We start from the raw sequence: 50,310 nt of genomic DNA on the forward strand, positions 1-50,310 counted from the left end.
GTGCTGGCCGATCCGTTCGACGGGGGGCGGGTGTTGAGCGGAGCGGATGCGGAGTTGCTGGTGGCGGGGGCGACGGGGGCGCCGTTGCAGCCGTCGATGTTGGTGCCGGCGGATCCGTTGGACGTGGTGCTGCGGATTCTGAACAACGTGCGGGCGTGGGCGGTGGCCCGGCCGGAGCGGTCGGATGTGGCGTTGTGGGCGGTGGAGTTGGGGCTGCTGCTGCCTTCGCATCCGGCGCGGCTTCGGTACGAGCGGGCTCAGTTGTTGGTGCAGCGGGGGGATTTCCTGGGCGGGGCGCGGGAGTTGGATGCGTACGCGGATGTCGTGGAGGCCGTGGATGAGTCGGCTTCTGCTCGGGTTCGGCAGCAGGCTCATGCCGCGCGAGCGATGTTGAACTGACGGTTGTGGGGCGACTGCGGGTTCGTTGTGGCTTGTCGCGCAGTTCCCCGCGCCCCTGACGGCGTTACAGCCAGCCCTTCTCCCTTGCCAGGCGCGCTGCCTCCGCCCTATTTCTCACTGCCAGCTTCTGAATGGCCGTCGACAAGTAATTCCGGACCGTTCCCTGCGACAGGTGCAAGGACTCCGCCAACTCCGCGTTCGTCGAGCCGTCCTCCGCCGCCCTCAAGACCTCGCGCTCCCTGTCCGTCAACGGGTTCGCGCCGTCCGCCAACGCCGCTGCCGCCAGCGTCGGGTCGATCACCCGCTCCCCCGCCAGCACCTTGCGTACCGCTGCCGCCAGTTGGGCCGCGGGGGCGTCCTTGACGAGGAAGGCGTCGGCGCCCGCCTCCATCGCGCTGCGGAGGTAGCCGGGGCGGCCGAAGGTGGTGAGGACGACCAGCTTGACCGCCGGGAGCTCCTCGTGGACCCGGGCGGCCGCCTCGATGCCCGTGGCGCCCGGCATCTCGATGTCCAGGAGGGCCACGTCGACGTCGTGGGCGCGGACCGCGGCGAGCACCTCGTCGCCGCGGGCCACCTGGGCGACGACCTCGATGTCGTCCTCCAGGCCGAGGAGGGCGGCGAGTGCCTCGCGGACCATCGACTGGTCCTCGGCGAGGAGGACCTTGATCGTAGGGCTCATGCGCCGGATCCTACGGGCGCGGACGTGGCGGCGGGGACCCGGGCGACCAGGCGGAACCCGTGCTTCGTACGGCCCGCCTCCAGGGTGCCGCCGGCCTTCTCCAGACGTTCGGTCAGGCCCGTCAGACCGTTGCCGGGGCCCTTGCCGGAGCCGCCCGAGCCGTTGTCCTCGACGGAGAGTTCCAGTACCGGTCCGTCGAGGGTCTGCCGCGGCAGGACCTCGATCGTGCAGCGGGTCGCGCCGCTGTGCCGTACGACATTGGTGACCGCCTCGCGCAGCGCCCAGGCGAGGGCGGTCTCGCTCTCCTCGGGGACGCCGTCGAGGTCGGGTTCGGCGGGCACCTGCGCGATGATGTCGGCCGCGGTCAAGGCGACCTGGGCGCCCGCGAGTTCGGCGGAGAGCCGGGCGCGCCGGTAGCCGGAGACGGCCGCGCGGACGTCGACCATGGCCTGGCGGCTGACCTGTTCGATGTCGGCGACCTGCTGGGCCGCCTTGTCGGGGTGGGCGGGGAGCATCCGGCCCGCGAGCTCGCTCTTGAGGGTGATCAGCGAGAGCGAGTGGCCGAGGAGGTCGTGCAGATCCCTGGCCAGGCGCAACCGCTCCTCGTTCGCGGCCAGTTGGGCCACCGTCGCACGGGCCTTGCGCAACTCCACGGTCGTCCGCACCAGTTGCTTCACGCCCATCATCGCGAAGCCCAGGAGCAGCACCACCAGGATCAGGCTCCAGTCGTCCGCGCCCACGTGCAGGCCGACCAGGACCATCGCGAGGGTGTTCGCCCCGACCGCCCAGTACGCGATCCGCTGCGGCAGAGTGGCGCCGCAGGTGACGGAGACGTACACGAACAGGCCGATCCAGGCGCTGCCGAGGCTGAGGCACAGGACCACCGCGAGTGTGCCGAGCAGGGCGACGAGGGCGCCCACCGCCGGGCCGGAGAAGGGCCGGCCCATGTTCCTGAAGACCAGGGTCAGATAGACGCCGGTGAAGGAGACCAGGGCCACCCAGCCCGCCGCGGTCGCGGCCGTCGAATGGTCGCCGGAGTTCAGGTCCTGCACCGGTGAACCGAGGAAGATCAGCCAGGGCAGGATCCAGACGAGTTTGCGCAGCGCGTCCGCCCGGTTGCGGGGCGCCTGGCCCACCCGGATCGGGTTCTCCGCCCGGAGGTCGGCGGGCAGCCCGTCGTCGGTCATCGTCCTCACGCCTTCAGCGTGTCCTTCCGGTACAGCCAGGCCGCGCCGCCGGTGAACAGGGCGAAGAAGACGGCGAGGACGGCGATGTCCTTGGCATGCGGGGCCTGGCTCTGCTCGATCGCCTGCCCCAGGGCAGCGTACGCGTGCGTGGGCACCCACTCGGCGATGTCCTGAAGCCACGTCGGGAAGGTCGTCGTCGGCATCCACAGGCCGCCGAGGATGGACAGCCCGAAGTAGGTGATCATCGTGATCGGTCGGACCGCGTCCCCGCTCGCGAGGTAGCCGATGGCCACGCCGAGCGCGGCGAAGACGAGACTGCCGGCCCAGATCGCGCCGGTGAGGGCGAGCCACTGCCAGGCGTCCAGTCGTACGTCCTTCACGACCGCGGCGACGGCGAAGACCACGACGATGGACGGCAGGCTGACGACCGCGGCGCTCGCGGTCTTCGCGAGGACGTAGCCCCGGCCCGGCAGCGCGGTCAGCCGCAGCTGCCGCACCCAGCCGTTCTCCCGCTCCTTGGCGATGCGCTCGCTGTTGCCCATCAGGACGGCGGTGAGGGCGCCGAAGGAGGCCATCGAGACCATCATGTAGGTCGGCAGGGTCAGGCCCGTCCCGTCGACCTTCGAGGTGCTGTCGGCGCTGCCGCCGATGAGCAGGAACAGGACCGACGGGTAGATCACCGAGAAGAACAGGAACTTGCGGTTGCGTAGGGCGCGGGTGAGTTCCAGCTTGATCAGGCCCCGCGAGGCGAATGGACTCAGCATGAGGTACGAGCCTCCTCGGCGGCGGTGATGGCGACGAACGCCTGCTCCAGGCCGAGCCCGGCGACCTCCAGGTTGCGGGGGTAGAGGCCCAGGCCGTAGAGGGCGTGGACGGTGGCGTCGGCGTCGGTGGACTGGATCCGGACGGTGGGACCGGAGACGGTGAGGGTGGTGAGGAAGGGAAGGCCGCGCAGGGCGGTCTCGTCGACGCGGCCCTCGGCACGGTCCTCCAGGTCGAAGGAGATCCGCCGTACGCCCGCCTTCGCCTTGATCTCGGCCGCGGTCCCGTCCGCGAGGAGCCGGCCGCGGTGCAGGACGAGCACGCGGTCGGCGATCGCGTCGGCCTCTTCGAGGTAGTGGGTGGCGAACAGGACGGTCCGCCCCTGGTCGGCCTGCTCGCGCATGGTGGCCCAGAAGCCCTGGCGGGTGGTGACGTCCATGCCGGTGGTGGGCTCGTCGAGGACGATCAGGTCGCTGTCGCCGGCGGTCGCGAGGGCGAAGCGGACCCGCTGGGCCTGGCCGCCGGAGAGCTTGTCGACCTTGCGGTCGGCGAGCTGGGAGATCCCGGCGCGGGCGAGCACGTCGTTCGGCCGGTACGGCTTCGGGTGCAGACCGCAGGCCAGCCGCACCAGCTCCGCGACCGTCACCTCGTCCATCAGCCCGCCGCTCTGGAGCATCGCCCCGACCCGCCCGGCGACGATCGCCTCCCGCGGTCCGCTGCCGAAGATCCGCACCCTGCCGCTGTCGGGGTTCCTCAGTCCGAGCAGCAGATCGAGCGTGGTCGACTTACCGGCCCCGTTGGGCCCCAGCAGAGCCACGGTCTCGCCCGGATACAGACTCAGTGTCAGACCGTCCACGGCCCGCACATCGCCGTACGCCTTGCTCACCTGGTCGAATTCGACCGCTGTCGTTGTCATGCGATCCAGGGTGCCGCGCGGGCCTTCTCGCCCGGCAGTGTCGGCGGTCCTGACTGCCGGATGACAGATGTCATACGACGAGGGGGCACCCGGCGTGTGCCGGATGCCCCCTCGTCGGTGCGAGGACCGCTAGCTGGGGTTGGTGTCGATCTCCCCGGTGCGCTCCGCGGTCGTCTTGCCGAGCAGCACCTTGCGCAGTACGGAGACGACGTCCTGCGGCAGGACGTCCCGCTTCCCGGTCGCCGTCGTGACCTTCACGCCGTCGAAGGTGGTGCCGTACGCCTCCTTCAGCGCCTCCAGGTCGTAGGTGTCCACGAGCTTGCCGTCGATGGCCTTGACGCCGAGGATCTTCGGCAGGGACAGGGCGCCGAACTGGATCGGCTGACTGCCGCCCGTGATCGTGACGAGACCGGACATCGCGGGCTTCGCGAACGCCTTCATCATGCGGTCGACCTCGGCGTTGGTGATCGACGGCTGCTGGGCGGTCGTCGCGACCGTCACCGTGCCGCCGTTGCCGGTCTCCACCTGGGCGCGGTACGCCTCCTCGACCGCGGTGGTCGACTTGGCGACGTCGATGCCCTTGCCCTCCTTGCCGTAGACGGCGACGGCCTTGCCGGCGGAGGTGAACTTGATCGTGCCCTCGGTCACCGAGCCCGAGGCGCCGCCGGCGTCCTGGAGGGCGGCGGTCAGCTTCTCCTCGTCGACCGGCATGTTCGGGTCGACGACGCGGTGGTTGCCGAAGAGGGAGCCGATGACGGACATGGGGTTGTAGTCGCTCTGCGCGGCCGCGGCGACCGTGGCCTGCTCGTCGAACTGGAGGCCCGCCTGGTCCGGCTTGAGCTCGACGGTCTTGCCGCCGACCGACAGCTTCAGCGGCTTGTTCACCCGGTCGCCGAAGGCCTCGTCGAGCTTCTTGACGGCGTCGTCGCGGGTGCCGCCGCCGATGTCGACGCCGAGCACCGTGGTGCCCTTGGGCACGTCGGAGTGGTTCATCAGCAGCCCGGCACCGTAGGCGCCGCCCGCGATGACGAACAGACCGCTGCCGACCAGGACCAGCTTGTTGCGGCCCTTCTTCTTGGCTTTCTTGGCCTTCTTGGACGAGGCCGGCACGTTCTGCGCCACCGGCTCGGGGAGCTTCGGCGCGGTGTGCTGCATCGGCCCGTCGGACGGGGCGCCCGGCCCGAACGGGGAGTTCTGGACGCCGGGCGGCACGACCGGGATGCCGCTGGTGACGGTGTGCCCGGAGACGTTGTCCAGCGGGGTGCCGTAGCCGGGGGCGCCCGGTTCGGGGGCCGGCTTCTGCGGGGTGAGGATCGCGGTGTCGTCGCTCAGACCGCCACCGGGGCCACGACCGGGTCCGCCGGGGCCGCCGTGGGGACCGGCACCGGGGAGGGTGCCCGCGCCGGGACCTGCGAGGCCGGTCATTCCGGCGGAGGCACCGGGAGCACCGGGACCGCCAGGGGCGCCGTAGCCGCCCAGGACACCGGGTCCGGGGCCGCCGGGACGCGGCTGACCGCCGGGGCCACCAGGGCCGCCAGGTCCGCGGTGACCACCAGGGCCGCCCGGAACACCAGGACCGGCGAATCCGCCCGGACCGCCGCTGACCGGCGGTACGACCGGGCCGTCACCGGTGACCGGGCCGCCGGTCGGACCCGCGGGGCCCTGGGGGCCGCCACGGCCGTTGGGGCCGGTGAAGTCGTTCGGGCCGTTGAAGTCGTTGGAGGGGTCGAAGCGGTGCGAGCCGGTCGAGCTGTTGAAGTCGTCCAGGCGGTGCGATCCCGTAGAGCTGTTGAAGTCGTCGGAGCCGCCGAAGCCGTTCGCGCCACCCGGGCCGCCCGGGCCGCCCATGCCACCCGGGCCGCCCTGGGCGCCGTAACCGCCCTGTCCGACAGGTCCGCTCTGGACGCTCTGACCGTTCTGGCCGTTCTGCGCACCGCCGCCGCGCTCCGTGAAGTACGGCAGCTCGTCGCGCCGCGGCTCGCCACCCGGACGCGGGCCGTTGCCCAGCGGCCCCGCCGCCAGCGCCTCGGTCACGTCGAAGGAGCCGGTGCCGCCGCCGTGTCCGGGCGCCACGGGTCCGCCGGTCGCACCGGGGAGCCCCGCACCGTTCGTACCGCCGCCGGGACGGGGACCGCCGGGCACGCTCATGGCACCGACCACACCACCGGGGCGTCCGGCGCCGGACGCCGGACGCGCACCGGCCGGAGCGGCAGGGGCACCGGCACCGGCACCGGCACCGGCACCGGCACCAGCCGCACCCGAACCGCCGGGCACACCCGCCCCGTTGGTCGCACCGCCGCCCTGACCGCCCTTGGGCGGGCCGGACTTGCGCGGCGCGAACCAGTTGCTCGCCTTCTCGTCGGCGGGCGGCGCGGGCTCGGCCACAGGCGCGGCGGGGCCCGTGGGGGCGCCCGGTGCCGGCGTCTCGGCCGCGGCGGCCGCGGCGGGCGCGGCGGGCTCGGCATCCGCGACCGGTGTACGCACGACGACCGGCGGAATGGGCCGCGACCCGGGGATGTTGATCCGGATACGGGTCGTCAGCGTGGTCTCGGTCTTGCGTTCCTCGGACTGCGCGCCCGAACGGCCCGCGTCCGTACCGTCGTCGGAAGCCATGGGGGTCCCATAGGGCGGCGTGCCCGAAGGGTAGGCGGCTCCACCGCGCCCGTTGGGCCCGGAGGACGGACTGTCAGTTTCACGACTCAAGGCAGGTTCTCCCGGTTGGCTCCACCGGCCGTGTCGACCTCAACTGCGCGGGCGGCTCGGCGGCGCGCACCACCATACTGGCCACTTCTGGCGCGTATCCCACGACCGCTGGGGAAACCCACACCGGACTCGCACGTCCCAGCGGCGGCGAAGTGGTACGTCACTTGCCAAGTCGGACGCCATCGCCGCCCGGTTGCCGCCCCAGCCCAAGCGTGGCGCAGATCACAGCTGTGGCCATCCCGCCGAGCAGAAACAGATACGAGCCGGTTCCCGCGCCGAAGAGGAAGTCCCCTTCGGGTCGGCTCGCGGTGAGCAGGATGACGGCGAGCATCCAACCACCGGCGGGGGCGACGGCCCCGCCCCGGCTGCCGAGGGCGCGCGCGCCGCCCACGCAGAGCCCGGCCTCACCGGCGAGCGCGAGCAGCAGCCCGCCCGGGAACCAGCCGGCCTGCACCAGTGACCCGGCGGCGCCGACGACCGCGCCGAGCGCGAAGAGGCCGACGTACACCAGCGCCCGTCCGGCGGCGGGCGCCTTCAGGGGCTGGGCGAGCAGGGATCCGGGCTCGTTCACGAGGTCGCCTCCGTACCGGCGAAAAGATCGGTCTCGCGCGCTCCGGGTGCCTTTTCGCCGCGTACCAACTCGTAGTACTCGGTGGTGAAGACGGGCTGCGCGAGGTCGTTGGACAGCACGAAGTACGGCTCGGCGACGGTGACCTGGGTGGCGTGCGCGGCCATCGCGGCGGCCTTGGCGGCGGCGTACGCGGTGCCGTCGATCTCGGTGGTGATCCGTTCGTCGGCCACGACACCGGGGACGTCGTCGAGGACGCCCGGCTTGTCGAAGGGCAGCCCGGGCAGCACCTCGGCCAGCCGCTCGAAGGCCTCCTCGCCCACCGAGCGCGGGACGCGGTTCCAGTAGATCTTGGGGATCGTCCAGCCCGCTTCGGCGGCCAGGTCGGCGGCACGCATGGCGACGCGGTGGGCCTGGATGTGGTCGGGGTGGCCGTAGCCGCCGTGCTCGTCGTAGGTGACGAGCACCTGGGGGCGTACCTCCAGGATCACCTTGACCAGCTGGGCTGCGGCCTCGTCGACGTCCGCCTGCCAGAAGCAGGCGGGGTCGTCGTTGTCGGCGAGGCCCATCATCCCGGAGTCCCGGTAGTGACCGGGGCCGCCGAGCAGACGGAAGTCCTGGACGCCGAGCTCGCGCATCGCGGCGGTGAGCTCGCCCAGCCGGTACTCGCCGAGGACGGCGCCGGTGAGGTGCTGGAGCTCGGCCGGGATGACCTCGCCGCGCTCACCGAGCGTGCAGGTGACCAGGGTCACGAGGGCACCCTCGGCCGCATAGCGAGCCATCGTCGCGCCGTTGTTGATCGACTCGTCGTCCGGGTGCGCGTGCACCAGCAGCAGACGCCGGGCGGGGGGTTCCGTCATGGACCCACCCTACGAGGCTCCCGGCCTCCACCCGTGCCCACCCACTGCCCTGCCGCCGCTACGTCACCCCTGGTCGTCGAAGACGTGGGCGACGGCGAGCGCGACGCGTCGCACCTCTGGACGATCTCCGGATGGAAGTAGTCGAGCCGTCGGTGAGCAACTTCGCCAGGCGGTCGGCGAATTCGGTGAGCGAGTCCAGTCGTGGTCCGCTGCGGGCGATACGAAAACCGTGGCGGCGGCCCCAGAACGCGGCCTGGACGGCATGGAACTGGGCCCACCGCCGGACGCGTTCACGATCGAGTTCCGCGGCCTCGGCGAAGACGTCCAGGACGCGGTGGGCAGCCTTGCGCAGGTCATCCGCTTCGAGGAGCGTCAGCGCACGGGACTTCAGCAGTGTGCCGCCGTCGTAGGCGGGATCTCCCACATACCCCTTGGGGTCCACGGCCAGCCACGGCTCTCGGTCGGCACGCAGGATGTTCCGGGCATGGAGGTCACCATGGACGAGGGTGTCCGGCTGGGCCCGGCCCAGCTCCCGAACGGTCGCCACGGCGGCATCCAGCACGTGACGCGGCAGCGCATGCGCCAGTTCTTCGGCGTCCTTGCACAGGTGTTCCTCCCAGCCGCCGACCTGCTCACACAGCCGGGGCAGGCCGCGCGGTGCGGGTACGGCCAAACGGCGATTGAGCCGCCCGGCGACCGTGATCACCTCGTCGCCGTCCTCGACCTCCGCCAGGGTCGACGACCGAACCCGCTCCAGCAGCATCGCGAACCGATCGTCGTCACGCTCATGCAGCAGCACGGCGCCGCGCCCGCCCCACGCAACGAACGCGTCCGGCTCATGGACGTTGCCGGGATGCGGAAACGACACCTTCAGCACGGCGCTCCCCTCGCCTCGCCGCCGTACCGGAACGATGACACCGACGCCCCCGTGCATGACCTCGCCGTCCGGCACGCACCCCCAGCGCCCCAGCAGCTCCTCCACGATCCCGGGCAGCTCGGCGAGCCACGCCGCCCCGGTCTCGCCCTCGCGGCTGACGGTACTCCGGGCGAACTCCTCCGGCATCGCGATCATCCCGGGCACCCTACGCGCCGGCCCGCCGCAGCCCCTCGACCCATGTCACGGGCAACGCCTTACGGGCGGCGGGCCAGCAAGTGGGTGTCGAGGAAGCCCCGCTCGGACGCCGGGTCGTGGAGCAACCGAGCCAGCGTGGCGAGTCCGGCCCCGGCCAACAACTCGGCGAACTGCTCCGGCGGCCAGCTGTAGGCGGGCGCCACCTTGTGGTCGAAGCGGACCGGCTCCGGTGCCTCGGTTCCGAAGAAGGACACCAGCAGCAGGCCCCCGGGTGCCAGGACACGCACCTGCTCAGCGAGCACCGCGGGGAGTTCTTCAGGTGGGGTATGGATCATCGAGTAGTGGGCCAGCACTCCGCCCAGCGCGTGGTCCTCGACCGGCAGAGCCTCCATCCGCGCTACGTCGAACCGCAGCGCGGGCTCGGTCCGGCGGGCGTGAGCGACCATCGCCGGGGAGAGGTCGATCCCGAAGGCGTCCAACCCCAAGTCGCGCAGCATGGCCGTCAGATGGCCGGGTCCGCACCCGACGTCGGCCACCCGCAGGTTCCCCGCATCACGCACGAGCTCGGCGAAGGTGGCGATCATGTTCCGGGCGAACGGCCGCGTCTCCAACCGGCTGGTGAACATCGAGGAATAGAGCTCGACGACCCCGTCGTAGGCCGCCCTGGTCTCGTCCTGGTGTGTCAACACGGGCAGGAAACTAACACCCGCGGGCGACGAGAGAAGCCCTCGCTCGCCCTGGATCCGTCGTCAAAGCCTACGGAGCCGGAGACACGCGAGGGGGGACAACAGGCCGGGCGGGGCGGCGTCAGAACTTGATGCTGCCGATCATCCCCGCGATGTTCGTCGTCAGCTCGCTGATCGTCGGCGCCACGGTCGAAGAGGCCAGATAGAAGCCGAGCAACATGCAGACGACCGCATGTCCGGCCTTCAGTCCTGACTTCTTGACCAGCAGGAAGACGATGATCGCCAGCAGCACCACCGCCGAAATCGAAAGTGCCACGGCGGCTCACCTCCAAAGATCCCAAGAGCGCGGGGTCGGACCAGGGGGCAGATAAATCCATACAGGCGCCAGCAGGTTCATACCCACTATGCGCTAGTGATCATAACTATCCGTGCGCGCGCATCCGTCGGCGCACGGCCGCACAAGGGGGCGCATGGCCAATATGGTCGGAGCATGACGACGACGTCCGACTCCTTCCCCCGCCGGCATGCCCGGACCCAGCGGTTCACGCTCGGCGCCCCACGCGCGTTCACGGTGGCTCCCGACGGTTCCCGTGTCGTGTTCTTGCGCTCGTCCTCCGGTACCGACCGGGCGAGTTCACTGTGGGTGCTCGACCCCGCGGACGGCGGGGAGCGCGTGGCGGCCGACCCGCACGCCCTGCTCGGCGGTGCCTCGGAGGACCTGTCGCCCGAGGAGCGGGCGCGGCGCGAGCGCAGCCGTGAGGGCGGCGCCGGCATCGTGGGCTACGCCACCGACGCGGCGGTCGAGTTGGCCTCTTTCGCCTTGTCAGGACGGCTTTTCGCGGCGGAGCTGCGGGCCGGCACGGCACGTGAACTCCCCGTCCCCGGGCCGGTGATCGACCCGCGCCCCTCCCCCGACGGCCGGTTCGTCGCATACGTCGCACAGGGCGCCCTGCGCATCACGGGCGCCGAGGGCGAGGGCGACCGGGCGCTGGCCGAGCCGGAGTCGGAACAGGTCACCTACGGGCTCGCGGAGTTCATCGCGGCCGAGGAGATGGGACGGTCGCGGGGGTTCTGGTGGTCGCCGGAGTCGGACCGGCTGCTGGTCGCGCGCGCGGACGACACTCCGGTACGGCGCTGGTGGATCTCCGACCCGGCCCGTCCCGAACGTGATCCACAGCACGTCGCGTACCCGGCGGCGGGCACGGCGAACGCGGAGGTCCGGCTCTTCGTGATCGACCTCGGCGGGGCGCGCACGGAGGTGTCCTGGGACCGGAAGCGTTACCCGTATCTGGCGCATGTGCACTGGTCAGCGGCGGGTGCGCCGCTGCTCCTCGTGCAGGCCCGGGACCAGCGCAGCCAGCTGTTCCTCGCCGTGGACCCGGAGTCGGGGACGACGCGGATGGTGCATGCCGACGAAGATCCAATTTGGCTTGATCTTTTCCCGGGGGTGCCCTGTTGGAGCCCTTCCGGGCGGCTCGTCCGGATCGCCGACGAGGGGGGTGCGCGGGTCCTCGCGGTGGGCGAACGTCCGCTGACGGGACCGCAGTTGCACGTCCGCGCGGTGCTGGACGTCTCCGACGACGACGTGCTGATCTCGGCGTCGGCCGGGGAACGCGCGCCCGCGCCGGAGACCGGTGAGGTGCATGTGTACCGGGTGAACGAGCTCGGCATGGAGCGCGTCTCGCAGGGGCCGGGCGTGCACTCGGCGGTGCGCGCCGGGGGCGTGACGGTGCTGGTGTCCGCGACGCCGGACCTCGCGGGGTCCCGGGCGCGGGTGCTGCGGGACGGCAAGACGACGGCGACCATCACCTCGTACGCCGAAGATCCCGGTATGTCCCCGCGCATGATCCTCACCGAGGGGGGCGCACGGCGGATCCCATGCGCCGTGCTTCTGCCTCACGATCACGACGGTGCGACCCCGTTGCCGGTTTTGATGGATCCCTACGGTGGTCCGCACGGTCCGCGCGTGCTGGCCGCCCACAACGCGCACCTCACCTCGCAGTGGTTCGCCGACCAGGGTTTCGCGGTGGTCGTCGCGGACGGGCGCGGCACGCCCGGCCGCTCGCCCGCCTGGGAGAAGGCGATCCACCACGACCTCACGGTGTCCCTGGACGACCAGGTCGAGGCGCTGGAGTCACTGGCGAAGTCGCATCCGCTCGACCTCTCCCGGGTGGCGATCCGGGGCTGGTCCTACGGCGGCTGGCTGGCGGGGCTCGCGGTGCTGCGGCGGCCCGACGTCTTCCACGCCGGGATCGCGGGGGCGCCGGTGACGGACTGGCGGCTGTACGACACGCATTACACGGAGCGGTACCTGGGCGATCCGACGGCGTCCCCCGAGTCGTACGCCAAGAGCTCCCTGGTGACCGACGAGGGCCTCTCCTCCCCCGCCGAGCCGCACCGCCCGCTGATGATCGTCCACGGCCTGGCGGACGACAACGTGGTCGTCGCCCACGCGCTCCGGCTGTCCTCGGCCCTGCTCTCCGCGGGCCGCCCGCACGAGGTCCTGCCCCTCTCGGGCGTGACCCACATGACCCCGCAGGAGCAGGTCGCGGAGAACCTGCTGCTCCTCCAGGTCGACTTCCTCAAGCGGGCGTTGGGACTTTCCTGACAAGGCAACGGACCGGGGTGACATGGCGCACCCCGGTCCGTTTACGGCACCCGCACGGCCGTACGTTGTTCAGACTGACGCGTCCGTATATCGGGATCGGGTCGGCCGAGTTGCCTGCGTGTTAACGCGGTTGGTAAGCATTTGCACGGTTTTGGCGTGCCTCGACGGCGGTGAGGAGCGCCGCGACCGCCATCACCCACTCGGGGCTCAGCCCGGCGCACATCGTCACGATGACAGTGATCGTGACGATGACGACGACACCGCGCCACCCGTTCGCGCCGTGTGTCCAACGGCCCCGAGGGGCATCCATGCACTGAGGTACGGTCATTCCGCATCACCTTCCAGGTTCGCCTGGGGGCGGGCCTTCAGCGCGGTGTTGGTTGGGAAGCCGATCGCGCTGGGGGCCCTTTCCGTTGCTGGAAGTTCATACCCACCACGCGCTGGTGATCATAACTTTCCGGGTCTGCGCATCGGTCGGCGCACAGCCGCACAAGGGGGCGGCTGGACAACATGGCCGGGGCAGAACGGCGAGATACCCAACCCCTGTCACCCCTCCTTCTCCTCCGGCGGCACCACCTGCTTCTCCTCCGCGAAATGGCACGCCGAGTCGTGCGCGGCCGGGCCCGGCAGCAGGCGGAACTCGCTCGGTACCGCCAACGCCGGTACCTCCAGGGCGCAGCGTTCCTGGGCCTTCCAGCAGCGGGTTCGGAAGCGGCAGCCGGAGGGGATGCTCGTCGGGGAGGGGACGTCTCCGGAGAGGATGATGCGCTCTCGGTGTTCACGGGCCTCGGGGTCGGGGACCGGGACCGCGGAGAGCAGGGCCTGGGTGTAGGGGTGCGTGGGGTGGTCGTAGATCTCCGCGTCCTTGCCGATCTCCACGATGCGGCCGAGGTACATGACCCCGACCCGGTCCGAGATGTGGCGGACGATCGACAGGTCGTGGGCGATGAAGACGCACGAGAGCTCGAACTCGTTCTGGAGACGGTCCATCAGGTTGATGACCTGGGCCTGGACGGAGACGTCGAGCGCCGAGACCGGCTCGTCCGCGACGATCACCTCCGGGCGGAGCGCCAATCCCCGTGCGATACCGATGCGTTGGCGCTGGCCGCCGGAGAACTGGTGCGGGTAGCGGTTGATGTACTCCGGGTTCAGGCCGACCACGTCCAGGAGGTCCTGGACCTTCTTCCTGCGGTCGCCCTTCGGCGCCACCTCCGGATGGATCTCGTACGGCTCCCCGATGATGTCGCCCACCGTCATACGGGGGTTGAGGGACGTGTACGGGTCCTGGAAGACCATCTGGATGTTGCGGCGCACCGACTTGAGGGCCTTGCCGGAGAGCTTGGTGAGATCCTCGCCCTTGTACTTGATCGTGCCGGCGGTCGGCCGTTCCAGGTTGACCAGCATCTTGGCGACCGTGGACTTGCCGCAGCCCGACTCACCCACGATGCCCAGGGTTTCGCCGCGGTCGAGGGCGAAGTCGACGCCGTCCACCGCCTTCACCGCGCCGACCTGCTTCTTGAAGAGGATGCCCGTGGTGAGCGGATAGTGCTTGACCAGCCCGCTCACCTCCAGGATCGGCTCCCGAGGCTCAGCCATTCAGGGTCTCCCTCCAGAAGTGGCAGGCGCTCGTGCGGTCCTCCGAGACGTCGTACAGCGGAGGCACGTCCGTCCGGCACACGTCCTGGGCCATCGGGCAGCGGGGGTTGAAGGCGCAGCCCGGCGGGATGTTCATGAGGTTGGGGGGCAGTCCCTTGATGGCGTAGAGCTCCTGGCCCTTCTGGTCAAGGCGCGGGATGGAGTCCAGGAGACCCTTGGTGTAGGGGTGGGCCGGCGCCTTGTAGATGTCGTGGACGGGGGCCGACTCGACGATCCGGCCCGCGTACATCACCGCGATCCGGTCGGCGACGTCCGCGACGACGCCGAGGTCGTGGGTGATGAGGATGAGCCCCATGTTGAGCTCGCGCTGCAACTCCGCGAGCAGGTCCATGACCTGGGCCTGGACCGTCACGTCGAGTGCGGTCGTCGGTTCGTCGGCGATGATCAGGGCGGGTTCCAGGGCCATCGCCATCGCGATCATGATGCGCTGGCGCATACCGCCGGAGAACTGGTGCGGGTACTGCTTGACCCGCTCCCTCGCGCCCGGGATGCGGACGCGGTCCATCAGCTCGATCGACCTGGCCCGCGCGTCCTTCTTCGACATCCCGCGGTGGACGACGAACATCTCGCCGAGTTGGTCGCCCACGGAGAGCACCGGGTTCAGCGAGGACAGCGCGTCCTGGAAGATCATCGCCATCTCGGCGCCACGGACCTTCCGCCGCTCCTCCTCCTTGAGCTTCAGCAGGTCCTTGCCGCGGAAGAGGATCTCGCCACCGGTGATCCGCCCGGGCGGCATGTCGAGGATCCCCATCACCGCCTGGGCCGTCACCGACTTGCCGGACCCGGACTCACCGAGCACGGCGAGCGTCTCGCCCTCGTCCACCGAGTAGTCGACCCCGTTGACGGCCTTGGCGACCCCGTCCCGCGTCCGGAACTCCACCTGCAGATCACGCACTTCGAGCAGCATGACGCCGACTCACCTCAGCTTCGGGTCGAGGGCGTCGCGGACCGCGTCGCCGAGCATGATGAACGCGAGGACGGTGAGGGCGAGGGCGCCGGCCGGCCAGAGGAGCATGTGGGGGGCCTGGCGGATGTAGGCGGAGGCCGAGGAGATGTCGATGCCCCAGCTGACGGTCGGGGGCTTCAGGCCCACGCCGAGGTAGGACAGGGTCGCCTCCAGGGCGATGTACGTGCCCAGCGCGATCGTCGCCACGACGATGACCGGGGCGACCGCGTTCGGCGCGATGTGGCGCAGCAGCTGGCGGGAGTTGGACGCGCCCAGCGCCTTCGCCGCCTGCACGTAGTCGTTCTGTTTGGCCGTGATCACCGAGCCCCGTGCGATCCGGGAGATCTGCGGCCAGCCGAGCAGCACCATGAAGCCGATCACCGGCCAGACCGTGTTGCTGGTCACCACCGAGAGCAGCACCAGGCCGCCCAGGACCACCGGGATCGCGAAGAACACGTCCGTGACGCGGGACAGGATCGAGTCCCAGAACCCGCCGAAGAAGCCGGCCAGCCCGCCGAGGGCCGAGCCGAGGATCGCGACCCCGAGCGTGGCGCAGACGCCGACCGTCACCGACGTACGGGCGCCGTACACCGTGCGTGTGTAGACGTCGCAGCCCTGGCCGTCGAAGCCGAAGGGGTGTCCGGGCTGTGAGCCCTCCTGGGCCTTGGCGAGTTCGCACTTGAGGGGGTTGCCGGAGGCGATCAGGGACGGCCAGAGGGAGATGACGATCAGGAAGAGGATGACCAGGCCGGAGATGATGAAGACGGGGTTGCGGCGGAGGTCTCGCCAGGCGTCCGACCAGAGGCTGCGGGGCTTGTCCGCGGGGCCTGTTCCCTGCGGACCGCCCGGAGTCTTCTCCAGCGTCTCCCCCTCCGCCATCGCCAGATCCATCGCGCCGCCCATGCCGGTCGCGGCGATCGCCTGGTCTTCCTGGGGCTGCTCAGGCATAGCGGATCCTGGGGTCGAGGACGGCGTACAGGAGGTCGACGATCAGGTTGGCGACCAGGAACACCAGCACCAGGACCGTCACGAACCCGACGACGGTCTGGGTGTTCTGGCGGAGGATGCCCTGGTAGAGCTGGTAGCCGACGCCGTGGATGTTGAAGATGCGCTCGGTGACGATGGCCCCGCCCATCAGGGCGCCGATGTCGGTGCCGATGAACGTGACGACCGGGATGAGCGAGTTGCGGAGCAGGTGGCGGCTGATGACCCGCCGGCGGGGCAGGCCCTTCGCCACCGCCGTACGGACGTAGTCGGAGCGCCGGTTCTCGGCGATGGAGGTGCGGGTCAGCCGGGTCACGTAGGCGAGGGACACGGACGCCAGGACGAGGCCCGGCACGATCAGCTCGCTGAACGTGGCCTCCGTGGACACCGACGGTTTGATCCAGCCCCACTCGACGCCGAGGAGGAGCTGGAGCAGCAGACCGGTGACGAACGTCGGGACCGAGATCACCACGAGCGTGAACATCAGGACCGTGGTGTCGACGGGCCGGCCGCGGCGCAGGCCCGTGACGACACCCAGCGTGATGCCGATGACGATCTCGAAGAAGATCGCGACGATCGTCAGTCGGATCGTCACGGGGAACGCCGTCGACATCAGCTCGGTGACCTCCTGCCCGTTGAACGCGGTGCCGAAGTCGCCGGTGAAGACGTTCCCCATGTAGGTCAGGTACTGCTGCCAGACCGGTTTATCCAGGCCGAACTCCTTCTTCAGCTGGGCGGCCGTGGCGGGGTCGCACTGCCGGTCGCCGCACAGGCCCGCGATGGGGTCGCCCATCACGTTGACCATGAGGAAGATCAGGAGGGTGGCACCGATGAACACCGGGATCATCTGGAGCAGACGCCGGACGACATAGCGTCCCATGGCGGGTCAGCTGACCTTGATCTCGTTGTAGACGGGGACGCTGAAGGGGTTGAGCTTGACGTTGGACAGCCGCTCCGAGTAGCCGGCGCTGCCGTTCTGGTACCAGAGCGGGATGGCGGCCATGTTGTCCCGGACGACCTCCTCGGCCTTCTGGAACGTCTCGATCGCCTTGGCGGTGTCGGTCTCGGCGTTCGCCTCGTCGACGAGCTTGTCGAAGTCCTTGTTGGACCACTTGCCGTCGTTGGAGGAGGCGTTGGTGTAGTAGAGCGGCTGGAGGAAGTTCTGGATGAGCGGGTAGTCCATCTGCCAGCCGGCCCGGAACGGGCCCGACATCTTCTTGTCGGTGATCTGGGTGCGGAAGTCGGCGAAGGTGCCGACCGGGTTGCCGACGCAGGCCTTGTCGTTGTCGAGCGCGTTGTTGATGGAGTTGCAGACCGCGTCGACCCACAGCTTGTGGGAGCCGGTGTCCGCGTTGTACGTGATCTTGATCCCGCCGCCGGGGAGGCCGCCGCCCTCCTCGATGAGCTTCTTGGCCTCGTCGGGGTCGTAGTCGCAGGCGTCACCGCACAGGCCGTCCTGGAAGCCGCCCGCCTCGCCGAGGACCGGGGAGGTCCAGTCGGTCGCGGGGGTGCGGGTCTTCTGGAAGATCGTCTCGGTGATCTGGTCGCGGTCGATCGCACGGGAGAGGCCGGTGCGGACCTTCTCCATGCCGCTCTTGTTCCAGTCGCTGTCGTAGAACGGGAACGCGAGGGTCTGGATGATGCCGGCCGGGGTGTTGATGTACCGGTCGCCGAGGTCGCCGGAGACGTTCTTGAGCTGGGCGGCCGGGACGTCGTCGACCAGGTCGAGGTTGCCGGCCATGAGGTCGGTGTAGGCGGTGTTGTTGTCGGTGTAGACCTTGAGGGTCACACCGCCGTTCTGCGCCTTGTCGTCACCGGGGTAGCCGTCCCACTTCTTCAGGGCCATCTGCGAGCCCTTGGTGTACGAGTCGATCGTGTACGGGCCGTTGCCGACCGGCTTCTTCACCCAGGCCGCGTGGTCGGTGAAGAACGTCTGCGGGAGCGGGGCGTAGGCCGGGTAGCCGAGGGTGTCGGGGAAGGTCGAGAACTTCTGGCTGAGCTTGACGGTGAAGGTGTTGGTGCCGGTGACCTTCAGTCCGGAGAGCGTCTGGGCGCTCTGCTTGCTGCCGTCCTCGGGGTGAGCCTTGTCGTAGCCGTCGATGTAGCTGAAGAAGTACGCGTTCTTCTGGTTGTTCTTGAGGCTGGCCCCGTAGTTCCAGGCGTCCACGAACGACTTCGCCGTGACCTTCTCGCCGTTGGAGAAGGTCCAGCCGTCCTTGACGGTGATCGTGAAGTTCTGGGAGTCGCTCGTCTCGATCTTCTCGGCGAGCATGTCCTTGGCCTCGCCGGTCTCCGGGTCGTACTTCTTCAGGGACCGGAAGATCATGTCGAGGACCTTGCCGCCCTGCACCTCGTTGGTGTTGGCGGGCTCCAGCGGGTTCTGCGGGTCACCCCAGGAGGAGCTCAGCGTCGCGCTGCCGTCGCCACTGCCACCGCCGCTGTCGCTGTCCCCGCCCCCGCAGGCTGTGGCGGCGAGGGCTACCGCCACCGCGCATGCGGCCCATTTGGCGTGCGTGGCTCCGCGCATGGAGTTCCTCCTGTGTGACTGCACTGTTCCGTTACCGGCCAATATCGGCTCAAAACAGGCATACCGCACACGTAGTCACCCTTTCGGGGAGGCACGCAATGGATCTTCACGATCCGATGCCGAACCGTTGGATTGCGACCCTCCTATGTACGGATTTCGACACGCCAGCGTCCGCATATCGAACTCATTGCCCGATTCAGGTAGTTGGCCCGATGTAAGACACGAGCCGATCACGGCACGCTACACGCGTAGCTACAGGCTGGTCAAAGAAAGGCAAAGAAAGTAAAGAGACACCCAAGGCGACCGAGAATTTATTGACCTTGAATGAATTGCGTTGAAAAAGTCCGGCGTAGCCCGTAGGGACCGCCCTGCGGAGTCCTTGATCCACAGGGCACGGAGCATCATGACCCCCCCAACCCCTTCCCCGGTCACTTCACTCGAGGTGACCGACGAAGACAGCGCGGCACCGGCGAAGTCCTCGGCTCTCAAGGGCAACGAGAGCCGCTCGCCGGGACGGCTCGCCTGGAGCCGTTTCAAGCGGGACCGCGCAGGCGTCATATCCGGCTATGTGGTCCTCTTCTTCTTCGTCGTCTCGATCGGCGCTCCACTGATCGCCAAGCTGTACGGCAAGAACCCGTACACGACGTACGGCATCAACACTCCGGGGCTGCTCAACGAGTTCGGATTCCCGGTCAAGGCCAACGGCGGCATCAGCGGTGACTTCTGGTTCGGCGTCGAGCCGCAGCTCGGCCGGGACGTCCTCACCTTCCTGCTCTACGGCATGCGCAACTCGCTGCTCATCGCCACCGCGGCCACGGTCCTGACCACCCTGCTCGGCGTCGTCATCGGCATCACAGCCGGTTACCTGGGCGGCCGCACGGACTATTTCGTCGGCCGGGTCATCGACATCCTGCTGGCCTTCCCGCAGACGCTGTTCTTCATCGCCTTCTGGCCGGTCGTCCTGGCGATCTTCGTGTCGCCGGAGGAGAACACCCCGATCTGGCTCACCGTCACCAGCCTCATCACCGTGATGACCGCCTTCGGCTGGGCCTCCATCGCCCGACTGCTGCGCGGCGAGGTGCTCGCCCTGCGCGAGCGGGAGTTCGTGGAGGCCGCCAAGGTCACCGGTGCCTCGCCGGCCCGGATCATCTTCAAGGAACTGCTGCCCAACCTGTGGACGCCGATCCTGATCCAGTCGACGCTCCTGCTGCCCGCCTACGTGACGGCGGAGGCGGGGCTCGCCTTCCTCGGCGTGGGTCTCACGGACCCCACGCCCGACTGGGGCGTCATGCTCCAGTTCGGCGCCAAGTACTACCAGGACGACATCACCTTCATGCTCTTCCCTGGTCTCTCCATGGTGATCTTCGTCGTCGCCTTCAACCTGCTCGGCGACTCGGTCCGCGACGCGCTGGACCCCAAGACGAAGCGCTGAGTCACCCCACTCCGCCGAGCGACGGGGCCCGGCCGGAGTACACCAAGCACCATCCCTATCCACAAGAAATCGGGTCAGCCATGTCTCTTTCCCGCAGAAACTTCGTCATAGCCACAAGCGTCGCGGCCGCGGGCTCGACGCTGCTGTCCGCGTGCAGCAGCGGCGACGCGGGCGGCAGCGGCGGCAGCGCGACCGAGGGTGCCAAGACGTACTCCAAGGTCACGGTCGGCACCGCGGCGGACTCGACCGGCCCCGCGCCGGAGATCGCCGGGGCGAAGAAGGGCGGGACGATCTACGGTCTGGCCCCGGACGACTTCTCGCACCTCGACCCGGGTCGCATCTACTACGCGTACAACTCGACCGCCGCGCTCCTCCTGCACCGCTGCCTGACCGGCTACAAGGTCGCCGCGGACGGCTCGCAGAAGCTCGTCGGCGACCTGGCCACGGACACCGGCACGATGTCCAACGCGGGCAAGACCTGGACCTTCACGCTGAAGGAGGGTCTGAAGTGGGAGGACGGCAGCGAGCTGACCGTCGAGGACGTGCGCCACGGCATCGAGCGGCTGTGGGCCTCGTACATCATCGAGTCCGCCAGCTACGTCCAGATCGCGCTGACCGGCAAGGGCGGCAAGTGGCGTGACGCCTACGAGGGTCCCTACAAGGGCAAGCACCTCTCGGAGATCGTGACGGACAAGGCCAAGCGGACGATCACGTTCAACCTGGCCGAGGCCCGCCCCGACTTCAACTTCACGATGGCGATGCACTCGTACGCCGCGGTGTCCCCGAAGCTGGACACCAAGGAGAAGTACGACAAGAACCCGGCCGCCTGTGGTCCGTACAAGATCAAGAACCACACGACCGACAAGTCGATGACGCTGGTCCGCAACAAGAACTGGGACCCGGCGACCGACGCCATCCGCAACAACTACCCGGACGGCTTCGAGTTCACCTTCGGCATCGAGACCCTGGACTCCACGGACCGTCTCATCGCCTCCCAGGGCAACGACGCCTTCGCGGTCTCCATCTACAAGGGCGTGCCCGCCGAGCGCATCCAGAAGGTCCTCACCGACCCGGACCTGAAGAAGCGCACCTTCAACGGCCTGCTCACCGGCACGTACTACTACGCGATCAACACCAAGCGCGTCACCGACCTGAAGGTCCGCCAGGCCCTCAACATGGCCTGGCCGCTCCAGCAGATCCGCCAGATCTACGGCGGCCCGTCCTCCGGCGACTTCGCGACCACGATCCTCAGCCCCGACATCCTGGGCCGCGAGAAGTTCGACATCTACGGCAAGCTGAAGAAGCCGCAGGGTGACCCGGCCGCCGCGAAGAAGCTGCTGAAGGAGGCCGGCAAGGAGGGCGTGAAGATCGTCTACGCCTTCCCGCAGGACCCGACCTACAACAAGACCAAGGTCGTCATCGAGAACGCGCTGAAGGAGGCCGGCTTCACCCCGGTCATCAAGCCGATCGACTCGACGACGTACTACGACCAGATCGCCAAGGTCGACAACTCCTTCGACGTCATGTGGTACGGCTGGTCCCCGGACTGGCCGACCGCCTACACGATGATGCAGCCGCTGTTCGACAGCGCCAGCGTCGGCGACGGTCTCTACAACGTCTCGCAGACGAAGGTCTCCTGGATCGACGAGACCATCCAGAAGAACGTGGTCATCACCGACCAGAAGAAGGCCGGTGCCGCCTGGGCCGCGCTCGACAAGCGGATCATGGAAGAAGTCGCGCCGATCATCCCCGAGATGTACCAGCGCCGTTACTACGTCTACGGCAACAAGGTCGGTGGAGCGATGTTCGACCCGAACTTCTCCGCGACCCTGCTCTACAAGACGTTCGTGAAGGCCTGACGACCGGCCCTCGTGGCGGGGCGGCCCCCGGCCGCCCCGCCTCCTTCCCCCCTTCGGCATCCGTCAGGAAATCCCAACTGCCATGCTCCGCTTCCTTGTCCGACGAATTCTCGGCGCCGCGGTGATCCTGCTGATCATCAGCGCCATCGTCTTCGTCCTGTTCTACGCCGCCCCGCGCGACCCCGCCCGCATCGCCTGCGGCAAGGCCTGCACCCCCGAGACCCTGGAGCTGGTGCGGAAGAACCTGGGGATCGCCGATCCACTGCCTGTGCAGTACTGGGACTGGCTGAAGGGCATCTTCGTCGGCCGCGACTACACGTCGTTCGGCAACTGCAACGCGCCCTGCCTCGGCTACTCGTTCCAGAACCGCGAGCCGGTCCTCGGCACCATCATGGACCGCTTCCCGACCACCCTGTCGCTCTCGCTCGGCAGCTCGGTCATCTACCTGACCTTCGGCATCGGCGCGGGCATGCTGGCCGCCGTGAAGCAGGGCAAGGCCCTCGACAAGATCGCGAGCTCCGCCTCGCTGGTCGCGTCCTCGATGCAGATCTACGTCGTCGGCGTCCTCGCCACCTATCTGCTGGTCGACCAGTGGAAGGTGCTGGACCGGGCCAGCTACACCCCCTTCACGGACGATCCCGCGGCCTGGGCCAAGGGTCTGCTGGTGCCATGGATCGTGCTGTCCCTGATCTGGACGGCCAACTACACCCGTATGACGCGCTCCCAGATGGTGGAGGCGCTCAGCGAGGACTACGTCCGTACGGCCCGTGCCAAGGGCATGTCCCGCCGCACGGTCTTCTTCCGCTTCGCCTGGCGCGGCGCGATGGGGCCGATCGTCACCATCTTCGGCCTCGACCTCGGTGTGCTGCTCGGCGGCGCGATCATCACCGAGTCGACGTTCAGCCTCCAGGGCCTCGGCATGCTCTCCGTCAAGGCGGTCAGCACCAACGACCTGCCGATGCTGCTCGGTGTCGTCCTGGTCGCGGCCGGCGCGATCGTCGTCTTCAACATCGTCGTCGACGCCCTGTACGCCCTCATCGACCCGCGCGTGCGCCTCGCTTAAGGAGAGACCATGAGCACCCCCTTCCTCTCCGTCCGCGACCTCAAAGTCCACTTCTCCACCGAGGACGGTGTCGTCAAGGCCGTCGACGGGCTCTCCTTCGACGTGGAGAAGGGCCAGACCCTCGGCATCGTCGGTGAGTCGGGCTCCGGCAAGTCCGTCACCAACATGGCGATCCTGGGCCTGCACGACCCGCGCAACACCACGCTCGACGGCGAGATCCTGCTCGACGGCAAGGAGCTGATCACCGCCTCCGAGCGCGAACTGGAGAAGCTGCGCGGCAACAAGATGTCCATGATCTTCCAGGACGCGCTGGCCTCCCTGTCGCCCTACCACACCATCGGCGCGCAGATCGGCGAGACGTACCGCAAGCACACCGGCGCCTCCCGCAAGGAGGCCCGGGCGCGGTCGATCGAGATGCTGCGCCGGGTCGGCATCCCGCAGCCGGACATGCGGGTGGACGACTACCCGCACCAGTTCTCCGGCGGTATGCGCCAGCGCGCGATGATCGCGATGGCCCTGGTCTGCGACCCGGAGCTGCTGATCGCCGACGAGCCGACCACAGCCCTCGACGTGACGGTCCAGGCCCAGATCATGGACCTGCTCAAGGACCTCCAGCAGGAGTTCGGCACGGCCATCATCTTCATCACCCACGACCTCGGTGTCATCGCCGACATCGCGGACGACGTGCTGGTGATGTACGGCGGGCGCTGTGTGGAGCGGGGCACCAAGGAGGAGGTGCTGCGCACCCCCGACCACCCCTACACGCTGGGGCTGCTGGGTTCGATGCCGAGCCTGAACGGGCCGGTCGACGTGCCGCTCTCCCCGATCCCGGGCTCGCCCCCCTCGCTGCTCAACCCGCCGTCGGGCTGCCGCTTCCACCCGCGGTGCGCCTTCGCGGAGAAGGTCGCCGGCGGGCTCTGCTCCAGTGAGCGGCCGGGTCTGAAGGTCCTCGACGGGCGGGGCTCGGCGTGCCACCTGACGGCGGACCAGAAGCACGAGCTCTTCACCGAGCACGTCGCGGCCCGGACCCACTGACGTACAAGACGGGATTCACCACCATGAGCAACACCACCCCCCTCCTGGACGTCTCGGGCCTGACCAAGCACTTCCCGGTCAAGGGCGGCTTCCCGATCCGCCGCACGGTCGGCGCCGTGCAGGCCGTCGACGGCCTGGACTTCCAGGTGAACGAGGGCGAGGCCCTCGGCCTGGTCGGCGAGTCGGGCTGCGGTAAATCGACCACCGGCCGGCTGATCACCCGGCTCATGGAGCCGACCGCCGGCAGCATCTCGTACCGCGGTCAGGACATCACGCACGCGTCCCGCAGGGCGCTGGCGCCGATCCGCTCCGAGATCCAGATGATCTTCCAGGACCCCTACGCGTCGCTGAACCCGCGTCAGACGGTCGGCAAGATCATCTCGGGCCCGATGGAGATCAACGGCATCACCCCGGAGGGCGGCCGCGAGAAGCGGGTCCGCGAGCTCCTGGAGATCGTCGGCCTCAACCCCGAGCACTACAACCGCTTCCCGCACGAGTTCTCCGGCGGCCAGCGCCAGCGCATCGGGGTCGCCCGCGCCCTGGCCCTGGAACCGAAGCTGATCGTCGCCGACGAACCGGTCTCGGCTCTCGACGTCTCCATCCAGGCCCAGGTCGTCAACCTGCTCCAGAAGGTGCAGCAGGAACTCGGCATCGCGTTCGTCTTCATCGCCCACGACCTCGCCGTCGTACGGCACTTCTCGCAGCGCGTCGCGGTCATGTACCTCGGCAAGATCGTGGAGATCGCGGACCGCGACGACCTGTACGAGAACCCCCGTCACCCCTACACGCGGGCTCTGCTGTCCGCCGTGCCGGAAGCAACGGTGGACGATACACCGACCCGCGAGCGCATCCGTCTCACCGGCGATGTACCGTCTCCCCTGAACCCGCCCTCGGGCTGCCGTTTCCGGACCCGTTGCTGGAAGGCGACGGAGAAGTGCGCGACCGAGGCACCCCCGCTGGTCCAGGTCGAGGGCAACAAGCCCGGCCACCTGACCGCGTGCCACCACCCCGAGACGGAGGGAACCGTTCCGGCTCCCCGTCTCTCCAAGGACCCCGAGACGGCGGTCTGACAACACCCCTTTTCCGTCAGCCGCCGTCCTTGTGGAACGGACTTTCTCGGCCCATTGACCCGAGCCCATGAACGTCCGCTCCAGGGGAACGAAGGCCCGTACCTCCCCAGGTACGGGCCTTCGTCATACGGGGATCCCGTCATATGGCCCAGGCACCTGTGACAGACTGCCGCGATGGTCGATCGCTCGTTCGCGGATCTCTCGCTCGCCGCGCTGTACGACTCCCTCAACCCCTGGGGTCAGGGCGACGACTTCTACGTCGGTCTCGTGATGTCCGCACCCACCGTGCTGGACGTCGGCTGCGGCACCGGACGACTGCTCGCCGCGGCCCGCCGGGCCGGACACCCCGGGCAGCTCATGGGGCTCGACCCCGCCGCCGCGATGCTCGTCCAGGCACGGCGCCGGGAGCCCCGCGTGGAGTGGGTGCTCGGCGACCTGCGCTCGCGGTCCTGGAACGGGGAGTTCGACCTCGTCACGATGACGGGGCACGCCTTCCAGACCCTGATCGGCGACGAGGAGTTGCGCACCGCCCTGCGCGCGGTCCGCGCCGCCCTCTCGGAGGGCGGCCGGTTCGTCTTCGAGACCCGCAACCCGGCCGCCCGGGCGTGGGACTCCTGGACCCCGGACCGTGTGCACGAGGCCGCCGACGCGGACGGCACGGTCGCGTGGATGTGGCACGAGGTCGTGCACCCCGTGCTCGGGGACCGGGTCACGTTCACCTCGACCTTCGAGGGCGTCCGCTGGGACCGCCCCCAGGTCACCACCAGCACCCTGCGCTTCCTCGACGCGCGGGCACTGGATGGCTTCCTGACCGAGGCAGGGCTGACGATCGAGGAACAGTACGGCGACTGGGGCAGGGGCCCGGTGACGCAGGGGGCTCCGGAGATCATCACGGTGGCGCGAAGCGCCACCTGATGAGGGGCGCGGGGAACTGCGCGATCAACCCCCACCGGCCCGCAGCCGACACCCAACAGCCCCCACCACCCCCTTAGTCGCCCAGCTCTTCCTCCAGCGCAGCCAACGCAGGGTCGAGCACGATGTCCTCGTCCCGCCCCTCGATCGTCGGATCCTCCGGAAAGTGGCAGGCGGTCAGATGCCCTTCACGGTTCCCGGAGATCTGGACCAACGGCGGCTCCTCGGCCGCGCACTTGTCCTGCGCCTTCCAGCACCGCGTACGGAACCGGCACCCGGACGGCGGCGAGATCGGCGACGGCACATCCCCGGCCAGCCGGATCCGCTCACGGTCGGGCGCACCCTCCTCCGCCAGGTTCACCTCGGGCACCGCGGACAGCAGGGCGTGGGTGTAGGGGTGGCGCGGCCGGACGTAGATGGACTCCCGGTCGCCCACCTCGATCACCTTGCCGAGGTACATCACCGCGACGCGCTGCGAGAAGTGCCGTACGACGGCGAGGTCGTGGGCGATGAACAGGAACGCGATGCCGAGTTCCTGCTGCACCTTCTGGAGCAGGTTCACCACCTGCGCCTGGATGGAGACGTCGAGGGCCGACACCGGCTCGTCCGCCACGATCAGCTTCGGCTCCAGGGCCAACGCCCTTGCCACGCCGATGCGTTGGCGCTGGCCGCCGGAGAACTCGTGCGGGAAGCGGTTGTAGTGCTCGGGGTTGAGGCCGACGATCTCCAGGAGTTCGCGGACCCGCTTCTCGCGGCCGCCCTCCGGTTCGATCCCGTTGATCTCCATGGGACCCGAGATGATCTTGCCGACCGTCTGCCTCGGGTTCAGGGAGGAGTACGGGTCCTGGAAGATCATCTGGATCTCGGAACGGATCGGCGCCAGTTCCCTGCGGGACGCGTGCGTGATGTCCTTGCCCCGGTACGAGATGCTGCCGGCGGTCGGCTCCATGAGCCGGGTGATCAGCCGGCCGGTGGTCGACTTGCCGCAGCCCGACTCACCGACGAGGCCGAAGCTCTCGCCGACGTTCACGGTCAGGTCGATGCCGTCGACGGCCTGCACGGCGCCGACCGTGCGGCGGATCGGGAAGCCGCCCTTGACCGGGAAGTGCTTGGTGAGCCCTTCCACGACCAGCAACGGTTCTGCGGCCGAGTCGGTGGTCGCCCCTCGCGGGGCGGGGAGGACCAGGTCCTCTTTCATGACGTGTCCTCCTCGACCTAGCCCAGGCTGGGCTTGATCTCCTCGATGAAGATGGTCCGCTTCTGGTCCGCCGTGAGGTGGCAGGCCGAGGCGCGGTCCGGGGCCAGCAGCGGGCGTTCGTCGACGCAGCGGGTGCCGCCGACCCGGCCCTGGAAGGTGCAGCGCGGGTGGAAGCGGCAGCCGGACGGCGGGGTGAGCAGCGAGGGCGGGGCGCCCGGGATCGGCGCGAGCGGGGCGCCGAGGTCGGAGTCGATGCGCGGCATCGAGTTCAACAGGCCCCAGGTGTAAGGGTGTTGCGGGGAGCGCAGTACCTCGTTGGTGGTGCCGCGCTCGATGGCGCCGCCCGCGTACATCACCATGATGTCGTCGGCCATGTCGGCGATGACACCGAGGTCGTGGGTGATGAAGATGATCGCCGAACCGAACTCCTGCTGAAGGTCCTTGAGCAGGTCCAGGATCTGCGCCTGGACCGTCACGTCCAGCGCGGTCGTCGGCTCGTCGGCGATCAGCAGGTCCGGGTCGCACACCAGCGCCATCGCGATCATCGCGCGCTGGCGCATACCGCCGGAGAACTGGTGCGGGTAGTCCTTCGCCCGCTCCTTGGGGTTGGGGATGCCGACCTTGCCGAGCATCTCCACCGCACGCGCCCAGGCCACCTTCTTGGAGGCACCGGTGTGCTTCATGAAGGGCTCGGCGATCTGCCGGCCCACCGTGTAGTACGGCGAGAGCGCGGTCAGCGGGTCCTGGAAGATCATGGCGGCCTTGTTGCCGCGCAGCTTCTCCAGCTCGGACTCGCGGGCGGTGGTCAACTCCCGCCCCTCCAGCAGGATCTCGCCCTCGACGGTGGTGAACTTCGGGTTGTGCAGCCCCAGGATGGTCAGGTTGGTCACGGACTTGCCGGAGCCCGACTCGCCGACGATGCCCAGCGTCTTGCCGCGCTCCAGGTCGAAGGAGAGCCCGTCGACGGCCCGGACGACGCCGTCCTCGGTACGGAAGCTGACGTGCAGGTCCCGCACCGAGAGGAAGGAGCCCGCGTCGGACGGGGCGGGCGCCCCGGCCTCCTTGGTCACAGTGGTCACGACAGAGCTCCTAGGACAGCCGCACGCGCGGGTCGATGAGGGCGTAGCAGGCGTCGACGACGATGTTGCACAGCAGGATCACGGCGGCGGAGAACAGCATCACGCCCAGCAGCAGCGGCAGATCGCTGAACTGCACCGACTCCACCGCGAGCCGTCCGAGACCGGGCAGTCCGAAGGTGTACTCGGTGATGATCGCGCCGCCGAGCAGCGAGCTGAGGTCGATGCCGATGATGGTGACGATGGGGATGAGGGAGCCGCGCCAGGCGTACCGGAAGAAGACGTAGCGGCTGCTCATGCCCTTGGCGCGGGCGGTGCGGACGTGCTCCTCCTGGAGCTGTTCGATCATCGCGGAGCGCGCCATACGGGTGTACTGCGCGGCGAAGATCGTCGACAGGACGACCCAGGGGATCATCAGCCCGGTGAACCAGGCGGCCGGATTGTCGGTGAGGGCGGTGTACTTGGGCTCGTCGAAGGCGTGGGTCTGGTACACGAGGATGGCGAGTGCCAGCGGGCCCAGGAAGTAGATCTGCATCGAACTGAGCACCATGGAGCCCGCGGTGAACGACTTGTCCACGAGTGTGCCGCGCTTCCAGGCGGCGAGCAGTCCGGTGCCGAGCCCCACGAACAGGAACACGATCGTGGCGCCGAACGCCAGCGACAGCGTGAGCGGCAGCCGGTCCAGCAGGGTCGACCAGACGGCCTCGTTGGTGTGGTACGAGTACCCGAAGCACGGGGCGGGGCACGGCCCCTGGACGAAGTCGTCACGGCCGGCCACGAGTCCCGACAGGAAGATCCAGAACTGCTCCGGGATCGACTTGTCGAGTCCGAGCGTCTGGTGGATGTTCGCCAGGGCGTCGGGCGTGCACGTCTTGCCGCACATCAGCAGCGCCGGATCGCGGGGCATGCCGAAGAAGAGCAGGAAGGCGACCACGGTCAGCAGGACCAGGATCACGAGTGAGCCGAGGATCCGGCGGAAGAGGAAGCGCAGCATCTCAGTGGCAGCTTTCGGGCTTCAGGCCTGGCGGTGCCGGTCGCGTCCCGTCACGGGAGGGGGCGCGACCGGCGCCGCTTGGACGGGTTACTTCACGTACAGCCTGCGCGGGTCGACGCCGCCGATGACGTCGTCGTACACAAGGCCGCCGATCTTGGACCCGGCGATCTGGGTCTGCTTGTAGTACGCCGTCGGGATGTTGGAGACGACGTCCTTCACGATGTACTCGTTGATCTTGTTCCAGGCCGCGGCCGCCTTGACCGGGTCGGTGAGGGCGGCGGCCGCGTCGATGTCGGCGTTCACCTTCGGGTCGTCGATGTGCGAGTAGTTGGACGCGCCGTCCTGGATCTGGCGGCCGTCGTACAGCGGCGGGATCACGGTCGACGCGCTCGGCCAGTCGGCACCCCACGCGGTGTGGTAGATGTCGTAGTTGTTCTTGACCTTGCTGACCTGGTCGTAGTACGTCTCGGCCGGGATCTCCTGGCGCTGGACGTCGAAGCCGGCCTTCTCCAGGCCCGCCGCCATGGCGGTGGAGTACTGCTGGCCCTCAGGGGTGTTGATGTAGCCGAAGGTCAGCTTCAGACCGACCTTGCCGGCCTTCTCCAGGAGCTGCTTGGCCTTGGCCGGGTCACCCGCGGGCTTGGCCTTCTTGCCGAAGGGGTCGAACTTCGCGTCGTAGCCGGTCACGGTCGGGCTGATCAGACCGCCGGCGACCTCCATCGCGTCGGTGCCGCCGAAGGCACGCACGAACGGCGTGATGGGGAGGGCGTAGGCGATGGCCTCGCGGACCTCCTTCGACTGCATCTCCGGCTGGGACAGGTTGATGTTCATCTGGCCCACGTACGGCTGGTAGCCGGAGACCGTGCGGGACTTCAGCGCCGCGTCGTTGAGGACCTTGGTCAGGTTGCCCGCGTCGACCTGGTTGCTGAAGCTGATCGCGGTGGCGTTCGTGCCCGAGTCGTCGAGGATCGCCTTGGTCGAGTCCTCGAACTGCTTGTTGAACTCGAAGCTGAACTGGTCGGCGTACTGGTGGCGGACCGCGTCGGTCTTCGCGTCCCAGTTGGTGTTCTTGACCAGCGTCATCGACTTGCCGGACTTGAACTCGGAGATCTTGTACGGGCCCGAGGTCATCGGGGCCTTGTCGTACTTCTCCTTGGTGTCCTTGGCCTCCGACACGATGGAGTAGCCCGCCATGGCGAGCGCGTACGGCAGGTCGGGCTTGGCCTTCGCGAACTTGAAGACGATCGTCTTGTCGTCCGGCGTCTCAAGGACGCTGTCCGGCAGGTGCTTGCCCTTGTACGGGCCGTCCGGCAGGAGCTTGCGGTACTCCGCGCCCGGGGTGTCGGCCATCCACTGCTGGATGAACGTCGGGCCGTTGGAGACGAACGGGGCGAAGAGCCGCTCGAAGGTCTGGCGCACGTCCTTGGCGGTGATCGCGGAGCCGTCGGCCCACTTGACCCCGTCCTTGAGCGTGAACTTCCAGGTCTTGCCGCCGTCCGTGGTCGTACCGCTGTCGGTGGCCAGGTCGCCGACGACCTCGTGCTTCTGGCCGTCGTCGCTGGTCGCCTTGTAGCTGGTCAGACCGCGGTGTATCAGCTGGGAGAGGGCCATCTCGTCCGAGACGTAGATCTGTCCGGGGTCGAGGTGCGCGAAGCTGTCCCGCTGGAGCACCGTGATCGTGCCGCCCGCCTTGGCACCGGGCACCTCGGCGGCCGGGCCGGTCGAGGCCTTCGCGTCGCCGAAGGTGATGCCGGACTGCTGCCGCTCGGCGTTCTCCTTGTCCTTACCGTCGTTGTCGTTGCCTTTGCTGCCACCCTCGCTGCAGCCGGTGAGCACGAGAGCCCCCGCCGCGAGCAGTGAGAGCGCGGCGTACGCGCGGCGTCCACCCTTACCCATCACTCAGATTCCACCCATCTTGTGTCACCGGTGCCACTGTCACCGGTGCGAATTGAAGTGCGGACCGGCATCAGAAGTGCCATCCGGTCGGTGTCGGGCGAGGATTGCCCACAACTCGGCGGTCAGCGCGCCGTCTTGGGATCGAAGGCGTCCCTGACCGAGTCCCCGAGCAGGTTGAACGCCACGATGAAGATGATCATCGAGATGCCCGGGAAGAACATGTAGGTGATGTCGTTCTGCATCACGAGTTCGGTCGACGCCTTGGAGAACATCTGCCCCCAGTCCGGCGTCGGTTCGACGATTCCGACCCCGAGGAAGGACAGACCGGCCTCGGCGGTCACGAAGTTGGGGAGCATGTACGTCGACTGCACCAGGATCGGCGTGACCACGTTGGGCAGGATCTCCCTGCGGATGATGCGCGCCGGAGATGCCCCGCTGACCTTGGCGGCCTCGATGAACTCCCGTTCTCGCAGGGCGAGTGTGGTCCCGCGCAGGATGCGCGCCAGACTCATCCAGCCCAGGAACCACTGCACCGTGATGAGGGCGACGACCCGGACGTACACCGGGGTCTCGTCGCGCGGGCTGACGAACAGCGAGACCACGACCGGCATGCTCGCGATGAAGAACAGCTGGGCCGGGAAGGCGAGGAGGAAGTCGATGACCCGGCTGATCCAGTAGTCCGTACGGCCGCCGAGATAGCCGGCCGCGACCCCGAGGAGGATGCCGGTCAGCACCGTCGCGACGGTGACCGCCAGCGAGATCATCAGGGAGTTGCGGATGCCGTAGATCAGCTTGGTGAAGACGTCGTAGCCGTTGCCGGGCTCCAGGCCGAACCAGAACTCGCCGCTGATGCCGCCGTTGGGCTGGATCGGCACACCGGCGCTGTCGAAGAGTTCGGGGCGCTCGTCCGCGAACACCGTGTACGGGTCCTTGCCGTACAGCTTGGAGATCAGCGGGGCCGCGAGGCCGACCACGAAGAAGAAGATCACGACGTACGCCGAGATCACTCCGGTGCGGTCGCGCTTGAAGCGGATCCACATCAGCTGACCCGGAGAGCGGCCTTCGAGTTGCTTGGCCTCCTCCGGTTTCGTCTTCGGCTCTTTCTCGCCGTCGACGACGACCGACGTACCGCCGCCCTCGATGTCGATAGGACTTGTCACAGTTCGCCCATTTCACAGGTGTGGGTGTGCCGAACCGGCGACCGGGCGCGAGAGGGCGCGATCGCGGTTCGGATCATGAAGAAGCGTCAGCGGCGACATGCGGCCCGCGGGAGAACCCGCAGCCGGACGCGCGTAGTGGTAAGGGCGTGGCCCTTCAGAGCCGATCGCCGTGCGCCGGGGCGCAGTTGCCGACCACCGCTGACACTGTGACCCACCTGGTGCTTGTGACACCGCGCATGGGACTCCTCCTCATGACTCCACGTGTTCACCAACAGGAGGGGGTTCACGTCTTTCCTCCGACACCCCTGACGGAGGGTCAGACACCCCCTGGTGCTCGTGAGTCGGCGCCGTCCCCACGGCGCGAGACCCATTGACCCGAGCTCTACGCGGCTAACTATCTGCCATGAGCCAACCGGCGACCACCGTCTTTAAATCTCGATTCAGTCACAGCTGGCGCGTACATCTTCCGAAATTTGGACAAACCGTCTGGCAGGATAAGGCCGCGAAACGGACGTGTTACATGTGTATCGGGCGTGGATCTCCGCATTACGGACATCGCTCGCCGTCGGCGTACGGGAAACCGCCTGAAAATGAGTTGCAAAAAGCCCGGGCACCCCCAAGATGGGGGCACCCGGGCTTCGTAGCGACCGATGGTCAGCCGTGCTTGGCGCGGCTCGCGGTGCGACCGCGCTCCTTCTGGTCGAGCACGACCTTGCGGATGCGAACCGCCTCCGGGGTCACCTCGACGCACTCGTCGTCGCGGCAGAACTCGAGGGACTGCTCCAGGGAGAGTTTGCGCGGCGGGACGATCGCCTCGAACGAGTCGGCGGCGGCCGAGCGCATGTTGGTGAGCTTCTTCTCCTTGGTGATGTTCACGTCCATGTCGTCGGCGCGGGAGTTCTCGCCGACGATCATGCCCTCGTACACCTCGGTGCCGGGGTCGGTGAACAGCACGCCGCGCTCCTGGAGGTTCGTCATCGCGAACGCGGTGACGGCACCGGAGCGGTCGGCGACCAGCGAACCGTTGTTACGGGTCGTCAGGGTGCCGAACCACGGCTCGTGGCCCTCGTGGATGGAGTGGGCGATGCCCGTGCCGCGCGTACCGGTCAGGAACTCGGTACGGAAGCCGATGAGACCGCGGGAGGGGACGACGAACTCCAGGCGGACCCAGCCCGAGCCGTGGTTCGACATGTTGTCCATGCGGCCCTTGCGGACACCCATGAGCTGCGTGACCGCGCCCATGTGCTCCTCGGGCACGTCGATCGTCATGCGCTCGACGGGCTCGTACGTCTTGCCGTCGACCTGCTGGGTGACGACCTGCGGCTTGCCGATGGTCAGCTCGAAGCCCTCGCGGCGCATCTGCTCGACCAGGATGGCGAGCGCGAGCTCACCACGGCCCTGGACCTCCCAGGCGTCCGGGCGCTCGGTGTCGAGGACGCGCAGCGAGACGTTACCGATCAGCTCGCGGTCCAGGCGGTCCTTGACCTGGCGGGCGGTGACCTTGCGGTCCTTGACCACGGACTTGGCCTGAGCGCCCTTGCCGGTGGCGCCGCGGCCGACCATCGGCGAGGTGTTGGTACCGATGGTCATGGAGATCGCCGGCTCGTCGACCGTGATCAGCGGCAGCGCGATCGGGTTCTCGGTGTCGGCGAGGGTCTCGCCGATCATGATGTCCGGGATACCGGCGACGGCACAGATGTCACCCGGGCCGGCCATCTCGGCGGGCTTGCGGGTGAGCGCCTCGGTCATCAGCAGCTCGGTGATGCGGACGTTGGACATCGAACCGTCACGCTTGATCCAGGTGACGGTCTGGCCCTTGCGCAGCTCGCCCTGCTCGACGCGGAGCAGCGCGATACGGCCGAGGAAGTTGTCGGCGTCCAGGTTGGTGACGTGCGCCTGGAGCGGGGCGGCCTCGTCGTACTCGGGGGCCGGGACGTGCGACAGGATCGTGGAGAAGAACGGCTCCAGGCTGTTGCTGTCGGCCGGGACGGTGCCGTCCTCGGGCTTGGTGAGCGAGGCCACACCGTCACGCGCACACGCGTAGACGATGGGGAACTCGATCTGCTCCTCGTCCGCGTCCAGGTCCAGGAAGAGGTCATAGGTCTCGTTGACGACCTCTTCGATCCGGGAGTCCGGGCGGTCCGTCTTGTTGATGCACAGGATCACCGGCAGACGCTGCTGGAGCGCCTTGCGCAGCACGAAGCGGGTCTGGGGCAACGGGCCCTCGGAGGCGTCGACGAGCAGCACCACCGCGTCCACCATCGACAGACCGCGCTCGACCTCGCCACCGAAGTCGGCGTGGCCCGGGGTGTCGATGATGTTGATGGTGATGACGTCGCCGCCATCCTTCGGGTGGTACTTCACCGCCGTGTTCTTGGCGAGGATCGTGATGCCCTTCTCACGCTCCAGGTCGTTCGAGTCCATCATTCGGTCGTCGAGCGACTCGGCGGCGTGCGCGGCGAAGGCACCGGCCTGCTTCAGCATGGCGTCGACGAGGGTCGTCTTGCCGTGGTCGACGTGGGCGACGATGGCGACATTACGGATGTCGTGGCGCGTGGCCATAGTGCGGCGTACTCCCGGAGTCTTAGGAAGGGGCGTCGCGTACGTCTGGTGTTACGCGGACCCTGCCGGGCTGTACATGCCACGGCCTCACCCCATGGTACGTGGCGTTGACGGTGACGGCCTCCGCAGGGGGTTCAGGCCTCCTCGCGGGCCCGGGATCCGACCGGGCAGCTCCGTACGGCGGCCTCGTGGGCGGCGGTGTCCTGCCGGGGTTCGTCGGCGCAGGACAGGAAGCCGGTCCCGGCGGTGTCCCAGCTGCGTACATGCCCCTTGACCGGGTCTCCGCTCGCACAGGTGTACGTGAAGTCGGCGTCGACCATGCGCAGCGAGTCCCAGGAGTAGTACGTGCCCTTCGTGAGCCCGGTCTCCTCCCCGTAGTAGGTGTCGTAGCGGGTGTCCTCCCGGTCGGAGGGGTCGGCGAGCGGCTCCTCGACCTTCAGGTGCCTGCCCAGCGCGAGGATCACCTCCCCGGCGGTCGTGCCGTCCGGCACGGGGCTCACCGCGGGCCGGTAGGTCAGGGTGTCGTCGGACCTGAGCCGGGCGTTGTAGGACGCCGCGCTCTTCTTGATCACGATGGGGTCGGCCAGCCGGATCAGCTTCTGTGTGCGGGTGACGCCCGACCATGTGTACGTCCCGTCCGCACAGTCCCCGGACCGGTCCTCCGTGTCTCCGCCACAGGCCGTCAGTCCCGCCCCGAGGGCCACCACCGTCGCCCCCACCACCCAGCCGCGCATCCCCGTCGTCCTCTCCCCCGGCCGTACGACGGCCGCCACCCCGCTTCCTGCGGGGTGGCGGCCGACCATGTGCTGAGGAGGATGATCTCCTACTTTTCTGTGGGGCTCGCCGCAGGCCCCGCGCCCTTCTTCAGGAAGCCCATGTCCTCGTAGACCGGGGTCTGGAAGCCGAAGGCACCCGCGTTCACCACGGTCTTCCTCGCCGCCGTCAGCTGGGGCCGCTGGTACAGCGGGATGGACCCCGCCGCCGCCCAGATGCGGGAGTCGGCCTTGCGGATCAGGCCCCGGCTCTCGTGCTCGTCCAGCGTCGCCATCGCCTGGTCGAAGAGCTGGTCCACCTGGTCGGTGCCGACCCGCGTGTAGTTCTGCTCGACGTTCAGCGAGCCGTCGGCCGCCGGGACCGGCTTGGCGTAGATCGGGCGGCCGTCGGTGGCGGGGAAGGCGGAGGCGGGCCAGGAGTACAGCGCGAGGTCGTACTGACCCGAGGCGATGTGGTCCTTGAAGTAGCTCTCGTCCTCGACCTTGGAGATCTCGGTGCTGATACCGACCTTCCGCAGCATCCCCGAGATCCGGTCGGCCACCGTACGCAGGGTCTGCGAGCCCGGGCCCGACGGCAGGACGAAGCGGAGCGTGAGCTGCTTGCCGTCCTTGGCCAGCGCGCCCGCCGCGGTGCCCGCCGGCGCGGCGGTGCCCCGCGGGGCGTACGCGCCCGGCGCCCCGCCCTGCTTCAGCTTGTTCGTGTACTGCTTGCCGTCCTGGGCGAGGTGCTTGGTGCCCTCTTTCCGCTCCCCCTCGTGGGGGCGCTTCTTCTCCCGGTCGGCCTCGCGGCGCGCCTTGTCGTCCTCGCCGACGATGTACGTGTCGTCGTCGCTCTCCGACTCGTCCCCCGCCTTCTCTCCCTTGGCCCCGGCCGCCTTCTCCCCCTTCTTCTCCTCCTTGACCGGACCGCCCCGCACCCACCCGGCGTCCGCGAGCAGTGCCTGTGCCTCCGCGGTGTCCTGGCCGCCCAGCGCGCCGCTGTTGTCGGCGTACGCGGCCTGGCCGGAGAGCGCGAGGTGGCTGCCGACCGGTTCGGCGGGCAGGCCCAGCGGTGTCAGGACCACCGAGGCGAGGGCCTCCCGGTCCAGGGCGCGGGCCACGGCACGGCGGACCCGCTCGTCGGCGAGGGGGCCGTCGGCGCCGTTGAGGGCGAGCTGGGTGTAGGCGGGCTCCAGGGAGCGGCGCACCTCGAAGCCGCGCAGCGCCTGCTGCTGACGGGCGTATGTCGTGACCGCCTTCCGCTGCTTCTCGCGGGCGCTGGTCTCCTCGTCGGCGGCGTCCTCGTCGGAGCCGTTGGCGACGGCCCAGGAGCGCAGGGAGTCGGCGGCACTGAGGTCGCTGCCGGGGCCCATCAGCGGGGTGCTGCCGGTGCCGCGCTTCGGGCCGGCGGCGACGGTGATCCGCTTGACCGACTCGGGGTCGATCTCGGCCAGGTCGAGCCTGCCCTCGGCCAGCGCGGCGGCCCGCTCGTCGCGCGGCACGGCGCGCAGCACGATCTCGTCCAGCTTGGCGGGGTGGCCCCACCAGCGCGGGTTGCGGTCGAGGGTGACCTCGTCGTCCTTGCGGTCGACCTTCTTCAGCCGGTAGGGCCCGGCGGTGACCTTGAGCTTCTTGCGCGCCGCGTCGTTGAAGGAGTCCGGGGTGCCCATGACGTCCTTCGGGTACAGCGGCGAGAACAGCGACTTCCAGTCGGCGTACGGCCGCGCGAAGGTGACCTTGACCTCCAGGTCGTCGTCTCCGCGCTCGATCCTCTCGATGCGGTCGTAGCCGGCGTTGCGGGCCGTCCAGTACGCGGTGTCCTTGCCGGACAGGGCACGCCACTGCGCGGCGAAGTCGGCGGCGCCGATCTCCCGGCCGTCGCTCCACACCGCCTGCTGGTTGAGCTTGTACAGCACGACCTGCTTGGGCTCGGTGTCGACGACCTCGGCCTTCTCCAGGTAGTCGGGGTTGACCTGCGGACGCCCGTTCACGTCGAGCCGGTACATCGAGGGCAGGACGGCCTGGGCGACTCGGGTGGTGGTGCCGTCGGCGTCCGCCTGGAACGTGTTCAGCGTCTCCGGCACGGAGTCCACGGCCCAGCGCAGGGTCCCGCCGTCGGCGACCGCCGAGCGTGCCGCGGGCGCCACGTCCTGCCCGGCGACCGGTTCGCCGGCCGGATCCTCGGAGCTGCAACCGGCGAGCGCGGGCACGCTGAGCACCCCTGCGGTGAGGAAGGCGACCGAGCGCATCACCGCGCCACGCGAAGGCCTGGGTCCGACGCCGTCGTGGGACATGCCGCATACCTCCGGGGGTGCGCCGCCGGTTTGGATCACGTTTGGCGGTATATGGAGCTGATCAGATGTATGCGGCCACTGAAGAGGAAAGGGTTCGGCAGGGGGCGGCGACACGGCGAGGGCGGCGCCGAAGCCCACCCATGCGGCGCAATCCAGGGCGTACGGGGGGCGCGCACGGAGGCTCACGATCCGCCAATCCGTGCACGTCCCTTCACATGGGCCGGTGTGACGCGCAACACTCGCAGGCGCACATGAACGTTGCCGCCCCAAGTGAGGTCACGTCATGGCCCTGCACGATGAACTGGCATCGGCCCAGCGCTCTCTCGACGAGCTGCTCCGGTATGTGAAACGCCTGGAACAGCAGTTGGGCAGCGGTGGTATCGAGATGCGCCGCGTCCGCATGGACGCCGACCGGCTCCGCGAGAGCCTCGCCCTGCTCAGGGACGCCGACCCGGCGCTCGCGAAGGCCAAGCGTCCCGATCTGGTCTCCATCCCCGACACCCCGTACGACAACACCCTGTGGACGGACTCGGACGACGAGGGACTCGGCGCCCGCGACCGCCACGCCCCCTGAAACCGACCGGAGTCCTGCGTTGGCCACTGGTACGGAACCCCATCCGAACAGCGGCGGTGTACGAACGGGTACACGCGCCGCGATCGACGCCCCGCATCTGCGGACCGACCGCTGGTGGCTGGCGCCCGCCGCCACCGCGGCCGGGCTGCTCGTCTTCGTCGTGTGGTCGACGTGGCGGGCCTTCGTCGACACGGACTACTACGCGGCACCCTACGTCTCGCCGCTCTACTCACCCTGTCTGGCGGAACGCTGCGAGCCCATGCACGCCGGCCCCAACTGGGAGATCTTCGGCAGCTGGTGGGCCCTGTCCCCCGCGATCCTCATCCTGATCTTCCCGCTCGGTTTCCGGCTGACCTGCTACTACTACCGCAAGGCCTACTACCGGGGCTTCTGGGCGTCCCCACCGGCCTGCGCGGTGGCCGAGCCGCACAAGAAGTACACCGGCGAGACCCGCTTCCCGCTGATCCTGCAGAACGTCCACCGGTACTTCTTCTACGCCGCGGTCCTGGTCGCCGGAGTCCTCACGTACGACACCGTGCTCACCTTCCGCGACGAGCACTACGAGTGGGGCCACATGGGTCTCGGCACCCTCGTGTTCCTGGTCAACACCGTGCTGATCTGGGCGTACACCATCTCCTGCCACTCCTGCCGGCACATCGTCGGCGGCCAGCTCAAGCACTTCTCCAAGCACCCGGTGCGCTACCGGATGTGGCGCTGGGTGGGGACGCTGAACGCCCGTCACATGATGCTGGCCTGGACGTCGTTGGCGAGCGTGACCCTCGCCGACGTCTACGTCTATCTCATCGCGTCCGGTGTCTTCGACGATCCGAGGTTCTTTTAAATGGATGGGGCGTTCTGATGTCCGTGGTCGACCGCCAGGAGTGGGACGTCGTCGTGGTGGGCGCCGGGGGCGCGGGCCTCCGCGCCGCCATCGAGGCCCGCGAGCGCGGCGCCCGTACGGCCGTGATCTGCAAGTCGCTGTTCGGCAAGGCGCACACGGTGATGGCCGAGGGCGGCATCGCGGCGGCGATGGCCAACGCCAACGAGCACGACAGCTGGCAGGTCCACTTCCGCGACACCATGCGCGGCGGCAAGTTCCTCAACCAGTGGCGGATGGCCGAACTGCACGCGCAGGAGGCCCCGGACCGGGTGTGGGAGCTGGAGACCTGGGGTGCCCTGTTCGACCGCACCAAGGACGGCCGGATATCCCAGCGCAACTTCGGCGGCCACGAGTACCCGCGCCTCGCCCATGTCGGCGACCGCACGGGTCTCGAACTCATCCGGACCCTCCAGCAGAAGATCGTCTCGCTCCAGCAGCAGGACAAGAAGGAGACCGGCGACTACGAGTCCCGGCTGAAGGTCTTCCAGGAGTGCACCGTCACCCGCGTCCTCAAGGACGGAAGCCGGGTCTCCGGAGTCTTCGCCTACGAGCGTGAATCCGGCCGCTTCTTCGTCCTGGAGGCCCCGTCCGTGGTCATCGCGACGGGCGGCATCGGCAAGTCCTTCAAGGTGACGTCGAACTCGTGGGAGTACACCGGCGACGGTCACGCACTGGCGCTGCTGGCGGGCGCGCCCCTGCTGAACATGGAGTTCGTGCAGTTCCACCCGACGGGCATGGTCTGGCCGCCGTCCGTGAAGGGCATCCTCGTCACGGAGTCCGTGCGCGGCGACGGCGGGGTGCTGCGCAACTCCGAGGGCAAGCGGTTCATGTTCGACTACGTCCCGGACGTCTTCAAGGAGAAGTACGCCGAGTCGGAGGCCGAGGGCGACCGCTGGTACGAGGACCCGGACCACAACCGGCGTCCCCCCGAGCTCCTGCCCCGCGACGAGGTGGCCAGGGCCATCAACTCCGAGGTGAAGGCGGGCCGCGGCTCCCCGCACGGCGGGGTCTTCCTCGACGTGTCGACGCGGATGCCAGCCGAGGTCATCAAACGCCGACTGCCGTCCATGTACCACCAGTTCAAGGAGCTGGCGGACGTCGACATCACCGCGGAGGCGATGGAGGTCGGACCCACCTGTCACTACGTGATGGGCGGTATCGCGGTCGAGTCCGACACGGCCGCCGCACGCGGGGTGCCGGGGCTGTACGCGGCCGGCGAGGTCGCGGGCGGCATGCACGGCTCGAACCGGCTCGGCGGCAACTCCCTGTCCGATCTGCTGGTGTTCGGCCGCAGGGCGGGCGAGCACGCGGCCGAGTACGCGGCGGCCCTGGCGTTCGAACGCCCCGCGGTGGACGAGGTCCAGATCGACGCGGCGGCCGCCGAGGCGCTGCGTCCCTACTCCGCGGAGTACCCGCCGACGGGCGCGCAGGACGCACGTCCGCCGGAGAACCCGTACACCCTCCACCAGGAGCTCCAGCAGGCCATGAACGACCTCGTCGGCATCATCCGCCGCGAGCCCGAGATGAAGCAGGCCCTGGAGAAGCTGGCCGAGTTGCGGGTACGGGCCCGCCGGGCCGGCGTCGAGGGCCACCGCCAGTTCAACCCCGGCTGGCATCTCGCCCTGGACCTCAGGAACATGCTGCTGGTCAGCGAGTGTGTGGCGCGGGCCGCGCTGGAGCGCACGGAATCCCGCGGCGGCCACACCCGCGAGGACCATCCGACGATGGACCGCAAGTGGCGCCGGATCAACCTCCTGTGCCAACTCACCGACCCCACCGGCGGACTGGCGGCCACGGACCCGGTCCACGGCCAGATCGACCTCACCCGTGAGACGACCGACCCCATCCGTTCCGACCTGCTCGCCCTCTTCGACAAGGAGGAGCTGGTCAAGTACCTCGCCGAAGAGGAGCTGTACGAGTGAGCAGCTACAAGGCCAGCTTCAAGGTGTGGCGCGGCGATGTGAAGGGCGGCGACCTGGAGGACTTCGCGGTCGAGGTCAACGACGGCGAGGTGGTCCTGGACATCATCCACCGGCTCCAGGCCACCCAGGCCCCCGACCTCGCGGTCCGCTGGAACTGCAAGGCGGGCAAGTGCGGTTCGTGCTCGGCGGAGATCAACGGCCGGCCGCGGCTGATGTGCATGACCCGCATGTCGGTCTTCACCCGGGAGGAGACGATCACCGTCACTCCCCTGCGGGCCTTCCCGGTCGTGCGCGACCTGGTCACGGACGTCGGCTTCAACTACGAGAAGGCGCGCGAGGTCCCGTCCTTCGTGCCGCCGCCGGAGCTGGGTCCCGGCGAGTACCGGATGATGCAGGAGGACGTGGACCGCTCGCAGGAGTTCCGCAAGTGCATCGAGTGCTTCCTGTGCCAGGACACCTGCCATGTCGTCCGTGACCACGAGGAGAACAAACCCGCGTTCGCCGGCCCCCGCTTCCTGATGCGGGTCGCCGAGCTGGACATGCATCCGCTGGACGCGGCGGAGGAGAGCGGCCTGGACCGCAAGAGGACGGCCCAGGACGAGCACGGCCTCGGCTACTGCAACATCACCAAGTGCTGCTCGGAGGTCTGCCCCGAGGGCATCAAGATCACGGACAACGCGCTGATCCCGCTGAAGGAACGGGCGGTGGACCGCAAGTACGACCCGCTGGTGTGGCTGGGGTCGAAGATCAGGAGGAGGTCCTCGTAGCTCCCGTGTCCGCCGCGAACCGGGCCCGGTGCTGCACATACAGGCCGAGCCCGGCCACGGCCATGCCGGCCAGCGCGAACGGGAAGAAGCCGGGGTGCCGCGACTCGTCGAGCGGGCCCAGGTAGAGGAACGCGCCCGTCCCGGCCTGGTTCAGCAGCGTGCCGTATCCCCACACCCTGGGCCGGAGTATCTTCGCGCTTCCCCGCCCCGGGAGCAGCCAGCCCTTGGTGACGGCGGCCGTACCGATCGCCAGGCCGGCCGTGATCACCACGGCGCCCACGATCCCCAGCACCTCGTTCATGGCGATCATGCTTCCACGAGTTCCAGCACCCGCAAGAGATTTGACTCGGCGATGGCCCGCATGAAACCAGCGTTTGGGAAGTCGCCGTCCAGGAGCCGCAGCGGTCCGGCCACCAGACTGAGGTGCGTCGCCAGGCGGTAGAGGCTCAGCCGGTCCTCGTCCAGGCCGGGAACGCGCAGGGCGTCGTAGCGCGGCCCGAAGCGGATCCGCAGGAAGACGTGCTCCCATTCCACGTCGAAGTACATGAGGCCCTCGATGTCGATGAGGGCGGGTCGGCCGTCGGTGTCCAGCAGGACGTGGTCGGGGCCGAGTTCACCGTGGATCAGGGTGTGCCGGTCGCGCGGGCGGACGGCGGCGGCGAGCTCCCCGATCCTGGCCGTCAGCCGGTCCGCCACCGCGGCGATCCGGGGATCTCGTACGGCGGTGGCGGCGATGTCGCGCAGAGCGCCCTCGGTGATCCGCTGCGCGCAGGAACTCGCCGCCGAGTCACCGCCGTTGTCGACGACCACGACCTTCCCGAAGCCCGGGGCCTCGTGCGTGTGCAGCAGCGCGAGTTCGTCGGCCAGCCGTTCCAGGGAGGCGCGCGCCGCGACCGGGTCCCGCTCCAGGGCCTGCTCCAGGCTGCCGCCCGTGAGGTCCTCCATGATCGCCACGTCCGCGGGGACATGGGTGTGCGTGGCGTCGACGTGCAGGAGGCGGGGGGTGCGGACGCCCGCCGCGGCGAGACGGTCGTGCGCGGCCGTGAACACATCGAGGCTGGAGCCCGCCGAGAAGGGGTCGCGCAGGTCGGAGGGGCCGGCGTCCCAGTAGTCCTCGTCGGCCGACCAGACGTAGGCGACCGCCGTGGTCCCGTCGTCGAGGGCGAGCCGGTAGACGCCCTTCTTGGAGCCGCCGCGCAGCCGGGTCACTGCGGCCGGGGTACGCCCCAGTGCGGTGTGCACGAGCGGGGCGAGGTCGTCGCGGGTGAGGAACTTCCGGGTGGCGGTCACCGCCAGATCGTCGCAGCCGTTCCCGACGGACCGCCTCCGCTTTTCTCAGCGCACCCAGTCCCTCTCGTACGCCGTCCAGTCCGCCTCCGTCGCCGCGAAGTCGACGTACAGGGCCACGCCGAAGCGGGCGCGGTCCGCGTCCGTGCGTGACAGGCCGAGCCGCACGCCCCGGACGGCGGCCCGGACCGTCTCGGCGGCGGCGCGGTGGCCGAGGTCGTTCTCGTGGAAGAACGGCAGCCCCATGAGGAGGTCCGTCGAGGGCGGGGTCACCTCCAGGGCCAGCGAGGTCTGCTGGGCGACGTAACCGCCGTACAGGCTCTCCAGGGGCATCGCCGTGTCGTACGACATCACCGCGATCTGGTCGACGCGGCGCGCGACCTGCCCGAAGTACTCCTGCGACCACCACTTGGGATGCCCGGTGAGGGCGCCCGCGACCCGGTGCAGTGCCGGGAGCGGGTCGATCTGGTGGGCGGCGATCGAGAGGGGGACGCCGTGGCCGCGGGTGACCGTGCGGAGCGAGTCGAGGAGGGTGAGGTAGTCCTGGTCGCCAGAGTGGAGGGGCTCCAGGTCGAAGTGGACGCCGTCGAAGCCGGTGGCGAGGATCTCGCGGGTGGAGCGCACCACGGCGGCCCGGGTCGCCGCGCGGTCGAGGTGCAGACCGTCGGGGTTCTCGTTCGCGAGCTCGTCACCGAGCCAGGCCTGCACACGGATGCCCGGCGCCGCGCTGTGCAGGGTGGTGATGAGCCGGCGGGCCCGGGGATACGACGACTTCGGCAGGGTTCCGTCGTGCTCCAGAGGGCCCGAGTGGACGTAGAGGTCGCGGATGCCGGTCGACTCCAGGCGTTCGGCGAGTGCGGTGACGTCGTTGTCGGTCTTGCGGCCGTCCACCCAGGCGTGGCCGAGCCAGATCGCGTCCCGGTTGCGGGTGTAGGTGCCGTCCGCGGGGTCGCCGGTGTAGTTGACGCGCAGCGCTACGGCCGCGGCGAGGGTGGGGAGCAGCAGGGTCAGTGCCAGGGCGAGGGCGAGGCGCTTGAGCCATCGTTTCCAGCGCCCCGCACCGCCTTTGCCGCCTTCGCCATCGGGTGCGGGAGGCCCCGGCGAGGGTTCCCCGGCCTCGGCGACCGTGGGTCCGTTCTCGTCGCCGGTCCCTGTCCCGCTCATCCCCGTGTCTCCCCTTTCCGGTCCGTGCCCCGCCGCTCCACCCCTGCCCCACCCCGGTCGCGCCGCCGCATTCCTGCTCATACGCTCAGAAATGTGACGTCATCCTTGTTCCGGGGCCGGCCGCGGCGCGCGACCTCGCACATATCCGTGCGGGTGGCGCACACCCTGCTGGGCGGGCTGGCCGGAGTGGTGTGGCTGGTGCTGCCGGGAACGACGTTCGACGAGGGTGCCGCGGTTGCGGGACCCCGGACGGGGACCGTGCAGCGGGTGGAGGCCCAGGAGGACGAGTCCTCGGCCGCCGACCTCGTGCTTCCGCTCCTCGCGGTGGGCGCCGCGGGCGCGGTCGCGGGATACACCTATGTACGGCGTACCCGGCGCGCCCGGACCCGCACCACACCCGGCGGTTCCCTCGTCGCGCCCTGGACACCGTCCACCGGTGAACTCGACGCGCAGGCGAAGGCGTTGCTCGTCACGGCCGACGACTGCGTCCGCGGCAGCCGTGCGCAACTCGGCTTCGTCGAGGCACGGTTCGGGGAGACCGCCGTGGCACCCCTCGCGGCGGCGCTGCGGGACGCGGAGGGCGAGCTGACGGCCGCGTTCCGGATGCGGCAGCAGTACGACGACGGCGTACCGGAGGAGGCCGCGGCCCGGCGGCACGCGCTCGCCGGGATCGTCGGACGGTGTGAGGAGGCCGGGCGGCGGCTGGACGGGGAGGCGGCCGGGTTCGACCTGTTGCGGGCCCTGGAGAAGGGCCTGGGCGAGGCCCTGGAGATCGCCGAGGGCCGCTTCCGGGCGCTGGCCGGCCGCACCGGGACCGTCGAGGCGCTCCTCGCCGACTGGCGCGAGCGGTACGCCCCCTCCGCCACCGCCCCCGTCACCGGCCACACCGAACAGGCCAAGGACCGCCTGGTGTTCGCCACCCTCCGCCTCAACCAGTCCCGCCAGTGCGCCGACCGCGCGGAGACCGAGAGGGCCGCCCTCCACCTCCGTGCCGCCGAGGGCGCGATCGCCCAGGCCGCCGTCTTCCTCGACGGCGTCGAACGGCTCGGTGCGGCGCTGGCGAGCGCCGAGGCCCTGGTGCCGACGGCACTGACCGGGGCGGAGGCGGAGCTCGCGAGGGCACGGTCGCGGCCGGCCGATGTACCCAGCGGTGAGCTGTGGGCCCGGATCCTGCATGCCGACGGCGCCCTGGCCGTCGTACGGGACGAACGGACCACCGGACCGTCCGATCCGCTCGCCGCCCTGCGGCGGATCGTGCGGTCGGTCGCGCCGCTGACGGCGGAGCCGACGGCCGGGGTGCTGGGAGCAGCCGCCCTGCTGGTCGGCCGTACCGCGATATCCGCCGCGGACGATGTCGTCGCGACCCATCGGGGCGCGGTGGGCGCGGCGGCCCGCACCCGGCTGGCGGAGGCGTCACGGCTGCTCGCCGAGGACCCGACGGCCGCGGACGAGTACGCCGGGGCGGCGCGCGACCTGGCCGAGCAGGACGTACGCGTGTACGGCAACCCGGCTGCGGAGCACGAGAGCGGGGTCGCGGGGGCGATCCTGGGCGGGGTGCTGCTGGACGCCGAGACTCCCACGACCTTCGGCGGCCCACGGACGCGAACGCGGGCGTGAACAGCCACGGACGACCCGGCAGGCGAGCTCAGAACAGGCTGAGCAAGGCCTCCGCCGGGTCCGCCAACCCCGTCTCCCCGTCCGGCAGCGGCAGCTCGAACCACACCGTCTTCCCCAGCGGTGTCCGGCGCGACCCCCACGCGGCGCTGAGCAGCCCGACCAGCTGCAACCCCCGCCCGCCTTCGTCCGTGTCCCGCGCCCGCCGCCGCCGCGGCTGGACCAGTCCGGAGTCCCACACCTCGCACACCAGGGTCCGGTCCAGCAGCAGCCGCAATCTGATCTCGCCCTCGCCGTACCGCAGGGCGTTCGTCACCAGCTCACTGACGAGCAGCTCCGTCGTGTCGACCAGGGGCTCCAGATCCCATGACAGCAACTGCCCACGGGCGTACTCGCGCGCCCGCCCCACGCTCCGCGGCTCCCGCGGCAGCGTCCAGTCCCCGACGGAGTCCGCGGGCAGGCCCTGGACACGTGCCATCAGCAGGGCGATGTCGTCCTCGCCGTGGTGGGTGTCGAGGGTGTTGAGGACGTGGTCGCAGACGTCCTCCAGGGGCGCGGAGGGGTCGGTGAGGGCGCCCACGAAGGCCTGGAGGCCCTCGTCGAGGGGATGATCGCGGCTTTCGACCAGTCCATCCGTGTAGAGCGCGAGCAGGGCGCCTTCGGGTAGTTCGACCTCGACCTCCTCGAAGGGCTCGCCACCGACGCCGAGCGGCATCCCGGGCGGCACGTCGAGCATGAGCGCGTCCTCGCCGGGCTCGACCAGCACCGGCGGCAGATGGCCCGCGTTGGCGAAGGTGCAGCGGCGGGTCACCGAGTCGTAGACCGCGTACACGCAGGTCGCCAGGTACACCTCGGACAGGTCCGCCTCACGGGGCCGGCGGGCCGCTCGGGTGGCCTGCTGAACGCCGCCCGGCGCACCGAGGCCGCGCGCGATCTCGTCCAACGCGCTCAGCACTTCGGCCGGTTCGAGGTCCAGCAGTGCCAGGGTCCGTACGGCGGAACGCAGTTCACCCATCGCCACGGCCGCCCGCAGCCCGCGGCCCATCACGTCACCGACGACCAACGCCGTACGGTGCCCGGGCAGTTCGATGACGTCGAACCAGTCGCCGCCGACCTCGCTGGGCCGGTCGGCGGAGGAGTTGCCCGGCAGATAGCGGCAGGCGATGTCCAGGCCCGAGGCGACCGGGTCGCCCGGGGGCAGCAGGGACCGCTGAAGTATCAACGCCCGCTCGTGCTCACGCCGGTACAGCCGGGCGTTGTCGATACAGACCGCCGCGCGGGCCGCCAGCTCCACCGCCAGATCCCGGTCCCGGTCCCCGAACGGCTCGCTGCCCTTCGTACGGGCGAACTGCGCCAGTCCTACGACGGTGTCGTGGGCGACCATCGGCACGGCGAGCGTGGACTGCGCCAGGCCGCCCTCCTCGGCCGGGATGAACAGGGGGCGGGCGGTGCGCAGGGCGTCCGCGTTGGGCGAGTTGAAGGGGAAGTGGTGGACGGCGCCGACCTGGACGGGCGGGCCCGAGCCGATGAAGGGGACGTCGGAGACCGCGCTGGCGAAGGCGACGCGGCGGAGTTCCGCGCTGCCGTCGGCGAGCCCCGGCGGGGCCTCGTCGCCCGCCAGGAGCCCTTGGTAGAGGTCGACCGTGGCCAGGTCGCAGAAGCCGGGGACCACGACGTCCAGGAGTTCGCGGGCCGTGGTCTCCAGGTCGAGGGAGTTGCCTATCCGGGCGCCGGCCTCGTTCAGAAGGGCGAGATTGCGCCGCGCCGCGGCCGCTTCCCGGGCTGCCGCGCGGCGGGCCGTGATGTCGGTCGCGAGCCAGGCGATGCCGATGGGGCGGCCGGAGCCGCTGCGCACGCGGTACAGGTTGACCGACCAGTGGCGGCGCTCGTCGGAGCCGGGCAGGAAGCCGGTGACGTGCATGTCCGTGATGGATTCGCCGCTCTCCAGGACGCGGCGCAGGGTGGCCGCCACCCGCTCGGCCTCGGGGCGGGGCAGATAGTCGCCGACCCCCTTGCCGCGGTGGTCGTCGGGGGTGCCGCCGAAGAGGGAGGCGAAGCGATGGTTGGCCCGCCGGACCCGCAGATCGGGGTCGATCAGCAGAAAGCCGAAAGGAGATTGACCGAAAATCGACTGCGAGGCGGCAAGGTCGGTCTCTATCCGCCGCAGGGTGCGGACGTCGACGACGATACAGACGGCGGCCCGCTCACCCTCCGCGGTCTGCGTCGGCATGACGTAGACCTCCGCCAGCCCCTCCTCGCCCGCCTCCCGGTCGGCCGACTCCGGCACCCGGAAGGGGACCACTCCGGTCCACTCGCGGCCGTCGAGGATCTCGGCCATCTTGCGCTGGCCGACCTCGCGCTGGCCGGCGTCGATGAACGCCTCGATGGGGTCCATGCCGACGGCCCGGTCGGCGGGGATCCCGAAGAGCTGCTCGGCACGCAGACTCCACTGGTCCACGAGGCCGTCGGGGCCGATGGAGAAGGACGCGACCTTGATGTAGTCGTAGATCGAGCCGGGCGGGCTGCTCTGCCACATCGCGTCGCCCCGCGGGGCGCCAGCGGCTCCGCCGGGTTCACCGGTGGATTCCAGGCCTGTTCCGCCCATGGCACCACGCGTCACGTCCGCCGCGGTGTCACCCGCGGCCTCCGACCTCGCGCCGTCCGACGGGTCCTCGGACTCCGTGGCCTTCGCTGGTATCTCGCTCACGCGAACCGTCCCCTCCAGCTCACCGCGTCCGGCACCGGTCACCGGCAGCGGCTGCCCGCAGTATCCAGCACTACGGCGCCGCACAACACGGTGTTCACGATCACAGCACGGTCCCAGCGTTTTTTGGACCGCACCGCGACAACACTTCCAGTCTTCTAACCAGCCGACACACTGTCGAATCACGTACTCCGGCAACCGCCAGTGGCCTGAACCAGTCACTGGACAGCGCGGGCGGGGCCGTACAGCCCGGACGGGCCCGGTTCATTCCGGGACCGCGAGCTCGAACCACACCGTCTTGCCCGCCTCACCTGGTCTGGTGCCCCAGCGGCGCGAGGAGTGGGCGACCAGTTGCAGACCCCGGCCGCTCTCGTCCTCGGGGTGGGCGACCCGTTCCCGCGGCGGGTCCGGGAGCGGGTCGGAGACCTCGACCAGCAGGACGTCACCGAGGCCGCTGGGGCGGACGAGACGGACGCCGATGGGTCCGGTCGCGTGCCGCAGCGCGTTGGTCACCAGTTCGCTGACCAGCAGGGTCGTGATGTCGGCCACGCTGTCGAGGTTCCAGTCGCGCAGCCGGGCGCGGACGGCGACGCGGGCGGCGCGTACGGCGCCGGGGTCCGCGGGAAAGGTCCAGTCGGCGCAGTCGCCTTCGGTGTCGATCACGCCGATCACTTCCCAGGCCACACCCATGTCCGGTTTCATGGGGTTAATGGGCACATACCCGATATCAGGGGCGTGGTACCGCGTGGGAGGGCGCGTTGTGGTGCGAACGGCGTAGCGGGGGGCGCCTACGAGACCGGGGGTGCCTGTTGCGTAGCGGCCGCGGGTGCGTTGCGGCTTGTCGCGCAGTTCCCCGCGCCCCTGAGGCAGCTACAGCCGGGCGGCGATTTCACGTACCGCCTCTACGTCCTGGTCCAGCCACGGCACGTCCCAGAGCTCGGCCGGGGTCAGCCAGCGCAGTTCGTCGTGGTCCTGCAGGGGCTTGGGATCCGCGGACTTCGGGAGCAGTCTCGCCGTCCAGACCTGGAGGACGTACGGGGGTTTCAGCGGCCACTCCCCCGGGATCCGCTCCCCCACTTCCGCCTCTACGCCCAGTTCCTCGCGCAGCTCGCGCTCCAGCGCCGCCTCGGGCGTCTCGCCGGGTTCGACCTTGCCGCCCGGCAGCTCCCAGCGGCCGGCCAGTTCGGGGGGCGCGCTGCGGCGGGCGGCCAGGAGGCGGCCGGTGTCGAGGAGGGCGGCTCCGACCACCACGGTCCGTTCGGTCATGGACCGGAGCCTACGTGTGGGTCAGTTCGCCGTCGCGCTGCTGCCGTTCTGGCCGATGCGTTCGACCCAGTACAGCTGCTTGTGGCCGCGGTTGTCGAGGCTGTCCGCGATCTTCTGGGCCTCGGCCCGGGTGGCGTACCGGCCCACGCGGTAGCGATTGCCGTTGTCGTCCTGTCGTATGACGAGCCAGGGAAGAGTGATCGTGCCGTCGTTCATCGCCCCCCACCTGTCTCTTATAACCATCTGGCCCTGCCGACGACGAGGATAGAGGAGGAA

General features: G+C 69.5%; 43 protein-coding genes. 13 read left to right on the forward strand and 30 right to left on the reverse strand.

Translation table 11 applies throughout. From position 1 onward, the window contains the following. Positions 1-399 (forward strand): tetratricopeptide repeat protein (locus HLK59_RS20690; RefSeq protein ID WP_171142967.1); only part of this gene is annotated, 399 nt, incomplete at its 5' end. 64 nt (positions 400-463) lie between these two features. On the opposite strand, the gene HLK59_RS20695 is transcribed toward HLK59_RS20690, so the two are convergent. The 10 genes from HLK59_RS20695 to HLK59_RS20740 all read right to left on the reverse strand — a co-directional run bounded on the left by HLK59_RS20695 (position 464) and on the right by HLK59_RS20740 (position 10,148). Further along, entirely contained in the window at positions 464-1,078 is a 615-nt protein-coding gene (locus tag HLK59_RS20695) for a response regulator transcription factor (RefSeq protein ID WP_171142968.1), read from the reverse strand. Then, positions 1,075-2,265 carry a histidine kinase gene (locus tag HLK59_RS20700; RefSeq protein WP_171143007.1) on the reverse strand — a complete coding sequence of 397 codons (1,191 nt, stop codon included), beginning with the start codon at positions 2,263-2,265 and terminating at the stop codon, positions 1,075-1,077. Before HLK59_RS20700 ends, HLK59_RS20695 begins: the two co-directional genes overlap by 4 nt. A gap of 5 nt (positions 2,266-2,270) precedes the next feature. Then, positions 2,271-3,029: an ABC transporter permease gene (locus HLK59_RS20705; protein WP_171142969.1), complete on the reverse strand. Its 759-nt coding sequence runs from the start codon at positions 3,027-3,029 to the stop codon at positions 2,271-2,273. Then, the gene (locus HLK59_RS20710; protein ID WP_171142970.1) at positions 3,023-3,943 is read right to left on the reverse strand and encodes an ABC transporter ATP-binding protein; all 921 of its coding nucleotides are present in this window, start codon (positions 3,941-3,943) and stop codon (positions 3,023-3,025) included. The genes HLK59_RS20705 and HLK59_RS20710 overlap by 7 nt, the downstream gene beginning before the upstream one ends. A 129-nt stretch (positions 3,944-4,072) precedes the next feature. Further along, complete coding sequence (locus HLK59_RS20715; protein ID WP_240982546.1) at positions 4,073-6,556, reverse strand: hypothetical protein; 2,484 nt, start codon at positions 6,554-6,556, stop codon at positions 4,073-4,075. A 250-nt stretch (positions 6,557-6,806) separates the two neighbouring features. Further along, complete coding sequence (locus tag HLK59_RS20720) at positions 6,807-7,217, reverse strand: DUF6113 family protein (RefSeq protein WP_171142972.1); 411 nt, start codon at positions 7,215-7,217, stop codon at positions 6,807-6,809. After that, the gene (gene mshB / locus HLK59_RS20725; RefSeq protein WP_171142973.1) at positions 7,214-8,074 is read right to left on the reverse strand and encodes an N-acetyl-1-D-myo-inositol-2-amino-2-deoxy-alpha-D-glucopyranoside deacetylase; all 861 of its coding nucleotides are present in this window, start codon (positions 8,072-8,074) and stop codon (positions 7,214-7,216) included. Before mshB ends, HLK59_RS20720 begins: the two co-directional genes overlap by 4 nt. A gap of 58 nt (positions 8,075-8,132) precedes the next feature. Next, on the reverse strand, positions 8,133-9,146 hold the full coding sequence (locus HLK59_RS20730; RefSeq protein ID WP_171142974.1) for an aminoglycoside phosphotransferase family protein: 1,014 nt from the start codon (positions 9,144-9,146) through the stop codon (positions 8,133-8,135). A gap of 59 nt (positions 9,147-9,205) precedes the next feature. Then, complete coding sequence (locus HLK59_RS20735) at positions 9,206-9,835, reverse strand: class I SAM-dependent methyltransferase (protein ID WP_171142975.1); 630 nt, start codon at positions 9,833-9,835, stop codon at positions 9,206-9,208. Positions 9,836-9,953: 118 nt separating this feature from the next. Then, positions 9,954-10,148, reverse strand: coding sequence for a hypothetical protein (locus HLK59_RS20740; protein ID WP_171142976.1), 195 nt, complete (start codon positions 10,146-10,148; stop codon positions 9,954-9,956). A 174-nt stretch (positions 10,149-10,322) separates the two neighbouring features. Between HLK59_RS20740 and HLK59_RS20745 the strand changes: the two genes are divergently transcribed. After that, on the forward strand, positions 10,323-12,440 hold the full coding sequence (locus HLK59_RS20745) for a prolyl oligopeptidase family serine peptidase (protein ID WP_171142977.1): 2,118 nt from the start codon (positions 10,323-10,325) through the stop codon (positions 12,438-12,440). 546 nt (positions 12,441-12,986) lie between these two features. On the opposite strand, the gene HLK59_RS20750 is transcribed toward HLK59_RS20745, so the two are convergent. From HLK59_RS20750 to HLK59_RS20770, 5 genes are read right to left on the reverse strand one after another with little or no spacing between them, the layout of a single operon-like run. Beyond that, a complete protein-coding gene (locus tag HLK59_RS20750; RefSeq protein WP_171142978.1) occupies positions 12,987-14,036 on the reverse strand; it encodes a dipeptide ABC transporter ATP-binding protein in 1,050 nt (349 codons plus the stop codon). Then, entirely contained in the window at positions 14,029-15,003 is a 975-nt protein-coding gene (locus tag HLK59_RS20755; RefSeq protein WP_171142979.1) for an ABC transporter ATP-binding protein, read from the reverse strand. Before HLK59_RS20755 ends, HLK59_RS20750 begins: the two co-directional genes overlap by 8 nt. Positions 15,004-15,012: 9 nt before the next feature. Then, positions 15,013-15,990 (reverse strand): ABC transporter permease, encoded by a 978-nt coding sequence (locus HLK59_RS20760; protein ID WP_171142980.1) that lies wholly within the window; start codon positions 15,988-15,990, stop codon positions 15,013-15,015. Continuing rightward, the gene (locus HLK59_RS20765) at positions 15,983-16,906 is read right to left on the reverse strand and encodes an ABC transporter permease (protein WP_171142981.1); all 924 of its coding nucleotides are present in this window, start codon (positions 16,904-16,906) and stop codon (positions 15,983-15,985) included. Before HLK59_RS20765 ends, HLK59_RS20760 begins: the two co-directional genes overlap by 8 nt. 6 nt (positions 16,907-16,912) lie before the next feature. Next, positions 16,913-18,553 (reverse strand): ABC transporter substrate-binding protein, encoded by a 1,641-nt coding sequence (locus HLK59_RS20770; RefSeq protein ID WP_171142982.1) that lies wholly within the window; start codon positions 18,551-18,553, stop codon positions 16,913-16,915. Between the two features lie 403 nt (positions 18,554-18,956). Between HLK59_RS20770 and HLK59_RS20775 the strand changes: the two genes are divergently transcribed. The 6 genes from HLK59_RS20775 (at position 18,957) to HLK59_RS20800 (ending at position 25,927) form a co-directional block, all read left to right on the forward strand. Next, positions 18,957-19,985 (forward strand): ABC transporter permease, encoded by a 1,029-nt coding sequence (locus HLK59_RS20775; protein WP_171142983.1) that lies wholly within the window; start codon positions 18,957-18,959, stop codon positions 19,983-19,985. 80 nt (positions 19,986-20,065) lie between these two features. Then, positions 20,066-21,844 carry an ABC transporter substrate-binding protein gene (locus tag HLK59_RS20780; protein WP_171142984.1) on the forward strand — a complete coding sequence of 593 codons (1,779 nt, stop codon included), beginning with the start codon at positions 20,066-20,068 and terminating at the stop codon, positions 21,842-21,844. A gap of 82 nt (positions 21,845-21,926) precedes the next feature. Further along, positions 21,927-22,907: an ABC transporter permease gene (locus HLK59_RS20785; RefSeq protein ID WP_171142985.1), complete on the forward strand. Its 981-nt coding sequence runs from the start codon at positions 21,927-21,929 to the stop codon at positions 22,905-22,907. A gap of 9 nt (positions 22,908-22,916) precedes the next feature. Continuing rightward, on the forward strand, positions 22,917-23,942 hold the full coding sequence (locus tag HLK59_RS20790; RefSeq protein ID WP_171142986.1) for an ABC transporter ATP-binding protein: 1,026 nt from the start codon (positions 22,917-22,919) through the stop codon (positions 23,940-23,942). 23 nt (positions 23,943-23,965) lie between these two features. Next, positions 23,966-25,012 (forward strand): dipeptide ABC transporter ATP-binding protein, encoded by a 1,047-nt coding sequence (locus HLK59_RS20795; protein ID WP_171142987.1) that lies wholly within the window; start codon positions 23,966-23,968, stop codon positions 25,010-25,012. Positions 25,013-25,186: 174 nt separating this feature from the next. After that, a complete protein-coding gene (locus HLK59_RS20800; RefSeq protein ID WP_171142988.1) occupies positions 25,187-25,927 on the forward strand; it encodes a class I SAM-dependent methyltransferase in 741 nt (246 codons plus the stop codon). A gap of 73 nt (positions 25,928-26,000) precedes the next feature. Here HLK59_RS20800 and HLK59_RS20805 read toward each other — a convergent pair whose 3' ends face one another. The 8 genes from HLK59_RS20805 to HLK59_RS20840 form a co-directional block, all read right to left on the reverse strand. Beyond that, a complete protein-coding gene (locus HLK59_RS20805) occupies positions 26,001-27,122 on the reverse strand; it encodes a dipeptide ABC transporter ATP-binding protein (protein ID WP_171142989.1) in 1,122 nt (373 codons plus the stop codon). Positions 27,123-27,139: 17 nt separating this feature from the next. Continuing rightward, entirely contained in the window at positions 27,140-28,201 is a 1,062-nt protein-coding gene (locus HLK59_RS20810; RefSeq protein WP_171142990.1) for an ABC transporter ATP-binding protein, read from the reverse strand. Between the two features lie 10 nt (positions 28,202-28,211). Next, positions 28,212-29,192: an ABC transporter permease gene (locus HLK59_RS20815; protein ID WP_171142991.1), complete on the reverse strand. Its 981-nt coding sequence runs from the start codon at positions 29,190-29,192 to the stop codon at positions 28,212-28,214. A gap of 87 nt (positions 29,193-29,279) precedes the next feature. After that, on the reverse strand, positions 29,280-31,088 hold the full coding sequence (locus HLK59_RS20820) for an ABC transporter substrate-binding protein (protein ID WP_171142992.1): 1,809 nt from the start codon (positions 31,086-31,088) through the stop codon (positions 29,280-29,282). Between the two features lie 122 nt (positions 31,089-31,210). Beyond that, entirely contained in the window at positions 31,211-32,248 is a 1,038-nt protein-coding gene (locus HLK59_RS20825; RefSeq protein ID WP_171142993.1) for an ABC transporter permease, read from the reverse strand. A 654-nt stretch (positions 32,249-32,902) separates the two neighbouring features. Continuing rightward, positions 32,903-34,810, reverse strand: coding sequence for a translational GTPase TypA (gene typA, locus HLK59_RS20830; protein WP_171142994.1), 1,908 nt, complete (start codon positions 34,808-34,810; stop codon positions 32,903-32,905). A gap of 134 nt (positions 34,811-34,944) precedes the next feature. Next, on the reverse strand, positions 34,945-35,613 hold the full coding sequence (locus HLK59_RS20835) for a hypothetical protein (RefSeq protein ID WP_171142995.1): 669 nt from the start codon (positions 35,611-35,613) through the stop codon (positions 34,945-34,947). Positions 35,614-35,633: 20 nt separating this feature from the next. Further along, positions 35,634-37,856 carry an ABC transporter family substrate-binding protein gene (locus tag HLK59_RS20840; RefSeq protein WP_171142996.1) on the reverse strand — a complete coding sequence of 741 codons (2,223 nt, stop codon included), beginning with the start codon at positions 37,854-37,856 and terminating at the stop codon, positions 35,634-35,636. A gap of 283 nt (positions 37,857-38,139) precedes the next feature. On the opposite strand from HLK59_RS20840, the gene HLK59_RS20845 reads away from it, so the two are divergent. The 4 genes from HLK59_RS20845 to HLK59_RS20860 are packed head-to-tail and all read left to right on the forward strand — an operon-like array spanning position 38,140 to position 41,999. Beyond that, positions 38,140-38,430, forward strand: coding sequence for a hypothetical protein (locus tag HLK59_RS20845; RefSeq protein ID WP_171142997.1), 291 nt, complete (start codon positions 38,140-38,142; stop codon positions 38,428-38,430). Positions 38,431-38,449: 19 nt separating this feature from the next. Next, positions 38,450-39,271 (forward strand): hypothetical protein, encoded by an 822-nt coding sequence (locus HLK59_RS20850; protein ID WP_171142998.1) that lies wholly within the window; start codon positions 38,450-38,452, stop codon positions 39,269-39,271. A 17-nt stretch (positions 39,272-39,288) separates the two neighbouring features. Then, positions 39,289-41,232 (forward strand): fumarate reductase/succinate dehydrogenase flavoprotein subunit, encoded by a 1,944-nt coding sequence (locus HLK59_RS20855; protein ID WP_171142999.1) that lies wholly within the window; start codon positions 39,289-39,291, stop codon positions 41,230-41,232. Further along, positions 41,229-41,999, forward strand: coding sequence for a succinate dehydrogenase/fumarate reductase iron-sulfur subunit (locus HLK59_RS20860; protein ID WP_171143000.1), 771 nt, complete (start codon positions 41,229-41,231; stop codon positions 41,997-41,999). Before HLK59_RS20855 ends, HLK59_RS20860 begins: the two co-directional genes overlap by 4 nt. Here HLK59_RS20860 and HLK59_RS20865 read toward each other — a convergent pair. The 3 genes from HLK59_RS20865 to HLK59_RS20875 are packed head-to-tail and all read right to left on the reverse strand — an operon-like array spanning position 41,980 to position 44,450. Then, positions 41,980-42,309, reverse strand: coding sequence for a hypothetical protein (locus HLK59_RS20865; RefSeq protein ID WP_206327374.1), 330 nt, complete (start codon positions 42,307-42,309; stop codon positions 41,980-41,982). The genes HLK59_RS20860 and HLK59_RS20865 overlap by 20 nt on opposite strands. Further along, complete coding sequence (locus HLK59_RS20870) at positions 42,306-43,289, reverse strand: aminoglycoside phosphotransferase family protein (protein WP_171143002.1); 984 nt, start codon at positions 43,287-43,289, stop codon at positions 42,306-42,308. Before HLK59_RS20870 ends, HLK59_RS20865 begins: the two co-directional genes overlap by 4 nt. A 45-nt stretch (positions 43,290-43,334) precedes the next feature. Continuing rightward, entirely contained in the window at positions 43,335-44,450 is a 1,116-nt protein-coding gene (locus tag HLK59_RS20875) for a glycosyl hydrolase family 18 protein (RefSeq protein ID WP_240982547.1), read from the reverse strand. A gap of 93 nt (positions 44,451-44,543) precedes the next feature. Between HLK59_RS20875 and HLK59_RS20880 the strand changes: the two genes are divergently transcribed. Then, the gene (locus tag HLK59_RS20880) at positions 44,544-46,067 is read left to right on the forward strand and encodes a hypothetical protein (protein ID WP_346779783.1); all 1,524 of its coding nucleotides are present in this window, start codon (positions 44,544-44,546) and stop codon (positions 46,065-46,067) included. Between the two features lie 28 nt (positions 46,068-46,095). Here the strand turns inward: HLK59_RS20880 and HLK59_RS20885 are convergent, their stop codons facing one another. The 4 genes from HLK59_RS20885 to HLK59_RS20900 form a co-directional block, all read right to left on the reverse strand. Next, on the reverse strand, positions 46,096-48,771 hold the full coding sequence (locus HLK59_RS20885) for a SpoIIE family protein phosphatase (protein WP_171143004.1): 2,676 nt from the start codon (positions 48,769-48,771) through the stop codon (positions 46,096-46,098). Between the two features lie 261 nt (positions 48,772-49,032). Next, entirely contained in the window at positions 49,033-49,458 is a 426-nt protein-coding gene (locus tag HLK59_RS20890) for an ATP-binding protein (RefSeq protein WP_171143009.1), read from the reverse strand. A gap of 180 nt (positions 49,459-49,638) precedes the next feature. Further along, the gene (locus HLK59_RS20895) at positions 49,639-50,034 is read right to left on the reverse strand and encodes a (deoxy)nucleoside triphosphate pyrophosphohydrolase (RefSeq protein ID WP_171143005.1); all 396 of its coding nucleotides are present in this window, start codon (positions 50,032-50,034) and stop codon (positions 49,639-49,641) included. Between the two features lie 21 nt (positions 50,035-50,055). Next, complete coding sequence (locus HLK59_RS20900) at positions 50,056-50,250, reverse strand: SPOR domain-containing protein (protein ID WP_171143006.1); 195 nt, start codon at positions 50,248-50,250, stop codon at positions 50,056-50,058. Positions 50,251-50,310: the final 60 nt, after the last annotated feature.

This window comes from Streptomyces sp. S3(2020) (genome assembly GCF_013044505.1).
Lineage (GTDB): Bacteria > Actinomycetota > Actinomycetes > Streptomycetales > Streptomycetaceae > Streptomyces.

Excerpts from the sequence above, each read along its gene's own strand:
- HLK59_RS20695 (WP_171142968.1), bottom strand. The coding sequence starts at position 1,078 with ATGAGCCCTACGATCAAGGTCCTCCTCGCCGAGGACCAGTCGATGGTC.
- HLK59_RS20700 (WP_171143007.1), bottom strand. The coding sequence starts at position 2,265 with ATGACCGACGACGGGCTGCCCGCCGACCTCCGGGCGGAGAACCCGATC.
- HLK59_RS20705 (WP_171142969.1), bottom strand. The coding sequence starts at position 3,029 with ATGCTGAGTCCATTCGCCTCGCGGGGCCTGATCAAGCTGGAACTCACC.
- HLK59_RS20710 (WP_171142970.1), bottom strand. The coding sequence starts at position 3,943 with ATGACAACGACAGCGGTCGAATTCGACCAGGTGAGCAAGGCGTACGGC.
- HLK59_RS20715 (WP_240982546.1), bottom strand. The coding sequence starts at position 6,556 with ATGGCTTCCGACGACGGTACGGACGCGGGCCGTTCGGGCGCGCAGTCC.
- mshB (WP_171142973.1), bottom strand. The coding sequence starts at position 8,074 with ATGACGGAACCCCCCGCCCGGCGTCTGCTGCTGGTGCACGCGCACCCG.
- HLK59_RS20730 (WP_171142974.1), bottom strand. The coding sequence starts at position 9,146 with ATGATCGCGATGCCGGAGGAGTTCGCCCGGAGTACCGTCAGCCGCGAG.
- HLK59_RS20745 (WP_171142977.1), top strand. The coding sequence starts at position 10,323 with ATGACGACGACGTCCGACTCCTTCCCCCGCCGGCATGCCCGGACCCAG.
- HLK59_RS20750 (WP_171142978.1), bottom strand. The coding sequence starts at position 14,036 with ATGGCTGAGCCTCGGGAGCCGATCCTGGAGGTGAGCGGGCTGGTCAAG.
- HLK59_RS20755 (WP_171142979.1), bottom strand. The coding sequence starts at position 15,003 with ATGCTGCTCGAAGTGCGTGATCTGCAGGTGGAGTTCCGGACGCGGGAC.
- HLK59_RS20760 (WP_171142980.1), bottom strand. The coding sequence starts at position 15,990 with ATGCCTGAGCAGCCCCAGGAAGACCAGGCGATCGCCGCGACCGGCATG.
- HLK59_RS20765 (WP_171142981.1), bottom strand. The coding sequence starts at position 16,906 with ATGGGACGCTATGTCGTCCGGCGTCTGCTCCAGATGATCCCGGTGTTC.
- HLK59_RS20770 (WP_171142982.1), bottom strand. The coding sequence starts at position 18,553 with ATGCGCGGAGCCACGCACGCCAAATGGGCCGCATGCGCGGTGGCGGTA.
- HLK59_RS20775 (WP_171142983.1), top strand. The coding sequence starts at position 18,957 with ATGACCCCCCCAACCCCTTCCCCGGTCACTTCACTCGAGGTGACCGAC.
- HLK59_RS20780 (WP_171142984.1), top strand. The coding sequence starts at position 20,066 with ATGTCTCTTTCCCGCAGAAACTTCGTCATAGCCACAAGCGTCGCGGCC.
- HLK59_RS20785 (WP_171142985.1), top strand. The coding sequence starts at position 21,927 with ATGCTCCGCTTCCTTGTCCGACGAATTCTCGGCGCCGCGGTGATCCTG.
- HLK59_RS20790 (WP_171142986.1), top strand. The coding sequence starts at position 22,917 with ATGAGCACCCCCTTCCTCTCCGTCCGCGACCTCAAAGTCCACTTCTCC.
- HLK59_RS20795 (WP_171142987.1), top strand. The coding sequence starts at position 23,966 with ATGAGCAACACCACCCCCCTCCTGGACGTCTCGGGCCTGACCAAGCAC.
- HLK59_RS20800 (WP_171142988.1), top strand. The coding sequence starts at position 25,187 with ATGGTCGATCGCTCGTTCGCGGATCTCTCGCTCGCCGCGCTGTACGAC.
- HLK59_RS20805 (WP_171142989.1), bottom strand. The coding sequence starts at position 27,122 with ATGAAAGAGGACCTGGTCCTCCCCGCCCCGCGAGGGGCGACCACCGAC.
- HLK59_RS20815 (WP_171142991.1), bottom strand. The coding sequence starts at position 29,192 with ATGCTGCGCTTCCTCTTCCGCCGGATCCTCGGCTCACTCGTGATCCTG.
- HLK59_RS20820 (WP_171142992.1), bottom strand. The coding sequence starts at position 31,088 with ATGGGTAAGGGTGGACGCCGCGCGTACGCCGCGCTCTCACTGCTCGCG.
- typA (WP_171142994.1), bottom strand. The coding sequence starts at position 34,810 with ATGGCCACGCGCCACGACATCCGTAATGTCGCCATCGTCGCCCACGTC.
- HLK59_RS20835 (WP_171142995.1), bottom strand. The coding sequence starts at position 35,613 with ATGGTCGGCCGCCACCCCGCAGGAAGCGGGGTGGCGGCCGTCGTACGG.
- HLK59_RS20840 (WP_171142996.1), bottom strand. The coding sequence starts at position 37,856 with ATGTCCCACGACGGCGTCGGACCCAGGCCTTCGCGTGGCGCGGTGATG.
- HLK59_RS20845 (WP_171142997.1), top strand. The coding sequence starts at position 38,140 with ATGGCCCTGCACGATGAACTGGCATCGGCCCAGCGCTCTCTCGACGAG.
- HLK59_RS20855 (WP_171142999.1), top strand. The coding sequence starts at position 39,289 with ATGTCCGTGGTCGACCGCCAGGAGTGGGACGTCGTCGTGGTGGGCGCC.
- HLK59_RS20865 (WP_206327374.1), bottom strand. The coding sequence starts at position 42,309 with ATGATCGCCATGAACGAGGTGCTGGGGATCGTGGGCGCCGTGGTGATC.
- HLK59_RS20875 (WP_240982547.1), bottom strand. The coding sequence starts at position 44,450 with ATGAGCGGGACAGGGACCGGCGACGAGAACGGACCCACGGTCGCCGAG.
- HLK59_RS20890 (WP_171143009.1), bottom strand. The coding sequence starts at position 49,458 with ATGGGTGTGGCCTGGGAAGTGATCGGCGTGATCGACACCGAAGGCGAC.
- HLK59_RS20895 (WP_171143005.1), bottom strand. The coding sequence starts at position 50,034 with ATGACCGAACGGACCGTGGTGGTCGGAGCCGCCCTCCTCGACACCGGC.
- HLK59_RS20900 (WP_171143006.1), bottom strand. The coding sequence starts at position 50,250 with ATGAACGACGGCACGATCACTCTTCCCTGGCTCGTCATACGACAGGAC.